The sequence below is a fragment of the Hyphobacterium sp. SN044 genome (assembly GCF_021864465.1).
Lineage (GTDB): Bacteria > Pseudomonadota > Alphaproteobacteria > Caulobacterales > Maricaulaceae > Hyphobacterium.
In genome coordinates this window covers 222,220-277,423 of sequence record NZ_JAKKUV010000003.1, presented here as the reverse complement: position 1 = coordinate 277,423, position 55,204 = coordinate 222,220, and the positions used below count along the sequence as shown (strand labels likewise).

General features: G+C 63.4%; 60 protein-coding genes and 3 tRNA genes (1 of these 63 cut by a window edge). 11 read left to right on the top strand and 52 right to left on the bottom strand.

Translation table 11 applies throughout. The annotated features are described in order from the left end of the window. Both L5876_RS06650 and L5876_RS06645 read left to right on the top strand, forming a co-directional pair. Positions 1–792: the 3' portion of an Ig-like domain-containing protein gene (locus tag L5876_RS06650; protein WP_236955353.1), read on the top strand. Its footprint begins 2,016 nt before the window's first position; only the last 792 of its 2,808 coding nucleotides appear in the window; its start codon lies beyond the left edge, outside the window; the stop codon is at positions 790–792. 11 nt (positions 793–803) lie between these two features. Then, positions 804–1,211: a VOC family protein gene (locus L5876_RS06645; RefSeq protein WP_236955352.1), complete on the top strand. Its 408-nt coding sequence runs from the start codon at positions 804–806 to the stop codon at positions 1,209–1,211. Here the strand turns inward: L5876_RS06645 and L5876_RS06640 are convergent. Then, entirely contained in the window at positions 1,208–2,647 is a 1,440-nt protein-coding gene (locus tag L5876_RS06640) for a Do family serine endopeptidase (protein WP_236955351.1), read from the bottom strand. The two genes, L5876_RS06645 and L5876_RS06640, sit on opposite strands and share 4 nt — an antisense overlap. Positions 2,648–2,868: 221 nt before the next feature. Here L5876_RS06640 and L5876_RS06635 point away from each other — a divergent pair, with 221 nt between their 5' ends. The 4 genes from L5876_RS06635 (at position 2,869) to L5876_RS06620 (ending at position 6,148) form a co-directional block, all read left to right on the top strand. After that, positions 2,869–3,909, top strand: a complete 1,041-nt coding sequence (locus L5876_RS06635) for a GlxA family transcriptional regulator (RefSeq protein WP_236955350.1) — start codon at positions 2,869–2,871, stop codon at positions 3,907–3,909. A 93-nt stretch (positions 3,910–4,002) separates the two neighbouring features. Continuing rightward, entirely contained in the window at positions 4,003–4,443 is a 441-nt protein-coding gene (locus L5876_RS06630; protein WP_236955349.1) for a hypothetical protein, read from the top strand. Beyond that, entirely contained in the window at positions 4,440–5,606 is a 1,167-nt protein-coding gene (locus L5876_RS06625) for a nitronate monooxygenase (RefSeq protein WP_336886688.1), read from the top strand. The genes L5876_RS06630 and L5876_RS06625 overlap by 4 nt, the downstream gene beginning before the upstream one ends. A 2-nt stretch (positions 5,607–5,608) precedes the next feature. Further along, positions 5,609–6,148, top strand: a complete 540-nt coding sequence (locus tag L5876_RS06620) for a DUF6653 family protein (protein WP_236955346.1) — start codon at positions 5,609–5,611, stop codon at positions 6,146–6,148. 9 nt (positions 6,149–6,157) lie between these two features. Here L5876_RS06620 and arsB read toward each other — a convergent pair whose 3' ends face one another. The 46 genes from arsB to tuf (L5876_RS06390) all read right to left on the bottom strand — a co-directional run bounded on the left by arsB (position 6,158) and on the right by tuf (L5876_RS06390) (position 43,987). Next, positions 6,158–7,219, bottom strand: a complete 1,062-nt coding sequence (gene arsB, locus L5876_RS06615; RefSeq protein ID WP_236955344.1) for an ACR3 family arsenite efflux transporter — start codon at positions 7,217–7,219, stop codon at positions 6,158–6,160. Further along, complete coding sequence (locus L5876_RS06610) at positions 7,216–7,725, bottom strand: arsenate reductase ArsC (RefSeq protein ID WP_236955342.1); 510 nt, start codon at positions 7,723–7,725, stop codon at positions 7,216–7,218. The genes arsB and L5876_RS06610 overlap by 4 nt, the downstream gene beginning before the upstream one ends. Before the next feature lie 4 nt (positions 7,726–7,729). Further along, positions 7,730–8,218: an ArsI/CadI family heavy metal resistance metalloenzyme gene (locus tag L5876_RS06605; RefSeq protein ID WP_236955341.1), complete on the bottom strand. Its 489-nt coding sequence runs from the start codon at positions 8,216–8,218 to the stop codon at positions 7,730–7,732. Continuing rightward, complete coding sequence (locus L5876_RS06600; RefSeq protein ID WP_236955340.1) at positions 8,215–8,544, bottom strand: helix-turn-helix transcriptional regulator; 330 nt, start codon at positions 8,542–8,544, stop codon at positions 8,215–8,217. The genes L5876_RS06605 and L5876_RS06600 overlap by 4 nt, the downstream gene beginning before the upstream one ends. A gap of 152 nt (positions 8,545–8,696) precedes the next feature. Then, a complete protein-coding gene (gene rplQ, locus L5876_RS06595) occupies positions 8,697–9,119 on the bottom strand; it encodes a 50S ribosomal protein L17 (RefSeq protein ID WP_236955339.1) in 423 nt (140 codons plus the stop codon). Positions 9,120–9,168: 49 nt separating this feature from the next. Next, complete coding sequence (locus tag L5876_RS06590) at positions 9,169–10,188, bottom strand: DNA-directed RNA polymerase subunit alpha (protein ID WP_236955338.1); 1,020 nt, start codon at positions 10,186–10,188, stop codon at positions 9,169–9,171. A 100-nt stretch (positions 10,189–10,288) separates the two neighbouring features. Next, entirely contained in the window at positions 10,289–10,678 is a 390-nt protein-coding gene (gene rpsK / locus L5876_RS06585; RefSeq protein ID WP_039717949.1) for a 30S ribosomal protein S11, read from the bottom strand. 14 nt (positions 10,679–10,692) lie between these two features. Beyond that, positions 10,693–11,061 carry a 30S ribosomal protein S13 gene (rpsM, locus tag L5876_RS06580; protein ID WP_039717948.1) on the bottom strand — a complete coding sequence of 123 codons (369 nt, stop codon included), beginning with the start codon at positions 11,059–11,061 and terminating at the stop codon, positions 10,693–10,695. A gap of 149 nt (positions 11,062–11,210) precedes the next feature. Then, the gene (locus L5876_RS06575) at positions 11,211–11,777 is read right to left on the bottom strand and encodes an adenylate kinase (RefSeq protein ID WP_236955337.1); all 567 of its coding nucleotides are present in this window, start codon (positions 11,775–11,777) and stop codon (positions 11,211–11,213) included. After that, positions 11,774–13,135, bottom strand: a complete 1,362-nt coding sequence (gene secY, locus L5876_RS06570; RefSeq protein WP_039717946.1) for a preprotein translocase subunit SecY — start codon at positions 13,133–13,135, stop codon at positions 11,774–11,776. Before secY ends, L5876_RS06575 begins: the two co-directional genes overlap by 4 nt. A gap of 46 nt (positions 13,136–13,181) precedes the next feature. After that, entirely contained in the window at positions 13,182–13,664 is a 483-nt protein-coding gene (gene rplO / locus L5876_RS06565; protein WP_039717945.1) for a 50S ribosomal protein L15, read from the bottom strand. A gap of 40 nt (positions 13,665–13,704) precedes the next feature. Next, the gene (rpmD, locus tag L5876_RS06560) at positions 13,705–13,896 is read right to left on the bottom strand and encodes a 50S ribosomal protein L30 (protein WP_039717944.1); all 192 of its coding nucleotides are present in this window, start codon (positions 13,894–13,896) and stop codon (positions 13,705–13,707) included. Positions 13,897–13,900: 4 nt separating this feature from the next. Continuing rightward, complete coding sequence (gene rpsE, locus L5876_RS06555; RefSeq protein WP_236955336.1) at positions 13,901–14,494, bottom strand: 30S ribosomal protein S5; 594 nt, start codon at positions 14,492–14,494, stop codon at positions 13,901–13,903. Positions 14,495–14,504: 10 nt separating this feature from the next. Beyond that, positions 14,505–14,858, bottom strand: coding sequence for a 50S ribosomal protein L18 (gene rplR, locus L5876_RS06550; RefSeq protein ID WP_039717942.1), 354 nt, complete (start codon positions 14,856–14,858; stop codon positions 14,505–14,507). Between the two features lie 8 nt (positions 14,859–14,866). Next, a complete protein-coding gene (gene rplF, locus L5876_RS06545; protein WP_236955334.1) occupies positions 14,867–15,400 on the bottom strand; it encodes a 50S ribosomal protein L6 in 534 nt (177 codons plus the stop codon). 12 nt (positions 15,401–15,412) lie between these two features. Further along, positions 15,413–15,811 carry a 30S ribosomal protein S8 gene (rpsH, locus tag L5876_RS06540; protein ID WP_039717940.1) on the bottom strand — a complete coding sequence of 133 codons (399 nt, stop codon included), beginning with the start codon at positions 15,809–15,811 and terminating at the stop codon, positions 15,413–15,415. A gap of 17 nt (positions 15,812–15,828) precedes the next feature. Continuing rightward, the gene (rpsN, locus tag L5876_RS06535) at positions 15,829–16,134 is read right to left on the bottom strand and encodes a 30S ribosomal protein S14 (RefSeq protein WP_236955332.1); all 306 of its coding nucleotides are present in this window, start codon (positions 16,132–16,134) and stop codon (positions 15,829–15,831) included. A 49-nt stretch (positions 16,135–16,183) separates the two neighbouring features. Next, complete coding sequence (gene rplE / locus L5876_RS06530; protein WP_236955331.1) at positions 16,184–16,744, bottom strand: 50S ribosomal protein L5; 561 nt, start codon at positions 16,742–16,744, stop codon at positions 16,184–16,186. Beyond that, positions 16,737–17,054 (bottom strand): 50S ribosomal protein L24, encoded by a 318-nt coding sequence (rplX, locus tag L5876_RS06525; protein ID WP_039717937.1) that lies wholly within the window; start codon positions 17,052–17,054, stop codon positions 16,737–16,739. Before rplX ends, rplE begins: the two co-directional genes overlap by 8 nt. Before the next feature lie 2 nt (positions 17,055–17,056). Beyond that, positions 17,057–17,425 (bottom strand): 50S ribosomal protein L14, encoded by a 369-nt coding sequence (gene rplN, locus L5876_RS06520; protein WP_039717936.1) that lies wholly within the window; start codon positions 17,423–17,425, stop codon positions 17,057–17,059. Between the two features lie 37 nt (positions 17,426–17,462). Next, a complete protein-coding gene (gene rpsQ / locus L5876_RS06515) occupies positions 17,463–17,699 on the bottom strand; it encodes a 30S ribosomal protein S17 (RefSeq protein WP_236955330.1) in 237 nt (78 codons plus the stop codon). Positions 17,700–17,702: 3 nt separating this feature from the next. Beyond that, entirely contained in the window at positions 17,703–17,909 is a 207-nt protein-coding gene (rpmC, locus tag L5876_RS06510) for a 50S ribosomal protein L29 (protein WP_039717934.1), read from the bottom strand. 12 nt (positions 17,910–17,921) lie between these two features. Continuing rightward, positions 17,922–18,335: a 50S ribosomal protein L16 gene (rplP, locus tag L5876_RS06505; RefSeq protein WP_236955329.1), complete on the bottom strand. Its 414-nt coding sequence runs from the start codon at positions 18,333–18,335 to the stop codon at positions 17,922–17,924. 15 nt (positions 18,336–18,350) lie between these two features. Beyond that, a complete protein-coding gene (rpsC, locus tag L5876_RS06500) occupies positions 18,351–19,055 on the bottom strand; it encodes a 30S ribosomal protein S3 (RefSeq protein ID WP_236955328.1) in 705 nt (234 codons plus the stop codon). Then, positions 19,055–19,435 (bottom strand): 50S ribosomal protein L22, encoded by a 381-nt coding sequence (gene rplV / locus L5876_RS06495; protein WP_236955327.1) that lies wholly within the window; start codon positions 19,433–19,435, stop codon positions 19,055–19,057. Before rplV ends, rpsC begins: the two co-directional genes overlap by 1 nt. A 4-nt stretch (positions 19,436–19,439) precedes the next feature. Further along, positions 19,440–19,715 carry a 30S ribosomal protein S19 gene (rpsS, locus tag L5876_RS06490; protein ID WP_039717930.1) on the bottom strand — a complete coding sequence of 92 codons (276 nt, stop codon included), beginning with the start codon at positions 19,713–19,715 and terminating at the stop codon, positions 19,440–19,442. Between the two features lie 11 nt (positions 19,716–19,726). Next, the gene (rplB, locus tag L5876_RS06485; protein ID WP_236955326.1) at positions 19,727–20,563 is read right to left on the bottom strand and encodes a 50S ribosomal protein L2; all 837 of its coding nucleotides are present in this window, start codon (positions 20,561–20,563) and stop codon (positions 19,727–19,729) included. 4 nt (positions 20,564–20,567) lie between these two features. After that, the gene (locus L5876_RS06480) at positions 20,568–20,876 is read right to left on the bottom strand and encodes a 50S ribosomal protein L23 (RefSeq protein WP_236955324.1); all 309 of its coding nucleotides are present in this window, start codon (positions 20,874–20,876) and stop codon (positions 20,568–20,570) included. After that, positions 20,876–21,514: a 50S ribosomal protein L4 gene (gene rplD / locus L5876_RS06475; RefSeq protein WP_039717927.1), complete on the bottom strand. Its 639-nt coding sequence runs from the start codon at positions 21,512–21,514 to the stop codon at positions 20,876–20,878. Before rplD ends, L5876_RS06480 begins: the two co-directional genes overlap by 1 nt. After that, complete coding sequence (gene rplC / locus L5876_RS06470; protein ID WP_369281013.1) at positions 21,511–22,314, bottom strand: 50S ribosomal protein L3; 804 nt, start codon at positions 22,312–22,314, stop codon at positions 21,511–21,513. The genes rplD and rplC overlap by 4 nt, the downstream gene beginning before the upstream one ends. 4 nt (positions 22,315–22,318) lie before the next feature. Beyond that, positions 22,319–22,630, bottom strand: coding sequence for a 30S ribosomal protein S10 (gene rpsJ / locus L5876_RS06465; RefSeq protein WP_039717925.1), 312 nt, complete (start codon positions 22,628–22,630; stop codon positions 22,319–22,321). Positions 22,631–22,713: 83 nt separating this feature from the next. Next, entirely contained in the window at positions 22,714–23,889 is a 1,176-nt protein-coding gene (gene tuf, locus L5876_RS06460; protein ID WP_236955315.1) for an elongation factor Tu, read from the bottom strand. 43 nt (positions 23,890–23,932) lie between these two features. Beyond that, positions 23,933–26,008 (bottom strand): elongation factor G, encoded by a 2,076-nt coding sequence (gene fusA, locus L5876_RS06455; protein WP_236955322.1) that lies wholly within the window; start codon positions 26,006–26,008, stop codon positions 23,933–23,935. A gap of 31 nt (positions 26,009–26,039) precedes the next feature. Next, complete coding sequence (rpsG, locus tag L5876_RS06450; RefSeq protein WP_039717922.1) at positions 26,040–26,510, bottom strand: 30S ribosomal protein S7; 471 nt, start codon at positions 26,508–26,510, stop codon at positions 26,040–26,042. A 12-nt stretch (positions 26,511–26,522) separates the two neighbouring features. Continuing rightward, entirely contained in the window at positions 26,523–26,894 is a 372-nt protein-coding gene (gene rpsL / locus L5876_RS06445; protein ID WP_039717921.1) for a 30S ribosomal protein S12, read from the bottom strand. 374 nt (positions 26,895–27,268) lie between these two features. Next, positions 27,269–31,498 (bottom strand): DNA-directed RNA polymerase subunit beta', encoded by a 4,230-nt coding sequence (rpoC, locus tag L5876_RS06440; RefSeq protein WP_236955321.1) that lies wholly within the window; start codon positions 31,496–31,498, stop codon positions 27,269–27,271. 64 nt (positions 31,499–31,562) lie between these two features. Then, positions 31,563–35,636 carry a DNA-directed RNA polymerase subunit beta gene (rpoB, locus tag L5876_RS06435; protein WP_236955320.1) on the bottom strand — a complete coding sequence of 1,358 codons (4,074 nt, stop codon included), beginning with the start codon at positions 35,634–35,636 and terminating at the stop codon, positions 31,563–31,565. Positions 35,637–35,857: 221 nt separating this feature from the next. Next, a complete protein-coding gene (rplL, locus tag L5876_RS06430; RefSeq protein WP_236955319.1) occupies positions 35,858–36,238 on the bottom strand; it encodes a 50S ribosomal protein L7/L12 in 381 nt (126 codons plus the stop codon). A gap of 51 nt (positions 36,239–36,289) precedes the next feature. Next, positions 36,290–36,802, bottom strand: coding sequence for a 50S ribosomal protein L10 (gene rplJ, locus L5876_RS06425; protein ID WP_039718965.1), 513 nt, complete (start codon positions 36,800–36,802; stop codon positions 36,290–36,292). A gap of 304 nt (positions 36,803–37,106) precedes the next feature. Then, on the bottom strand, positions 37,107–37,817 hold the full coding sequence (gene rplA / locus L5876_RS06420; RefSeq protein WP_236955318.1) for a 50S ribosomal protein L1: 711 nt from the start codon (positions 37,815–37,817) through the stop codon (positions 37,107–37,109). A gap of 5 nt (positions 37,818–37,822) precedes the next feature. Next, positions 37,823–38,254, bottom strand: a complete 432-nt coding sequence (gene rplK / locus L5876_RS06415) for a 50S ribosomal protein L11 (protein ID WP_039718967.1) — start codon at positions 38,252–38,254, stop codon at positions 37,823–37,825. An 80-nt stretch (positions 38,255–38,334) separates the two neighbouring features. Then, on the bottom strand, positions 38,335–38,868 hold the full coding sequence (gene nusG / locus L5876_RS06410) for a transcription termination/antitermination protein NusG (protein ID WP_039719016.1): 534 nt from the start codon (positions 38,866–38,868) through the stop codon (positions 38,335–38,337). A gap of 11 nt (positions 38,869–38,879) precedes the next feature. After that, positions 38,880–39,137 (bottom strand): preprotein translocase subunit SecE, encoded by a 258-nt coding sequence (gene secE / locus L5876_RS06405; RefSeq protein WP_236955317.1) that lies wholly within the window; start codon positions 39,135–39,137, stop codon positions 38,880–38,882. Positions 39,138–39,189: 52 nt separating this feature from the next. Then, positions 39,190–39,265 (bottom strand) — tRNA-Trp (locus L5876_RS06400). Positions 39,266–39,426: 161 nt separating this feature from the next. Then, positions 39,427–42,399 (bottom strand): TonB-dependent receptor domain-containing protein, encoded by a 2,973-nt coding sequence (locus L5876_RS06395; RefSeq protein ID WP_236955316.1) that lies wholly within the window; start codon positions 42,397–42,399, stop codon positions 39,427–39,429. 412 nt (positions 42,400–42,811) lie between these two features. Next, positions 42,812–43,987, bottom strand: coding sequence for an elongation factor Tu (gene tuf / locus L5876_RS06390; protein WP_236955315.1), 1,176 nt, complete (start codon positions 43,985–43,987; stop codon positions 42,812–42,814). A 396-nt stretch (positions 43,988–44,383) separates the two neighbouring features. Here tuf (L5876_RS06390) and L5876_RS06385 point away from each other — a divergent pair, with 396 nt between their 5' ends. From L5876_RS06385 to L5876_RS06375, 3 genes are all read left to right on the top strand, one after another. Next, positions 44,384–46,270 (top strand): RyR domain-containing protein, encoded by a 1,887-nt coding sequence (locus L5876_RS06385; RefSeq protein ID WP_236955313.1) that lies wholly within the window; start codon positions 44,384–44,386, stop codon positions 46,268–46,270. A gap of 74 nt (positions 46,271–46,344) precedes the next feature. Next, a complete protein-coding gene (locus L5876_RS06380) occupies positions 46,345–48,519 on the top strand; it encodes a tetratricopeptide repeat protein (RefSeq protein ID WP_236955312.1) in 2,175 nt (724 codons plus the stop codon). Next, positions 48,516–49,553, top strand: coding sequence for a toll/interleukin-1 receptor domain-containing protein (locus L5876_RS06375; protein WP_236955311.1), 1,038 nt, complete (start codon positions 48,516–48,518; stop codon positions 49,551–49,553). The genes L5876_RS06380 and L5876_RS06375 overlap by 4 nt, the downstream gene beginning before the upstream one ends. 66 nt (positions 49,554–49,619) lie before the next feature. On the opposite strand, the gene L5876_RS06370 is transcribed toward L5876_RS06375, so the two are convergent. Next, a tRNA-Gly gene (locus tag L5876_RS06370) sits at positions 49,620–49,693 on the bottom strand. Between the two features lie 89 nt (positions 49,694–49,782). Further along, positions 49,783–49,867, bottom strand: a tRNA-Tyr gene (locus L5876_RS06365). Positions 49,868–50,011: 144 nt separating this feature from the next. Between L5876_RS06365 and L5876_RS06360 the strand changes: the two genes are divergently transcribed. Continuing rightward, the gene (locus L5876_RS06360; protein WP_236955310.1) at positions 50,012–50,797 is read left to right on the top strand and encodes an RNA methyltransferase; all 786 of its coding nucleotides are present in this window, start codon (positions 50,012–50,014) and stop codon (positions 50,795–50,797) included. Between the two features lie 6 nt (positions 50,798–50,803). Here the strand turns inward: L5876_RS06360 and L5876_RS06355 are convergent, their stop codons facing one another. Then, a complete protein-coding gene (locus L5876_RS06355) occupies positions 50,804–51,772 on the bottom strand; it encodes a GIN domain-containing protein (RefSeq protein ID WP_236955309.1) in 969 nt (322 codons plus the stop codon). A gap of 142 nt (positions 51,773–51,914) precedes the next feature. Here L5876_RS06355 and L5876_RS06350 point away from each other — a divergent pair, with 142 nt between their 5' ends. Further along, a complete protein-coding gene (locus L5876_RS06350) occupies positions 51,915–53,285 on the top strand; it encodes a sodium:solute symporter family protein (protein ID WP_236955308.1) in 1,371 nt (456 codons plus the stop codon). Here L5876_RS06350 and L5876_RS06345 read toward each other — a convergent pair. Both L5876_RS06345 and L5876_RS06340 read right to left on the bottom strand, forming a co-directional pair. Then, positions 53,264–54,445: a DUF819 family protein gene (locus L5876_RS06345; protein ID WP_236955307.1), complete on the bottom strand. Its 1,182-nt coding sequence runs from the start codon at positions 54,443–54,445 to the stop codon at positions 53,264–53,266. The two genes, L5876_RS06350 and L5876_RS06345, sit on opposite strands and share 22 nt — an antisense overlap. 58 nt (positions 54,446–54,503) lie before the next feature. Beyond that, positions 54,504–54,893, bottom strand: coding sequence for an avidin/streptavidin family protein (locus tag L5876_RS06340; RefSeq protein ID WP_236955306.1), 390 nt, complete (start codon positions 54,891–54,893; stop codon positions 54,504–54,506). Positions 54,894–55,204 lie beyond the last annotated feature (311 nt).

Below are 55,204 nucleotides of genomic sequence, written 5' to 3'. Positions count from 1 at the left end.
ACCGGCTATGCTTCATCCTTTGAAATCGTCAGCCAGCCGACGCTCGGTTCGGTCACGCTCAATGCCGCGACGGGGGAATACACCTACACCGCGCCGTCCATCGGCGGATCGGACAGCTTCACCTTCCGGGCGGTCAACAGTGCGGGCGCTTCCGCATCCGCAACGGCAGATATCACCGTAACGGCCTTGCCCGTGCCCACCGTGTCGAACTTCACCGAGGCCGACGATGTCGACGGGACTTACCGGGTCGATCTTGACGACTTTGCGTCGGGCGACATCGAACGCTTCGTGCTTTCCACTCCGCCGACCGCGCCCTACACGTTCGACGATGTCCGCGGCATTCTCGAGATCGACCTTCCCGACAGCGGCTCGTCGGTGAGCTTCCAGTTCCAGGCCGTCAACGCCTCGGGCACCTCGGCTGCAGCGACAGGGACGGTCGAGTTGGAAGCCTTCACCAACTGCATGCCGAACCGCCCGACCAACAGCCGCATTCTGCGTCGCCTCGCCACCTTCAACGGCGACGCAACCGGAACGGTCTCGTTGACCGAGGCCGAGGCGATCATCACGCACCTCTGCCTGACCGTGACAGACCGTCTCGACTTCCTGATTGCCGGCGAATCAGCCGACGGCGTGGTCGGCGGCAATGTTTTCCCCGAACAGAACCGCGGCACACTCCCCTACTATGCGGTGAACTTTCGCGGTCCCAATACGGGGATCAATTTCGGCCAGGTTCAGATCTGCAAGGTCGAGGGCCAGGCCGTGATGAACGAATGCGAGACCTATACGCGCTGACCGGAGGCAACATGACCGAGCCAAAACGCGCCACCGCCCCCTACCTCTCGGTACGGGGCGGCAGCGAGGCGATCAAATTCTACAAGGCAGCCTTTGCTGCCGAGGAACTCGAACGCTTCGATCATGAAGGCAAGCTCGGTCACGCCACCCTGCGGATCAATGGCGGTATTCTCATGCTGGCTGACGAGTTTCCCGAGATCGAACATCTGACGGGGAATGTCGCCCCACCGACGCTCGGCAACCGGACCACAGTTACCATCAATCTGACTGTCGACGACGCCGACGCCTGGTTTGATCGGGCAGTAATGGCGGGTGCGGAAATACTCCGCCCCGTCACCGGCGAATTCTTCGGCCGCCACGGCAAGCTGCGCGACCCGTTCGGCCATGTCTGGAGCGTGGTGACTCTAAAGGACGGCTAGAGCCGCAGCGTGCGCTCCACGCGCTGACCGCGGCGCTCGATCGCGATCGGCCAGGATGACTTGCTGTCATTTTCGCCCGAGACGACGTCGGTGACATCCTCGACGCGGTCGATCCGGCGGTCCTGCAGCATCAGGACCCGATCGCCGGGCCTGAGGCCGAAATAGTCCGCCGCGCTGCCCCGCTGAACTGCCAGAACGATCACGCCGCGCGCGAACGGATCGATGCCCAGCTCGTCATTGAAGGCCGGCGACAAATTGGCCAACTCGGCCCCGGCGAGCGGGTTGCGTCCGCCAATCACCTGCCGGTCCGGATCGGGATCGGCCGGCGCGACGCGCACAGGAATGGTGACATCGATCCGGCGGCCATCGCGCATCACGCTGAAGGCGGCCTCCTCGCCGATTGCGCGGGTCGCGTAGCGGAAATTGGCCCCGGCCTCGTCATTCACATCGACCCCGTCGATGGCGAGGACGATATCGCCCTGCTCCAGCCCGGCGGTCGCCGCAGCGGAGCCCGGATAGAGGTCGGCCACGAGCGCGCCCTGCGGCCGGTCAAGACCGAGGCTGTCGGCGATCGTGCCCGTCACCGTCTGCAGGCGCGCACCCAGCCAGGGCTGGATCAGCTCGCCATCGGTCATCGCGGCATCGACCACCCGGCGGACCATTTCGATCGGAATGGCGAATCCGATCCCGTTCGATCCGCCCGAGCGGGAATAGATCGCCGAGTTCACGCCGATCAGCTGACCGTCCATGTTCACAAGTGCGCCGCCAGAATTGCCCGGATTGATCGCCGCATCGGTCTGGATGAAGAAGGCAAAATCCGTCACCCCGACCTCGGTGCGCGCCAGCGCGGACACGATGCCGGACGTCACGGTCTGACCCACGCCGAACGGGTTGCCGATCGCCAGCACGATATCGCCGATCTGCGCCGCGCCGGGCTGGGCATAGGGCAAGGTCGGCAGCGGCTCGTCGGTGATGACGCGCAGCACGGCAAGGTCCGTGCGGTCGTCAGCCAGCAGGATTTCGGCCTCGAACTCGCGGCGGTCGTTGAGCACGACGCGCAATTCGGTCGCCTGTTCGACGACGTGGTTGTTGGTGACAATGATGCCGGAGGGATCGACGATCACGCCCGAACCGAGCGATTGCTGGACATCGCTTTGCGGTCCCTGCGGCCCGAAGAAGCGTTCGAAGAAGGGATCCATGCGCCGCTGCGTGACGCGCGTGGAATAGACATTCACCACGGCCGGGGCCGCTTCGCGCACGATCGGCGCGAAGGACAGCATCATCTGCCCCTGGCTCGCCGGGACTTCGCGGAAATCGGCATCGGCCAGGGTTTCGCTCTGCGGTGCGCCGGTCAGCGCCTCGTCGACCGGTTCCTGCGCACCGCAGGCGGCGGTGGTCAGAACGGCGGCAATGGCAAGAATGGCGATGCGGTTCATCACGTCAGCTCCCCTTCGGACGGATACCGGTTTCAAATAGGAAAAAGGCGGCTTCCTGTCCAAGAAAGCCGCCTCTCCCATGAATTCAATATGACGCGCCCGTTACGGCTGCGAAAGGGGGGACATGGTTCGACGTATCGTATGAATTGCGTCATTCTTTCGAAACGAGAGGTGCGGATGGGCGATCATCAAATCCGGGTAATTGATCCGGGACGGGAAACATGACGGTCGTCGGCGGGCGGCCGGTAGTCCGGCGGATCGGCTTTTTCCTGTATGAGGGTATGGCGGCAAGCGACATCCTCTGGGAGGTCGACATGTTCCGTCTTGCTCCCGTCATCGCCCAAGCTGAAGGCCTGGCATGTCCGGAATTCGAGACGGTGATGATCGGGCTGAAGAGAGGGCCGGTCGCTACCTGGTCGGGTTATTCGATTTTTGCCGAACGCAGCTTGTCCGAAATCAGGACCAGTCTCGACCTGATATATGTCGGCAGTGCGATGCCGGAACTGCAAAAACGTCTCCTCGCTGATACGGAGTTTCGCAGCGCGATGTGCGCCATCGCCGCGTCCGGCTGCCGGCTCGTCGCGGTCGGTTCGGCCGCAATGATCTTCGCAGATCTGGGTCTTCTCGATGGACGTCGCGCCACCGTCCACTCAGTAGCCGCAGACGCCTTCCGGGATGCCTACCCGGAGATCGAGTTCGAGGCTGATCCGCTTTGGGTCGAGGACGGTCCTATCGTGACCACGGCGGGTTCGATGCCCGCCGTAGAATTTACGCTCGAAGTGATCGAGCGCGAATGCGGTCGCGCCATGTCGTTCGCCATCGCCAAGGCCGGGCTGCTCCCCATGCGCCGCGGCGCGAGCCAGAGCCGGCTTTCGGCGGCGCTCGTCATGCAAATGGAGGCGAGCGACCGTTTCGACGGCATGCTTCAATGGCTCTCGGAGAATTTGCATGTCCAGATTTCGGTTACCGAGCTATCGGACCTCGCGGGAATGAGTCCGCGAAATTTCGCCCGCCGGTTTGTCGAACGTACAGGAAGCACTCCGGCAAGATTCGTCGAGACACTCAGGGCGGAGCGCGCCCGGCAGTTGATGGAAACAACTCAGTTGCCGCTGGTCCGGATCGCCGAACGATCCGGACTGCGCAACGAACAAGGCCTGCGTCGCGCGCTCCGCCGGGTCTTTGGTAAGTCGCCCGTCGAACTGAGGGCAATGGTGAGGCGCCCCGGCAGCACTTTGGCAGAATCTGAAGGGTCGTTGTCATAGTCCCCGTAGCGTCCGGGGAGTACGTCAGAGGCATCAGGCATTCGCGGCGATCCGGAACAGACGCTGTATCCGCCGCAGACACGAGGTGATGCCATGCCGGGCAAACAGATTTCGGAATTCACGGATTTTCGCGCCGATCGACGACGCACCGCTCGCCTGTTGAAGCACCTTCAGGCAGCGGTGTTCATTGGATTGGGCGGCTGGTGCCTTATGACACCCCACATGGTGGAGACGCTCTCGCTCCGTCCCGAGTATCAGCATCTGAGCGCGACGACTGCCCTCCTCCTGGGTTGCTTCGGCGCGCAGGCGATCCTCTGTGGCGCACTGATGCTGCTGTCCCGCTTCACCGCTGCAACCTTCCTCGGCTTCGGACTTCTCGCATCGATCCCGTTCTTCGTCTTCAACGCCTGGTTCGTATGGGTCTCGGAAATGTTCACGTCCTGGATGCTGCTCGATTTCGCAGGAAATGTGAGCTTCCTCCTGATCGGCATCGCGGGCTGGAAGCTGATGCGCGGTGAAGCCGAACCCGTGTGAAATCCCTGGCCAGGCCTGACTCGGCAGCACTCAACCAACTTTCAAACAAGGAAATTCCCCGGCCCGGCAAATGTGCCGGCGGGCGCCCTTGTTCGCGCCCTCTCACAGGAAAAGACACCATGATCGAAACCGAAATCACGCGCCGCTTTGGCCTTTCAACACCAATTCTGAATGCGGGGATGGCCATGGTCGCCCGCCCCGATCTCGCCGCAGCCGTGTCGAATGCGGGAGGCCTCGGCATGCTGGGAGCCGACATCGCACCGGCCGACGCGCTCCGGGCCATGGTACGCGCCGTCAAGGCACGCACATCGCGGCCTTTCGGTGTCGACCTTCTGGCACCAATGATCACGGACGCTCACCTTGATGTTCTCGCGGAGGAATCGGTCGCCCTTTGCGTCGTCTTCTGGGGCAATCCAACTTCAGAACAGGTGGCGCGCATAAAGGATGGCGGCACGGCCTTCTGGATGCAGGTTGGTTCCGTCGACGAGGCGCGCGACGCTCAGGCGCTCGGCGCTGAGGCGATCATCGTCCAGGGCCTTGAAGCCGGCGGTCACAACCGCTCGGTCGCAACAACATTCAACCTGCTTCCGGTAATCCGGGATGCGGTTGCGCCGATACCGGTGATCGCCGCAGGCGGCATCTGCGATGGCCGCAGCATGGCTGCCGCGCTCGCGCTCGGAGCGGAAGCGGTGTGGTGCGGGACGCGGTTCCTCGCAAGCCATGAGGCCGACGCGCACGACGGCTACAAGGCGCGCGTGCTTGAGGCTGGCGTCGAAGACACGATTTCGACCACCCTGTTTGGTCCGGAAATGCCGCACCAGCCGATGCGCGTCATCCGGAATGCCGCGACCGACGAATGGGCGGACCGGGTGGATGAAGCCCTCGCCGTCACAGCGGGGCAGACGGCCGGCATCCTGCGAACGCCCGGCGGAGACATGCCTCTGCCGCGCTTCTCGGCCTACCTCCCGACGCGCGATGTAGCGGGTGATCTCGACCAGCTCTGCCTGACCGCAGGGCAAAGCGCCGGAAAGATCCGGACGCTGCAGACTGCGGGCGACATTGTCCGGCAGATGAGCCGCGACGCGCTGCAGACCATAACCGAACTGGCGATCCGCTCGCGTCATCCCGGCTGCTCGGACGGCAATGAAATCGAAGGTCAATAGACATGCCGTCCCGCAATGAAAATACAACCCATCGGCGCCCGAGCGGAGCGTCGTCGTTGCTCGACAGGCCGCGCTCACGACCGATGATCGCAGGCGGAAATGAAGCGGTATGGGCGCGGCACGCCCACCCCCTGAGTGTCTGGTCGCGCATCCTTTTGGGGCTGCCTCTGCTGATCATGGCCGGATGGTCGCGCATCTGGATCGGACACTGGTGGCTGCTCGCGCTGGCAGCGGCTATCGCCTTCCTCTGGATCAATCCGCGCCTGACGCCCCGGCCGCGATCATTGGACAATTGGGGAGCGAGGGCCACGCTCGGCGAGCGTATCTGGTTGCAGACCCGCAGGCGCGACCTCCCTCGTCAGCACCGCATCGTGCCACGACTGCTGGCCATAACATCGGCACTCGGTCATCTGGTCCTGCTGTGCGGAGTGCTTGCGCTCGACCCGTGGCTGACCTTGCTGGGTTACCTTTCGGGGATGGTCTTCAAGCTCTGGTTTCTCGACCGGATGGTCTGGCTCGAATGGGAAACAGGTTGCGTATGACCGATTTGACTATCCCGCGAACCGTCCGCGCGTCCGGTTTGCGATGGCGACGAGCGACAGCATGACCGGCACCTCGACCAGCACGCCGACGACGGTCGCCAATGCCGCCCCGCTGCCCAGTCCGAACAGGCTGATCGCCACCGCCACGGCCAGTTCGAAGAAGTTCGACGTGCCGATCAGCGCGCACGGCGCGGCAACCTTGTGCGGCACCCGCCAGAGCCAGGCCGCGCCGTATGCGACGGCGAAGATGCCATAGCTCTGGACGATGATCGGCACCGCGATGAGGGCGATCAGGACCGGACGCGATACGATGGTTTCGGCCTGGAAGCCGAACAGCAGAACGACGGTCAGCAACAGACCGAGTACCGACGCCGGCTTAAGCCGCGCCGTGAAGCGGTCCACCGCCAACGTCCCGGCCGAACCGCGCAGAAGCATTGCCCGCGTGATCCCTCCGGCCACGAGCGGAACGACGACATAGAGCCCGACCGACAGGAGCAGCGTTTCCCATGGCACCGCGATCTCGGTCACGCCCAGCAGCAAGGCCACGATCGGCGCAAAGGCGAACACCATGATGACGTCGTTCACCGACACCTGGACGAGCGTGTAGGCCGGATCGCCCTTGGTCATCTGCGACCAGACGAACACCATTGCGGTGCATGGCGCGGCACCGAGCAGGATCAGGCCCGCAATATATTGCTGGGCGTCGGCAGGGGCGATGAAGGGCGCGAACACATATTCGAAGAACAGCACGCCGAGCGCGGCCATAGTGAAGGGCTTGACCAGCCAGTTCACGGCGATGGTGAGGATGAGACCCTTGGGTTTCGCGCCGACCTGGCGAAGGCTGCCGAAATCGACGGCGACCATCATCGGATAGATCATCGCCCAGATCAGGACCGCGACGACGAGGTTCACCGAGGCGTATTCGACGCCCGCGATGGATCGGAACAAGCCGGGAAAGACATTGCCGAGAACCACGCCGGACAGGATCGACAGGCCGACCCAGACCGACAGCCATTTCTCGAACGGACCAAGCGGCGACGCCGCCGCAGACTGAGCGGGGCCGGCCGTCATGATGCCGCTCCGGTCCGGCCGATTTCATCGAGACGGTGCTGCAGGCTCATCCGGTCGATGCTTTCCATCGGCAGCGACAGGAAGATCGAGATCCGGTTGTTCAATTGACGGAAGGCTTCAAGGAAGGCCGCGCGGCGTTCCGCTTCGCTGCCCGTCGCGGCGGCCGGATCGGGCACACCCCAATGCGCGGTCATGGGCTGGCCCGGCCAGACGGGACAGGATTCCGCGGCCGCGCTGTCACAGACCGTAAAGACGAAATCGAATTCGGGGCCATCCAGGCCGGCGAACTCGTCCCAGCTCTTCGAACGGTATTCCGCGGCCGGGAATTTCAGCGCGCGAAGCGTATCAAGCGTGAGGGGATGAACCTCACCCTTCGGCTGGCTGCCGGCGCTATACGCCTTGAACCGGCCCGCCCCCTGCTTGTTGAGGATCGCCTCGGCCAGAACCGACCGCGCCGAATTTCCGGTACACAGGAACAGGACGTTCCGTACCTTCGCCTCGGTCATGGGACTATCCGCAACACGGCGCATCGGCAGCGCGTTCGGTTTTGGGCGGACAGCACACGCCCTGAGGCGTCTGGTCGTCAAGGATCGCCGCGGCCGCGTTGGCCACCTGGACGCGGTCGCCATAAACGGTCGACTCGCCCGTGGTCAGAAACGCTTCCCACAGCACACCGTCGGGATCGGCCACCCAGCCTTTCTCCGACTTCGCATAGCAACAGGTCGTCTTTCCCTCTTCGAGGAAGGGCTGACCCGCTTCGTGGATCCGGCCATAGACTTCGGACAGCTCGGCTTCGGTCTCGACCTGAAGCCCGACATGCTCAATGCCCGTCTTCGCACCCTCGTGAACGGAGATTGCGAAATTCACCCGCGGGTCGTCGAGCATCCATTTCGCATAATCGCCCTTCCGGACGGTGGGTTCTGAACCGAACAGGTGTGAGTAGAACGCAATGCTGCGTTCCAGATCCTGAACCGACAGATGCATGTGCATGCGTTTCATCGGCATTGTCCTTTTGTGGTTTCGATAGTGGGGAGACAGGCCTGTCCCTGGCAGCAATCCTTCAACAGGTAGCTGACAAGCCCTTCCATTGTGGCGAGACGCGCCCGGTAGACGACCGACCGCCCTTCGCGGCGCGATACCGCCAGCCCCGCATTCACCAGAATGGCGAGGTGGGTGGACATCGTGTTCTGCGGCACGGACAGATGGCGGGCGATCTCGCCAGCCGGCAATCCCTCCGGCTCGTGCCGGACAAGCGTCCGGAAAGCCTCAAGCCGGGTTTCCTGTGAGAGAGCGCCAAGCGCCTCGATCGCATTTAATGTTTCCATAATTCTCGATATATCGAAATTTATGGAGATGACAAGAGGCTGGCTGCTGGTGCCGCTGCGTCTTGCCGCCGGAATCGAAAACGCCCTCCCCGGTTTCGGGAAGGGCGTTCTGCGGCCGCCGATGGGCGGCGATCGGTGTCCGTCGCGCCGGACTATTCGTCCGCGGACGCATCCATTTCGGCCATGCGGGCGCGATCGGCGGCGCCACGGGCTTCCGGATCGCGGTCAACGAGCTCGATCACGGCCAGGGCGGCATTGTCGCCATGGCGGAAACCGGCCTTCAGCACGCGCGTATAGCCGCCATTGCGCTCGGCGTAGCGCGGGCCAAGCGTTTCGAACAGCTTGGCGACCTGCGCCGTGTCGCGAACCTTGGAAATGGCCTGACGGCGGGCATGGAGGTCACCGCGCTTCGCGAGCGTGATGAGCTTGTCCATGATCGGCTTCAGTTCCTTGGCCTTCGGCAAGGTGGTGACGATCTGCTCGTGCTCGATCAGCGACGCGGCCATGTTGGCGAACATGGCGTGACGGTGAGACGTGGTGCGGCCGAGCTTGCGATGGGCGACGCCGTGACGCATGGCGAATACTCCTGATGGTCCGAACTACCGGGTCCTCGCGGACGCGGGATCAGACGTGTTCCTCAAAACGTTTGGCGAGCTCTTCGATGTTCTCCGGCGGCCAGTTCGGCGCTTCCATACCCAGGTGGAGACCCATCTGGGCGAGAACTTCCTTGATCTCGTTGAGCGACTTGCGGCCGAAGTTCGGGGTGCGGAGCATTTCCGCCTCGGACTTCTGGATCAGGTCGCCGATATAGACGATGTTGTCGTTCTTCAGGCAGTTGGCCGAACGGACCGACAGTTCGAGCTCGTCCACCTTCTTCAGCAGCGCCGGATTGAAGTCCAGCTCCGGACGGTCGTCCTCGGCGGTCCGCTTCTCGACGGCTTCCTCGAAGTTGATGAAGATCTGGAACTGGTCCTGCAGGATGCGCGCGGCATAGGCCACGGCATCTTCCGGCTTGATCGTGCCGTTGGTTTCGACGTCCAGGATCAGCTTGTCATAGTCCAGCACCTGGCCTTCGCGGGTGTTTTCCACGCGGTAGGCGACGCGCTTGACCGGGCTGTAGAGCGAGTCGACGGCAATGAGGCCGATCGGCGCGTCTTCCGGACGGTTGCGCTCGGCCGGGACATAGCCCTTGCCGGTGTTGACGGTCAGCACGAAGCGGACTTCGGCACCCTCGTCGAGCGTGCAGATCACGTGGTCCTTGTTGACCACTTCGATGTCCGCCGTCTCTTCGATGTCGCCGGCGGTCACTTCGCCCGGACCCGACTTGCGCAGAACGACGCGCTTCGGGCCTTCGCCATGCATGCGCAGGGCGACCTGCTTGATATTCAGGACGATGTCCGTGACGTCTTCGCGGACGCCCGGAATCGACGAGAATTCGTGCACGACACCATCGATCTGCAGCGCGGTGACGGCCGCGCCCTGCAGCGACGACAGCAGCACGCGGCGCAGCGCGTTACCGAGCGTCATGCCGAAACCGCGCTCCAGCGGTTCCGCGACGATCGTCGCGTTCCGTTCCGGGTTGTGGCCCGACTTCACTTCGGGCTTCATCGGACGGATCAGCTCTTGCCAATTCTTCTCGATCACGGGTCTTGCCTCTCTCTCGCGCGCGGTGACGGGCCCTGCCCGCTCGCGCGATGTAATCCGGTCGCCAACGGACCGCGCGTGGCGCGGTCCCCTGGAGATACTAGACGCGGCGGCGCTTCGGCGGACGGCAGCCATTGTGCGGGATCGGCGTGACGTCGCGAATCGTCGTCAGCGTGAACCCGATGGACTGCAGCGCACGCAGCGCGGACTCGCGGCCCGAACCCGGACCGGACACGTTCACTTCCAGCGTCTTCATGCCGTGGTCCATCGCCTTGCGGCCGGCCTGCTCGGCGGCGATCTGCGCGGCGTACGGGGTCGACTTGCGCGAACCCTTGAACCCGTTGGCACCCGCGGACGACCAGGAAATCGTATTCCCCTGGGCATCCGAAATGGTGATCATCGTGTTGTTGAAGCTGGCGTTCACATGCGCGACGCCGGAAATGATATTCTTCCGTTCGCGCTTGCGGACTTTTTGCGGTTCTTTAGCCATCTCAGCCCTCAGCCTTACTTCTTCTTGCCGGCGATCGGTTTCGCCGGGCCCTTGCGGGTGCGCGCATTGGTGTGCGTGCGCTGACCGCGGACCGGCAGACCCCGGCGATGACGCAGACCACGGTAGTTACCGAGGTCCATAAGCCGCTTGATGTTGACCGCGACTTCACGGCGCAGATCGCCCTCGACCATGTAGTCACGGTCGATGGTTTCGCGGATCTGCAGAACTTCCGCATCCGTCAGGTCGTTGACACGGCGGTCCGAAGCGATGCCGACCTTTTCACAGATCTCTTTCGCTTTGGCGGGACCAATGCCGTGGATATAGCGCAGTGCGATTTCCACGCGCTTGTTCGTCGGAATATTGACGCCGGCGATGCGGGCCACGATGCTCTCCTTACCTTGGTCGCGCCAATCACGGGTCAGGCCCTTGCCCGGTTCCCACTGGTGGGAGCCGGCCGCGTGCCGCCCGTTTCGCGAAGGGCGCTATCTATAGTCTCGACCCTCGTCCCGTCAACCGGGACGACAGCCAGTTTTCAACCTTTATCCAGCACGCGGGAAATGGCGCCTGCCACTTCGTCCATCGTGCCCATTCCATTGACCTCGCGCACAATCCCCTTTTCTTCGTAGTAGGGGATGAGCGGCGCGGTCTGTGCGTTGTAGACGGCGAGCCGCGTACGGATCACCTCGGGCGTATCGTCCGGGCGATTCTCCTGCTCGGCCCGGCGCACCACGCGCTGGACCAGCTCGTCCTCATCGACGGTCAGGCGGATGACCACATCCACCTTCGCGCCCCGGCTTTGCAGAAGCCGGTCGAGCGCTTCGGCCTGGGCGACCGTGCGCGGGAAGCCGTCGAAGATCGCACCGCCCGCGGCCTCGGCCTCGGGAAGGCGCTCTTCGATCAGCGCGATGACGATCTCGTCGGAAACAAGTTCGCCGCGATCCATGATGCCCGCGACCCGCTGGCCGAGTTCCGATCCGGACGACTTGGCCGCGCGCAGCATGTCACCGGTCGAGAGCTGGACCCAGCCCCGTTCCGCCACGATACGCTTGGCTTGCGTGCCCTTGCCGCAGCCCGGAGGTCCGAACAGGACGAGGTTCATCGACGCCGTCCCCGCAGCTTGGTCTTCTTGATCAGGCCCTCATACTGGTGTGCCAGCAGGTGGGACTGGATCTGGCCGACCGTGTCGAGCGTCACCGACACCACGATCAGGATCGACGTGCCGCCGAGTGCGAACGTCACCGCCGACGCCGGGCCGCGAATGAATTCCGGCACCAGGCAGACGATGGTCAGGTAGATCGCACCGATCACGGTCAGACGCGACAGGACGTAGTCGAGATATTCCGCGGTCCGCTTGCCCGGACGGATGCCCGGCAGGAAGCCGCCATACTTGCGCAGATTGTCGGCCGTATCTTCCGGATTGAAGACGATCGACGTGTAAAAGAAGGTGAAGAAGATGATCAGCGCGGCATAGAGAATGAGGAAGGCCGGCTGACCACGGCCGAGCACCGCCGCCATCGTCTGCAGCCATTCGATATTCGTCTGCGAGGCAAAGCTCGCAATCGTCGCCGGCAGAAGCAGCAGCGAGGTCGCGAAGATCGCCGGGATCACGCCCGCCGTGTTCAGCTTCAGCGGCAGGAAGGAGGTTTCGCCCCCGACCATGCGCGAGCCCATCTGGCGCTTGGGATACTGCACGAGGATCCGGCGCTGCGAACGCTCGATGAAGACGACGAAGATGACGGTGGCGATCATCAGCGCGAGGATCAGGAAGGCCGTGCCGGCCCCGATCGCGCCCTGCTCCGCCTGCTGCAGGAGACCGAACAGCGTGCCCGGCAGCACGGTGATGATGCCGGTGAAGATGATCAGCGACACGCCATTGCCGACGCCGCGCGCAGTGATCTGCTCGCCCATCCACAGGAGGAGCATGGTGCCGCCGACGAAGGTTGTGACCGTCGTGACGACAAAGAACATTCCAGGCTCAAGCGCGATCGTCGCACCGGTCGACGGATCCGGACGGATCATCGAAAGCGCGATCGCCAGCCCCTGCGCCGCTGCCAGGAAGACCGTCAGATAGCGCGAATACTGGTTGATCTGCTTGCGGCCGGCCTCGCCGCCTTCCTTCTTCAGCTTCTCCAGCGACGGGATCGTCGCGGCCATCAGCTGCATGATGATGGACGCGGAGATGTAGGGCATCACGTTGAGCGCGAAGATCGCCATGCGCTCCACGGCACCGCCCGCGAAGATGTTCACCATCCCGAGGATGCCGTTATTGCCCCCGAGCTGGTTCTGGAAGACGGACGCGTACTGGACCGGGTCGATGCCCGGCACCGGGATGTAGGTGCCGATGCGATAGGCCACCAGGATACCCAGGGTGAACAGGATACGCTTCTGCAGCTCCTTCGCCTTGGCGAAGGATCCGAGATTGATGTTCTGCGCAAGCTGTTCAGCAGCGGATGCCATGATGTCCCCTCAGGAAGCGGCTTCGACCCAGTAACCCGGCCTTGGCCTACTCCGCGGCCTCGGTCCGCGCCGGCGCGTTGATCGTCACCGATCCGCCAGCCTTCTCGACCGCTTCGACCGCCGCCTTGGAGGCGCCCGCCACGGTGATCTGGACTTTGGTCTTCAGCTCGCCTTTCGCAAGGAGGCGCAGACCGTCATGTGCACGACGGAGAACACCGGCCTCGACCAGGGACGCCGCGTCGATCGCCTTCTTGGCGTCGATCGTCTTGGCGTCGATCGCCTTCTGGAGACGGCCGAGATTGATCTCGGCGAACTTCAGACGGTTCGGCTTGTTGAAGCCGCGCTTCGGCAGGCGCATGTGGAGCGGCATCTGACCGCCCTCGAAGCCCTTGATCGCGACGCCGGAACGGGCCTTCTGACCCTTCACGCCGCGGCCGCCAGTCTTGCCCTTGCCCGAACCGATGCCGCGTCCAACGCGCATCCGGTTCTTCGTGGCGCCCTCGTTATCGCGCAAATCATTGAGACGCATATCGTTTTCCTCCAAAGGAAGCGGACCCGGAAACCGGGTCCTATCCTTCGATCACTGTCACCATGTGGGCCACTTTGGCGATCATGCCGCGGATGGCCGGGGTGTCTTCGAGTTCTTTTTCCTTGCCGATGCGGCCGAGGCCGAGACCGGTGAGGATTTTCCGCTGGACGTCCGGGCGGCGGATGGCGCTTCCCGTCTGACGAACGCGGATCGTGGTTTTCTTCGCGGCCATGGTCCTACTGAGCCTCGATCGCTTCCGGAGCCGAAGCACCGTCATTGCGGCGGGCGACGATGTCGCCAACCTTCAGACCGCGCTTGGCGGCAACCGAACGCGGGCTGCGCTGACGCTTCAGGGCGTCAAACGTGGCCCGGATCATGTTGTACGGGTTCGACGTGCCGGTCGACTTCGCTACGACGTCCTGGACGCCGAGCGTTTCGAGAACGGCGCGCATCGGACCGCCGGCGATCACGCCCGTGCCCGGAGGGGCAGCGCGCAGGATCACCTTGCCGGCGCCGTGACGGCCCGGGGTGTCGAGGTGCAGCGTACGGCCTTCGCGCAGCGGAACGCGGATCATCGACTTCTTGGCTTCGTCGGTCGCCTTGCGGATCGCTTCCGGCACTTCGCGGGCCTTGCCCTGACCGAAGCCGACGCGGCCCTTCTGGTCACCGACGATGACGAGCGCGGCGAACTGGAAGTTCCGGCCGCCCTTCACCGTCTTCGCGACGCGGTTGATGTGGACTAGCTTGTCGACGAGTTCGTCGGCCTGCTCCTCGCGATCCCGGCCGCGATTGCGGCCGCCACGGCCGCGGTTTTCTTCATTGCGTGCCATTGGTCGCTCCCTAGAAATTCAGACCGCCCTCGCGAGCGGCATCGGCGAGCGCCTTGACGCGCCCGTGAAAGATGTAGCCGCCGCGATCGAAGACGACGTCCTTGACGCCCGCCTTCACCGCACGCTCGGCCAGACGCTTGCCGACTTCCGACGCGCCATCGATCGTCGCGCCCTTGGCGGAATTGTCCTTCTCCACGGTGGAGGCGGACGCCAGCGTCTTGCCGTCCAGATCGTCGATGATCTGGGCGTAGATGTGCTTCGAGGAACGGAAGACCGACAGACGCGGGCGACCGTTCGCGACCTTGCGGAGGCGCGAGCGGTTGCGTTGCTCGCGGCGCAGGTGCTGGTGGTGAGTGCTCTTCATGGCCCGGCCTACTTCTTCTTGCCTTCCTTGCGGCGGATGTATTCGCCCTGGTAGCGCACGCCCTTGCCCTTGTAGGGCTCCGGCGAACGGAACCGGCGGATTTCCGCGGCAACCTGACCGACTTGCTGCTTGTCGGCCCCGGTAATGATGATTTCCGTCGGTTTCGGCGTGGCGATCTGGATGCCTTGCGGCGCCTTGTAGATCACGTCGTGGCTGAAACCGAGTGCCAGCTTCAGGTCGTTGCCCTGCATGGCGGCGCGGTAACCGACGCCTTCCAGTTCGAGCGTCCGGGTAAAGCCTTCCGTCACACCGTGAACGAGGTTGGCAACGAGCGCGCGGCTCATGCCCCACATCGCACGGGAGCGCTTGGACTCGTCCTTCGGCGTGATCTGGATGCCTTCATCGCCCTTGGAGGCGCTGACATCGTCAACCAGGGTCAGACCGAGCGTGCCCTTCGGCCCCTTCACGGACAGGTCCTGTCCGTTCAGGTTGACCTCGACGCCCGACGGGATGGCAACCGGCAGTTTTCCGATACGCGACATATCCGGCTCCCGTTAGCTGATGTGGCAGAGGATCTCGCCACCGACGTTGTTCTCGCGCGCGGTCGCATCGCTCATCACACCCTTCGGCGTGGAGACGATGGCGATGCCGAGCCCGTTCGCAACAAGCGGCAGGTCCTTCACCTTGGAATACACACGGCGGCCCGGCTTGGAGACACGGCGGATTTCGCCGATCACGGACTCACCTTCGAAATACTTCAGCTCGATCTCGAACTCGCGCTTGCCGTCGGCATGCTCCACGGCGGCGTAGCCGCGGATGTAGCCTTCCGACTGAAGCACGTCGAGCACGCGGCGGCGGAGTTCCGACGCCGGCGTGGTGACCGTCCGCTTGTTGCGCATCAGCGCATTGCGGATACGGGTCAGCATATCGCCGAGAGGATCGTTCATCGACATGGCTCAATCTCTCCCGGTTACCAGCTCGACTTGACCATGCCGGGAACCATCCCGTTATTGGCCAGTTCGCGCAGCGCGATACGCGACATCTTCAGCTTGCGATAGAACGCACGCGGACGACCCGTCACCTCGCAACGGTTCCGCACCCGGTTCGGGGCGGAGTTGCGGGGCAGATCGGCCAGCTTCAGCTGGGCCGCAAAGCGTTCCTCGACCGGCCGGTCGGTATCACGCGCAATCGCCTTCAGTTCGGCACGCTTCGCCGCGTAGCGCTTGGCGAGAGCCTGGCGCTTGCGGTTACGTTCGATGGCACTTGTCTTCGCCATTTAATTCCTCCTGCGCGCGGGCCCACCACGGACCCGCCCACCTGTTGCGTTAGCTCGAAAACGGGAAATCGAGCTCGGCCAACAGGGCCTTCGCTTCTTCGTCCGTCTTCGCGGTCGTACAGACCACGATGTCCATCCCGCGAACCTTCTCGACCTTGTCGTAGTCGATCTCCGGGAAAACGATGTGCTCCTTCAGGCCCATGGCAAAGTTGCCACGGCCGTCGAAGCTCTTTGCATTCAGGCCGCGGAAGTCGCGAACGCGCGGCAGCGCGATCGTGACCAGGCGGTCCATGAATTCCCACATGCGGTCTTGCCGCAGCGTGACCTTGACGCCGATCGCCATGTCTTCGCGCAGCTTGAAGCCGGCGATGGACGTGCGGGCGATCGTCTTGATCGGCTTCTGACCCGCGATGCGCTGAAGGTCTTCGAACGCACCCTGGATCTTCTTGGAGTCCTGCGTGGCCTCACCGACACCCATATTGATGACGATCTTGGTCACCCGCGGGACTTCCATCGGGTTCTTGTAGCCGAACTTTTCCTTCATCTGGGCGACGATTTGCGCGTTGTAGCGCTCGCGCAGACGCGGCGTGTATTCCTTGACGTCAGCCATCGATGACCTCACCGGACTTCCGGGCCACCCGCACCTTCTTGCCGTCCTTCAGCGTCGTGAAACCGACGCGCGTGGGCTCACCCGACTTGGGGTCGGTCAGCGCCACGTTGGAGACGTGGATGGGGGCTTCCTTCGTTTCAATGCCGCCGGCCGACTGCTGGGTCGGACGATTGTGGCGCTTCACCATGTTCACCCCGGAGACGAGGACGCGGTTTTCCGCCGTCATCACCTTCAGGACTTCACCGGACTTGCCCTTGTCGCGGCCGGTGAGAACGACGACCTTGTCGCCCTTCTTGATCTTCGCAGCCATGACTACAGAACCTCCGGAGCCAGCGAGACGATCTTCATGTGCTTCTTGGCGCGCAGTTCACGGGGAACCGGGCCGAAGATGCGCGTGCCGACCGGCTCGCCATTGTTGTTGATCAGGACCGCCGCATTCGAATCGAAGCGGATGACCGAACCGTCCTTGCGCTTGATGTCCTTGCGGACGCGCACGACGATGGCCTTGCGGACCTCGCCCTTTTTCACGCGACCCCGGGGGATCGCTTCCTTGACGGACACGACAATCGTGTCGCCGACGTGGGCATAACGGCGCTTGGCACCGCCAAGCACTTTGATGCATTGCACGCGGCGGGCGCCGGAATTGTCGGCCACGTCCAGATTGGATTGCATCTGGATCATTGCGTTTCTCCCTTACGGAGCGTCGTCACGAAGGCCCTCAGGCTTCCGTGGCGACGACCTCCCACCGCTTGAGCTTCGACTTCGGGGGGCATTCCTGGATCTGGACCCGGTCGCCCACCTTGAAATTGTTCTTCTCGTCGTGCGCGTGATAGCGCTTGGACCGGCGCACCGTCTTGCGAAGCAGCGGGTGCAGGTAGGTCCGCTCGATGCGGACCACCACGGTCTTGTCGCCCTTGTCGCTGACCACGACGCCTTGCAGAATTCGCTTCGGCATCGCCTAGCTCCCTTTCTTCGCTTGCGCGGCGCGCTCGGTCTGGGCCGTCTTGACGCGCGCAATCGTGCGGCGCACCTGACGGATCCGCGCCGTGTTTTCCAGCTGGCCCGAGGCCCCCTGGAAGCGCAGGTTGAACTGTTCCTTCTTCAGCTTCAGGAGTTCGTCCTTCAGCTGATCGTCCGTCATTCCGCGGATATCGGCGGTATTCATCGAACTCACTCCTTACTCGCCGATCCGGGAGACGATCTTGGTCTTGACCGGCAGTTTGGCGGCGCCGAGCGAAAGCGCTTCACGCGCCACCGCATCCGGCACACCGTCGATCTCGAACATGATCCGGCCCGGCTTGACCCTGGCCACCCAGAACTCGGGCGAACCCTTGCCCTTACCCATCCGGACTTCGGTCGGCTTCTTCGAAACCGGCACATCCGGGAAGATACGGATCCACACCCGGCCAGCCCGCTTCATGTGGCGGGTGACGGCGCGGCGGGCCGCTTCGATCTGGCGGGCGGTGACGCGTTCCGGTTCCATGGCCTTGAGGCCATAGGAGCCGAAGTTCAGCGAAAAGCCACCCTTGGCCAGTCCGTGGATCCGGCCCTTGTGCTGTTTGCGGAACTTTGTGCGCTTCGGCTGCAACATAACGTGTCTCGTCCCTTACGCGGCGCGGCTGCCCGAACGGGCACGCTGCTCGCCGGATTCCTGCAGGCGGCGTTCCTGGGCCAGCGGATCGTGCTCCAGGATCTCACCCTTGTAGATCCAGACCTTGATACCGATGATGCCCATCGCCGTTTCGGCTTCGGCCGTGCCGTAGTCGATGTCGGCGCGCAGCGTGTGCAGCGGCACCGAACCTTCGCTGTACTGCTCGGTCCGCGCGATTTCCGCGCCGCCCAGACGGCCGGCACAGATGATCTTGCAGCCCTTGGCACCCATGCGCATCGCGGTCTGCATCGAACGCTTCATCGCACGGCGGAAAGCCACGCGGCGCTCGAGCTGTTGCGCGATCGACTCGGCGACCAGATTGGCGTCGATTTCCGGCTTCCGCACCTCGACGAGGTTGAGGAAGACCTCTCCGCCAACGATCTTCGAGAGCTCCTTGCGGAGCACTTCAATATCGGCGCCCTTCTTGCCGATCACCACGCCCGGACGGGCGGTGTGAACGGTCACCGTGCACTTCTTGTGCGGGCGCTCGATGATGATCTTCGAGACCGAGGCGTTCTTCAGGCGCTTCTTCAGGTGCTTGCGGATCTTCAGATCCTCATGCAGCAGGTCGGCGTATTCGCCCGTGTTCGCGTACCAGCGCGAATCCCAGGTGCGGTTGATGCCGAGCCGAAGCCCGATCGGATTAACCTTCTGACCCATCAGGCGGCCTCCTCGACTTCGCGAACCACGATGGTGAGTTCGGAGAACGGCTTCATGATCTTGGCGGCGCGGCCACGGGCGCGGGCGCGCCAGCGCTTCATCACCAGATTCTTGCCGACATAGGCCTCGGCAACGACCAGCGAGTCGATGTCGAGGTTGTGGTTGTTCTCCGCATTCGCGATCGCGGACTGCAGCACCTTGCGGACATCGCCGGCGATACGCTTGCGTGAGAATTCGAGCTCGGCCAGAGCCTTCTCGACCTTCTTGCCGCGGATCATGGCGGCGACCAGGTTCAGCTTTTGCGGGCTGATCCGGATCATCGTCAGCTTGGCACGCGCCTCGTTGTCGGCGACGCGGCGGGAATTGGCGGTCTTGCCCATCTCGCTACCTCTTCGACTTCTTGTCGGCCGCGTGACCGTAATAGGTCCGCGTCGGCGCGAATTCGCCGAGCTTGTGACCGACCATTTCTTCGGACACGAGCACGGGAATGAACTTGTTGCCGTTGTGGACCTGGAAGGTCAGACCCACGAATTGCGGCATGATCGTCGAGCGGCGCGACCAGGTCTTGATCGGCTTCTTGCGGCCTTCGGCGTGCGACGCCTCGGCCTTCTTCAGGAGGTATCCGTCTACGAACGGACCTTTCCAGACTGAACGCGGCATGTTCGCGCTCCCTACCGTTTCTTCCGCTCGTGACGCGAGCGGATGATGAATTTATCGGTCGCCTTGTTGCGGCGGGTCTTGCGGCCCTTGGTGGGCTTGCCCCACGGCGTGACCGGGTGGCGGCCACCCGAGGTACGGCCTTCGCCGCCACCGTGCGGGTGGTCGATCGGGTTCATCACCACGCCGCGAACCGAAGGACGGCGGCCAAGGTGACGATTACGACCGGCCTTGCCGAGATTCTGGTTCATGTGGTCCGGGTTGGACACCGCACCGACCGTGGCAAAGCAGTTTTCCGGGATCGCACGAAGCTCACCCGACATGAGGCGGACCTGGGCGATACCGGCGTCGCGGCCGACCAGCTGGGCATAAGAGCCCGCCGAACGCGCAATCTGGCCACCCTTTTCCGGCTTCATCTCCAGGTTATGGATGATGGTGCCGATCGGCATCGACTTCAGCATCATGGCATTGCCCGGCTTCACGTCGACGCGGTCGCCCGCAATGACTTCGTCGCCGACGGCCAGACGCTGCGGAGCCAGGATGTAGCTCTTCTCGCCATCCGCATACTCGATGAGCGCGATGAAGGCGGTGCGGTTCGGGTCGTATTCCAGGCGCAGCACCGTCGCCGCGACGTCGAGCTTGCGGCGCTTGAAGTCGATCTTGCGGTACGACTTCTTGGCACCGCCGCCCATACGGCGGGAGGTGATACGGCCCTTGTTGTTCCGGCCGCCGGTCTTGTTCAGACCTTCGGTCAGGCTCTTCTCCGGCGCGCCCTTGTGAAGGCCCGTCCTGTCGACCAGCACCAGGGCGCGGCGGCCCGGCGAGGTCGGTTTGAATGTCTTGAGCGCCATGGTCTTACAGCCCCGTGGTCACGTCGATGGAGTCGCCCTCGGCGAGGGTGATCACCGCTTTCTTCTCGTCGCTCCGGCGGCCCTTGATGCCGCGGAAGCGCTTCGTCTTGCCCTTGGTCACGAGCGTGTTGACCGCCGTCACCTTGACATTGAACAGCGCCTCGATCGCGTCCTTGATCTCGGTCTTGGTGGCCGAGAGCGGAACGTGGAAGACCACCTTCCCGTCTTCGGACAGGAGGGTCGACTTCTCGGTGATCACCGGCGCCAGGATGGCGTCGTAGTGCTTCGCCGACGCTTTCGTCTTCGTCGCCATTACGCGGCCTCCCCTGCGCCGAGACGCGCATGGATCTTCTCGACCGCGGCCTTTGTCAGAACCAGCTGGTCGTGCTTCAGGACGTCGTAGACGTTCAGGCCCTGCGCGGGCAGCACGTCGACGTGCGGAACGTTGCGGGTCGCCAGCGAGAAGTTCGCGTCGACCGCGTCACCGTCGATGATCAGCGCGTTGGTCAGGCCAAGCTTGGCGAGCGCGTCACGCGCGGCCTTGGTCTTGGCGTCCTTCATCGCCGCGTCTTCGATCACGAAGAGCGACTTCGAACCGGCCTTCGACGACAGGGCGTGCTTCAGGGCCAGCGCACGAACCTTCTTGGGAAGCTCGTGAGCGTGGCTGCGCACGCGCGGTCCGTGGGCCTTGCCGCCGCCGACGAAGATCGGGGCCGAGCGCGCACCGTGACGCGCACCGCCGCCGCCCTTCTGACGGCCGTACTTCTTCTTGGTGATGTTGATCTCACCGCGCTCCTTGGCCTTGTGCGTGCCCTGCTGGCGGCGCGCAAGCTGCCAGCGGACGGCGCGCTGGAGGAGGTCGGCCCGGATGTCGGCGATCCCGAAGATCGCGTCGTCCAGCTCGACATCACCAGCAGCCTTGGCCGCGAGCGTCTTCACTTCGACCTTCATGACTTCGATTCCTCTTCACCGGCCTCGGCCTGGACCTCGGCAGCGGCCACTTCAGCCGGAGCTTCGGCGTCCGCCGGGGCTTCGGTTTCCGGGGCGGCTTCCTTCGCCGGCGCATTCTTCTCGTCGAGCGTGCGGAACTTGCCCGGCAGCGGCAGATCATCCGCCTTCACACCCTTGACCGCGTCGCGCACTTCAACCCAGCCGCCGTTCGGGCCCGGGACCGCTCCGCGAACCAGGATCACGCCGCGCTCGACATCAACGCGCACGATTTCGAGGTTCTGCGTGGTCACGCGCTCGACACCGTAGTGACCGGCCATCTTCTTGCCCTTGAACACCTTGCCGGGGTCCTGGCACTGACCGATGGAGCCGTGCGAGCGGTGCGAGACCGACACGCCGTGCGAGGCCCGCAGACCGCCGAAATTCCAGCGCTTCATGGCGCCGGTGAAACCGCGTCCGATCGACTTCGCGGCGACGTCCACCTTCTGGCCCGGAACAAAGTGGTCCGCGGTCAGCTCGGCGCCGGCCGGGATCAGATTGTCTTCCGAGACGCGGAACTCGACCAGCTTCTTGCGCGGGGCGACCTGCGCCTTCGCGAAGTGGCCGCGCATCGCCTTGGAGGTGCGCTTCGCCTTGGCCGCGCCGGCGCCCAGTTGCAGCGCGACATAACCGTCGACGTCCTGCGTACGCTGAGCGACGACCTGACAGCCGTCCATGTGGAGCACGGTCACCGGAACGTGGGCGCCGTCTTCGGCGAACACGCGGGTCATGCCCATCTTCTTTGCAATAATGCCAGTGCGCATGGCTCTACGCTCCCAGCTTGATCTCGACGTCCACACCAGCGGACAGGTCGAGCTTCATCAGCGCGTCAACCGTCTGCGGGGTGGGGTCCACGATATCCAGCATCCGCTTGTGAGTGCGGATTTCGAATTGCTCACGCGACTTCTTGTCGACGTGCGGCGACCGGTTCACCGTGAAGCGCTCGATGCGCGTCGGCAGCGGAATCGGGCCGCGCACGGTCGCACCGGTACGCTTCGCCGTTGAAACGATCTCGCGCGTCGAATTATCGAGGACGCGATGATCAAATGCCTTCAGGCGGATGCGAATGCTCTGTTCCATAGTCCGATCCCGGTCTTTCCTCAGATGCGAAAGGGCGGCGCCAATTTTAAGGCCGGCGCCGCCCCTCGCCTGATCTTGTCCGCCTAGTCGATGATTTTCGCGACGACGCCGGCGCCGACGGTGCGGCCGCCTTCACGGATGGCGAAGCGCAGGCCCTGGTCCATGGCGATCGGGGTGATCAGCTCGACATGGATTTCCACATTGTCGCCCGGCATCACCATCTCGGTGCCCTCTTTCAGGGACACCACACCCGTCACGTCCGTCGTGCGGAAGTAGAACTGCGGGCGGTAGTTGGTGAAGAACGGCGTGTGACGGCCACCCTCTTCCTTCGTCAGGATGTAGGCTTCCGCCTCGAACTTCGCGTGCGGCTTGATCGAGCCCGGCTTGGCCAGAACCTGGCCGCGCTCGACGCCCGTACGGTCGATGCCGCGCAGGAGAACGCCGACATTGTCGCCCGCCTGGCCCTGGTCGAGCAGCTTGCGGAACATCTCAACGCCCGTGCAGGTCGTCTTCACGGTGTCGCGGATGCCGACGATCTCGATTTCCTCGCCGACCTTCACGATGCCGCGTTCCACACGGCCCGTCACAACGGTGCCGCGGCCCGAGATCGAGAACACATCCTCGATCGGCATCAGGAAGGGCTGGTCGATCGGACGTTCCGGCGTCGGGATGTACTCGTCCACCGCCGCCATCAGTTCCTTGATCTTCTCTTCGCCGATCTCCGGGTTGTTGCCCTCGAGCGCGGCCAGAGCCGAACCCGCGATGATCGGAATGTCGTCGCCCGGGAAGTCGTAGGACGACAGAAGTTCGCGGACTTCCATCTCCACCAGCTCGAGAAGCTCGGGATCGTCCACCTGGTCGACCTTGTTCAGGAACACAACCAGCGCCGGAACGCCGACCTGGCGCGCCAGAAGGATGTGCTCGCGCGTCTGCGGCATCGGGCCGTCAGCCGCCGACACAACCAGGATCGCGCCGTCCATCTGCGCCGCACCCGTGATCATGTTCTTCACATAGTCGGCGTGACCGGGGCAGTCGACGTGCGCATAGTGACGGTTCTCCGTCTCGTATTCGACGTGCGCCGTCGAGATCGTGATGCCGCGCGCCTTCTCTTCCGGCGCCGCGTCAATCTGGTCGTAAGCCCGGAACTCGCCGAACTGCTTCGTGATCGCAGCCGTCAGCGTCGTCTTGCCGTGGTCAACGTGACCAATCGTACCGACGTTCGCGTGCGGCTTAGTGCGCTCAAACTTCTCCTTGCCCATCTCTCGATCTCCAGGCTGGTGTTTGTCCTAGGGCGATGATCGCTTACGCGATCTTCGCGATAACTTCCTGAGCCACGGCGCTCGGCACCGGCTCGTAGTGGTCGAACTGCATCGTGAACTGGGCGCGGCCCTGCGTAGAGGAGCGCAGCGCGTTCACGTAACCGAACATGTTGGCCAGCGGCACCATCGCATTCACGACGGTGGCAACGCCCCGCATCTCCTGGCCCTGGATCTGGCCACGGCGGGAGTTCAGGTCGCCGATGACCGAACCGGTGTACTCGTCCGGGGTCACAACCTCGACCTTCATGATCGGCTCGAGCAGCTTCACGTCGGCCTTGCCCTTCACTTCACGGAAGGCCGCGCGGGCAGCGATTTCGAACGCCAGCACGCTGGAGTCGACGTCGTGGTACTTGCCGTCGATCAGCGTCGCCTTGAAGTCGATCACCGGGAAGCCGGCAATGAGGCCGGAGTCCATGACCGACCGGATGCCCTTTTCGACGCCCGGAATGTATTCCTTCGGCACGTTGCCGCCGACGATCTTGGATTCGAACACGAAGCCCGAACCCGGCTCCAGCGGTTCGAAGATCATCTTCACTTCGGCGAACTGGCCCGAACCACCCGACTGCTTCTTGTGGGTGTAGGTGAGTTCCGCCGTGCGGCCGAGCGTCTCGCGGTAAGCCACCTGCGGCTGACCGATATTCGCCTCGACCTTGAATTCTCGCTTCAGGCGGTCGACGAGGATGTCGAGGTGAAGCTCGCCCATGCCCGCCATGATCGTCTGACCGGATTCTTCGTCGGTCTTCACGCGGAACGACGGGTCTTCGGCCGCCAGCTTGTTGAGGCCGATGCCGAGCTTTTCCTGGTCGGCCTTCGACTTCGGCTCGACGGCGATCTCGATCACCGGATCCGGGAATTCCATACGCTCCAGGATGACCGGCTTCATCGGGTCGCAAAGCGTGTCGCCCGTCGTGGTATCCTTCAGGCCCGCGATCGCGACAATGTCGCCCGCATAGGCTTCCTTGATGTCTTCACGCGAGTTGGCGTGCATCTGCAGCATGCGGCCGATGCGCTCCTTCTTCTCCTTCACGGTGTTCAGGAGGGAGATGCCGGTCTCGAGCTTGCCCGAATAGATGCGGCAGAAGGTCAGCGTGCCGACGAACGGGTCGTTCATGATCTTGAACGCCAGCATCGACAGCGGCTCGTCATCGCTCGACTTGCGGGTCGTGGCTTCTTCCGTCTTCGGATCGATGCCCTTGATCGGCGGGACTTCGACCGGGCTCGGCAGATAGTCGACAACGGCGTCGAGCAGCGGCTGAACACCCTTGTTCTTGAACGCCGAACCACACAGCACCGGGTGGAAGTCCAGATTGATCGTGCCCTTGCGGATCAGACGGATCATCGTCGCCTCGTCCGGCTCGTTGCCTTCGAGGAACTGCTCCATCACGTCATCGTCCTGCTCGACGATGATCTCGATCATTTCTTCGCGCGCGACCTGCGCAGCGTCCAGCAGGTCTGCCGGGATATCCTCGACCGTGTACTTCGCGCCGAGGGATTCGTCGTCCCACACAATGGCGCGCATGCGCAGCAGGTCGATCACGCCGCGCAGTTCGTTTTCCGAACCGATCGGCAGCTGAACGACGAGCGGCACGCAGCCCAGACGGTCCTTCATCATCTGGACGCAGCGGTCGAAATCGGCGCCGATCTTGTCCATCTTGTTGACGAAGAACATCCGCGGGACTTTGTACTTCTCGGCCTGGCGCCACACGGTTTCGGTCTGCGGCTCGACGCCGGCATTGGCGTCCAGCAGCGCAACCGCGCCGTCGAGCACGCGCAGCGAACGCTCGACTTCGATCGTGAAGTCGACGTGTCCGGGCGTGTCGATGATGTTCAGGCGCTTTTCTTTCCAGAAAGCGGTCGTCGCGGCAGACGTGATCGTGATGCCGCGCTCCTGCTCCTGCTCCATCCAGTCCATGGTGGCTGCGCCGTCATGGACTTCGCCGATCTTGTGGCTCTTACCGGTGTAGAACAGGACGCGCTCGGTCGTCGTCGTCTTGCCGGCATCGATGTGGGCCATGATGCCGAAGTTCCGGTAGTCCTCGATTTTGTGCGTGCGGGCCATGACGGTCAGTCCTTGGGGAGGATTTCTTGGGTTACCAGCGGTAGTGCGAGAAGGCGCGGTTGGCTTCGGCCATGCGGTGCGTGTCTTCACGCTTCTTCACAGCCGTGCCGCGGTTGGACGAAGCGTCCAGCAGTTCCGCGGCGAGACGCTCGCGCATCGTGTTTTCGTTGCGGGCGCGCGCAGCGGCGACCAGCCAGCGGATGGCCAGGGCCTTCTTGCGCTCGGCACGCACTTCGACGGGGACCTGATAGGTCGCACCGCCGACGCGGCGGGAACGAACCTCGACTTCCGGCGCGACATTGTCGAGCGCGTCGTGGAAGATGCGGACCGGCTCGCGCTTGGCCTTCTCCTCGACGAGGTCGAGCGCCCCGTAGACGATGGATTCGGCGGCGGATTTCTTGCCGTCATACATCAGGTAATTCATGAACTTCGTGAGATCGAGATCGCCATACTTGGCGTCCGGCAGGATCTCGCGTTTTTCGGCGCGGTGGCGACGGGACATAAGAGCCTCTCCTTACTTCGGACGCTTCGCGCCGTACTTCGAACGGCGCTGACGGCGATCCTTGACGCCCTGGGTATCCAGGACACCGCGCAGGATGTGATAACGAACGCCCGGAAGGTCCTTCACACGGCCGCCGCGGATAAGCACGACAGAGTGTTCCTGAAGGTTGTGGCCTTCACCGGGGATGTAGCTCACCACTTCGTACTGGTTCGTCAGGCGAACCTTCGCGACTTTACGAAGCGCCGAGTTCGGCTTCTTCGGCGTGGTGGTATAAACGCGCGTGCACACACCGCGGCGCTGCGGACAGGCCTGCAGGGCCGGCACCTTGTTGCGCTTCGGCTTGTCTTTCCGCGGCTTGCGGATGAGCTGGTTGATTGTCGGCATTACCGCCCTAACCCGTTCGTTGTTTGTGACGCCCCACGCACCATTACGGTCGCGAGACGCGAAATGACCGGCGCGCGAGAAGATCGCTTCCCCGCCCGCCGAGACACCATCGATGTTCAGTGTTTCCGGACGACGTATAACCACGTGTGGTTACGGCTCATCCCCGAAAAACAGGCGCGGAACCTAGTCTCGGACCCTGAACCAGTCAAGCGCCCGTAATAGTTTTTTCATGCGCCTTCTGCGGTCGGGCCCGGACCCCTGCCCGCACCTCGTGGAAGCGCATTGCACAAGGCAATCCACCTCCGGCCAGGACAGGAAAAAGGCCGCCGGCGAACCGGCGGCCCTGTCCTTCACTCAGACCCGGTATGCAGGGATCAGCTCTCGCTGCTCCCCGAATCCGATTCCGCGGCTTCCGCTTCGGCGGCTTCGGCGATCTCGGCGGGAAGTGCTTCCTCGCCGGTTTCGACCTCGGCCTGCCGTTCGGCCAGCATGACATTGTCGCGCTCGGTCGCGACCGACTGGTAGGAGCGCATCTGACCGCCCGTACCCGCCGGGATGAGACGACCGACGATGACGTTCTCCTTCAGGCCTTCGAGCATATCCACCTTGCCCTGGACAGCGGCCTCGGTGAGGACGCGGGTCGTCTCCTGGAAGGAGGCTGCCGAGATGAAGGAACGCGTCTGCAGCGATGCCTTCGTGATGCCGAGCAGCACAGGCTTGCCGGTCGCGGGCTTCTTGCCCTTCTCGGCTTCCAGCTTCTCGTTCATTTCGAGGAAGTCGAGCTTCTCGACCTGCTCGCCGGCCAGCCAGCCGGAGTCGCCCGGATCGGTGATCTCCATCTTCTGCAGCATCTGGCGCACGATCACTTCGATATGCTTGTCGTTGATCGGCACGCCCTGCAGCCGGTAGACCTCCTGGATCTCGGCCACGAGATAGTCGGCCAGCGCCTCGACACCCAGGATGGACAGGATGTCGTGCGGCGCGGGGTGACCGTCCAGAAGGTACTCGCCCTTCTGGATGATGTCGCCCTCCTGGACCGTCAGGTGCTTGCCCTTGGGCACCAGGTAATCGGCGCGAACTTCCGCATCCTCTTCCGACACGATGGCGATACGGCGCTTGTTCTTGTAGTCGCGGCCGAACTCGACCCGGCCGGTGATCTCCGCGATCACCGCGTGGTCCTTCGGACGGCGCGCTTCGAACAATTCCGCCACCCGCGGCAGGCCGCCGGTGATGTCGCGCGTCTTCGCGCCTTCGGTCGGGATACGGGAGATGATGTCGCCGGGGCGGACTTCATCGCCATCCTGAACCGAGAGAATGGCGCCCACCGCCAGCATGTAGCTGGCCGTCGACCCGTTCTGGAACTTGACCGGTTCGCCCTTCTCGTCCTCGACGACGACCATCGGCTGCAGGCTGGCGCCCTTCGGCGCGCTGCGCCAGTCGATGATCACCTTTGAGGCGATACCCGTGGCTTCGTCGGTCTCCTCCTTCACGGACACGCCGTCGATCACGTCGACAAAGCGGACCTTGCCGCCGGCCTCGGTGACGATCGGGGTCGTGTACGGGTCCCATTCCGCGAGACGCGTACCGCGCTTCGTGGTCTTGCCCTCATCGAGGAGCAGGCGGGCACCGTAAGGCAGCTTGTAGGATTCGAGCGAACGCCCGTCCTTGTCGACCACCTGAACCTGCATGTTGCGCGCCATGACGATGAAGACGCCGTCGGCATTCTTCACGGTCGAGCGGTTCACCAGGGCAATCTTGCCCTCGTGCGTGGCTTCCACGAAGGACTGTTCGGACACCTGCGCGGTACCGCCGATGTGGAAGGTCCGCATCGTCAGCTGCGTGCCCGGCTCACCGATCGATTGCGCCGCGATGACGCCGACCGCTTCGCCGTTGTTCACCTTCGTGCCACGGGCCAGGTCGCGGCCGTAACACGTGGCGCACACGCCGACGCGGGTTTCGCAGGTCAGCGGCGAACGCACCTTCACCGCGCGCACGCCGGCCGCTTCGATGGCGGCGATCATGTCCTCGTCGAGATAGGTGCCGGCTTCACAGACCACCTCGCCTTCCGGCGACTTGACCTGTTCCGCCGCGGAACGGCCGAGAATGCGCTGGCCGAGTGACACCACGACCTCACCACCGTCCACGACGGCCGTCAGGTTGATGCCGTCCGACGTGCCGCAATCGGGCTCGGAAACGATGCAGTCCTGCGCCACGTCCACGAGACGGCGGGTCAGGTAACCCGAGTTCGCGGTCTTCAGTGCGGTGTCGGCCAGGCCCTTACGGGCACCGTGGGTCGAGTTGAAGTACTCGAGAACGGTCAGGCCTTCCTTGAAGTTCGAGATGATCGGCGTCTCGATGATCTCGCCCGACGGCTTGGCCATGAGACCGCGCATGCCGGCGAGCTGCTTCATCTGGTTCTTCGAACCCCGTGCGCCGGAGTGAGCCATCATGTAGATGGAGTTCACCTCCGTGCGGCCTTCGCCGAGGGCATAAGGCTTGGAGACCTCTTCCATCATGGCGTCGGCGACGCGGTCGGTGCACTTCGCCCAGGCGTCGACCACCTTGTTGTACTTCTCGCCCTTCGTGATCAGGCCGTCGACATACTGCTGCTCGTATTCGGCGACGAGCTTGCGGGTGTCGTTGACCAGATCCGCCTTGGCTTCCGGGATGACCATGTCGTCCTTGCCGAAGGAGATGCCGGCCTTCGCGGCTTCCTTGAAGCCGAGCGCCATCATCCGGTCGGCGAAGATGACCGTCGCCTTCTGGCCGCAGTGCCGGTAGACCTCGTCGATCAGGAAGCCGATCTGCTTCTTGGTCATCAGCTCGTTGGCGATCTGCCACGGAAGCTTCGGGTGCTTCGGCAAGAGACTGATGATTTTCGCACGGCCAGGCGTGGTCTCGATCCGCGTGCGCAGCGGCTCACCGTCTTCGTCGACGGTCTCGTAGCGCATGTGGATTTTCGAATGCAGCGAGATGGCCCCAGAGTCGAGGGCGGCTTCCAGCTCGCCCATCGTCGCAACCGACGTGCCCTCACCGGGCTCGTTTTCCTTGTCGACCGACAGGTAGTAGAGGCCGAGCACGATATCCTGCGACGGCACGATGATCGGCTTGCCGTTGGCCGGCGACAGGATGTTGTTGGTCGACATCATCAGGACGCGCGCTTCCAGCTGCGCTTCCAGCGACAGCGGGACGTGCACGGCCATCTGGTCGCCGTCGAAGTCGGCGTTGAACGCGGCGCAGACCAGCGGGTGCAGCTGGATGGCCTTGCCCTCGATCAGCTTCGGTTCGAAGGCCTGGATGCCGAGACGGTGCAGCGTCGGCGCACGGTTCAGGAGAACCGGGTGCTCGCGGATCACCTCGTCGAGAATGTCCCAGACTTCCGGGCGCTCTTTCTCGACCATCTTCTTGGACTGCTTGACCGTACCGGACAGGCCCTTGGCGTCGAGACGTGCGTAGATGAAGGGCTTGAACAGTTCGAGCGCCATCTTCTTCGGCAGGCCGCACTCGTGCAGCTTCAGTTCCGGGCCGACGACGATCACGGAACGGCCGGAATAGTCGACGCGCTTGCCGAGCAGGTTCTGACGGAAGCGGCCCTGCTTGCCTTTCAGCATGTCGGCGAGCGACTTCAGTGGACGCTTGTTGGCACCCGTGATGACGCGGCCGCGGCGGCCGTTGTCGAACAGGGCGTCGACGGCCTCCTGCAGCATCCGCTTTTCGTTGCGGATGATGATGTCCGGCGCGCGAAGCTCGATCAGGCGCTTCAGGCGGTTGTTCCGGTTGATCACACGGCGGTACAGGTCGTTGAGGTCCGACGTCGCGAAGCGGCCGCCATCGAGCGGCACCAGCGGACGCAGTTCCGGCGGAATGACCGGCACGACGGTCAGGATCATCCACTCCGGGCGGTTGCCCGAGGCGAGCAGCGATTCCAGCGTCTTCAGGCGCTTGGCATACTTCTTCAGCTTCAGTTCCGAAGCGGTCTCGGTGATGTCGGTGCGGATCTGCTCGATCACCGCCTCGACGTCCATCGCCATCAGGACGTCACGGATGCATTCCGCGCCGATGCCGGCGGTAAAGGCGTCCTCGCCGTATTCGTCCTGGGCTTCGAGGTACTCTTCCTCGGTCAGCAGCTGGAAGGGCTGCAGCGGGGTCAGGCCCGGCTCGGTGACGAGATACATCTCGAAATAGAGCACGCGCTCGACGTCCTTCAGCGCCATGTCGAGCACCATCGCGATGCGGCTCGGCAGCGACTTCAGGAACCAGATGTGGGCGACCGGGGCGGCCAGTTCGATGTGGCCCATACGCTCGCGGCGGACGCGCGCGAGGGTGACTTCCACGCCGCACTTCTCGCAGACGATGCCCTTGTACTTGATGCGCTTGTACTTGCCGCACAGGCACTCATAGTCCTTCACCGGACCGAAGATCCGGGCGCAGAACAGGCCGTCACGTTCGGGCTTGAACGTGCGGTAGTTGATGGTCTCGGGCTTCTTCACTTCGCCGAACGACCAGGAGAGGATTTTCTCCGGGCTGGCCAGCGAGATCCGGATCCGGTCGAAGGTCGGGCCTTCGGCCGCCGGATTGAAGATGTTCATGACCTCTTGGTTCATTACCGTCTCCTTGAAGGAGTAGGCGGAGCGGCCTCAGGACCGCTCCGCAAAAATCCGATCGGGCTTAGCTGTTCTTCAGTTCGACGTTGAGGCCGAGCGAGCGCATTTCCTTGACGAGCACGTTGAAGCTCTCCGGAACACCCGCCTCGAACGTGTCGTCGCCCCGCACGATGGCCTCGTAGACCTTCGTACGGCCGGCCACGTCGTCCGACTTCACCGTCAGCATTTCCTGCAGCGTGTAGGCGGCGCCATAGGCTTCAAGAGCCCACACCTCCATCTCGCCGAAGCGCTGACCGCCGAACTGCGCCTTGCCGCCCAGCGGCTGCTGGGTCACGAGGCTGTACGGTCCGATCGAGCGGGCGTGAATCTTGTCGTCCACCAGGTGGTGCAGCTTCAGGATATGCATGATGCCGACCGTGACCTTGCGGCGGAATTGTTCGCCGGTCTGGCCGTCGTGCAGCGTCACCTGGCCCGAGCTTTCGAGACCCGCCGCCTGCAGATGCTCGACAATGTCCGGCTCGCGGGCACCATCGAAGACCGGCGTCGCGATCGGAACACCCGGCATCAGGTTGCGGCCGAGCTCGGCGAGTTCCTCGTCCGTCTCCGGCATTTCCTCGTCCTTGCCATAGGCATTTTCGAGGGCCGCCTTCAGCGGATCGATTTTCCCGTCTCGCAGATAGGCTTCATAGGCCTGGCCGATCTGCTTGCCGAGACCGACGCACGCCCAACCGAGGTGGGTTTCGAGGATCTGGCCGACATTCATCCGCGATGGCACGCCGAGTGGATTGAGCACCACGTCGACCGGGGTGCCGTCTTCCAGATACGGCATGTCTTCGACCGGGGCGATCTTCGAGATCACACCCTTGTTGCCGTGACGGCCGGCCATCTTGTCGCCCGGCTGAAGCTTGCGCTTCACCGCAACGAACACCTTGACCATCTTCATCACGCCCGGCGGCAGCTCGTCACCGCGCTGCAGCTTGTCGACCTTGTCTTCGAAGCGGCGGTCGAGGCGGGCCTTGGAGTCGTCGTACTGCTTCTTCAGCGCTTCGACTTCGCCCATGACCTTCTCGTCATCGAGGCTGATCTTCCACCACTGGCTGGCCGGCACGTCGGACAACGTTTCCTCGGTGACCTTGCCCTTCTTGAACCCGCGCGGGCCGGACGTGGCTTCCTTGCCAATCATCAGGTCCTTCAGGCGGCCGAAGATGTTGCGTTCGAGGATGGCGAGCTCGTCGTCGCGGTCCTTGCCGAGACGTTCGATCTCTTCACGTTCGATCGTGATCGCGCGCTCGTCCTTGTCGACGCCGTGACGGTTGAAAACGCGGACTTCCACGATCGTACCCGTCGTGCCCGGCGGCAGGCGCAGGGACGTGTCGCGCACGTCGGATGCCTTCTCGCCGAAGATGGCGCGCAGAAGCTTTTCTTCCGGCGTCATCGGGCTCTCGCCCTTCGGCGTCACCTTGCCGACCAGGATGTCACCCGCTTCGACCTCGGCACCGATCGACACGATACCGGCCTCGTCGAGATTGCGCAGGGCTTCCTCGCCGACATTCGGGATGTCGCGCGTGATTTCTTCCGGACCCAGCTTGGTGTCGCGGGCCATGACCTCGAATTCCTCGATGTGGATCGAAGTGAACACGTCGTCACGGACGATGCGTTCGGAGATCAGGATCGAGTCCTCGAAGTTGTAGCCGTTCCACGGCATGAACGCGACGAGCGGGTTCCGGCCGAGCGCCAGTTCGCCGAGATCGGTCGAGGGACCGTCGGCGATGATGTCACCGGCAACCACTTCGTCGCCGACCTTCACGATCGGACGCTGGTTGATGCAGGTCGACTGGTTGGAACGCTGGAACTTCGCCAGGCGGTAGATGTCGACGCCCGACTTGGTCGGATCGAGATCCTTGGTGGCGCGGATAACGATACGCGTCGCATCCACCTGCTCCACCACGCCGTCGCGGCGCGCCACGATCGTCGCACCGGAATCCCGGGCCACGACCGATTCCATGCCGGTGCCGACAAGCGGGGCTTCCGCCTGCAGAAGCGGCACGGCCTGACGCTGCATGTTCGAACCCATCAGGGCGCGGTTGGCGTCGTCGTTTTCCAGGAAGGGGATCAGCGCCGCGGCGACCGAAACAACCTGCTTCGGCGACACGTCGATATAGTCCACGTCTTCCCGGGGGACGAGCGTCACATCGCCGCCGACACGGCAGTTGACGAATTCGTTCGCCAGCTCGCCCTTGTCGGAGACGGTCGCGTTCGCCTGGGCGATCGCGAACTTGGCTTCCTGCATCGCCGAGAGATACTCGACCTTGTCGGTCAACTTGCCATTCTCGACCTTGCGGTACGGGCTTTCGATGAAGCCGTACTTGTTCACGCGGGCATAGGTCGACAGCGAGTTGATCAGGCCGATATTCGGGCCTTCCGGCGTTTCGATCGGGCAGATCCGGCCATAGTGGGTCGGGTGCACGTCGCGGACTTCGAAGCCGGCGCGTTCACGCGTCAGACCACCCGGTCCGAGTGCCGACAGGCGGCGCTTGTGGGTGACTTCCGACAGCGGGTTCGTCTGGTCCATGAACTGCGACAGCTGCGAGGAGCCGAAGAATTCGCGCACCGCGGCGGCCGCCGGCTTCGCATTGACCAGGTCGTGCGGCATCACGGTCTCGATATCGACCGAGCTCATCCGCTCCTTGATCGCGCGTTCCATGCGCAGAAGACCGATGCGGTACTGGTTTTCCATCAGCTCGCCGACCGAACGCAGGCGGCGGTTGCCGAGATTGTCGATGTCGTCGATCTCGCCCTTGCCGTCGCGCAGATCCACCAGCGTCCGCAGAACGGCGATGATGTCTTCCTTGCGCAGCACGCGGACATCGTCCGGGCAGTCGAGGTCGAGGCGCATGTTCATCTTCACGCGGCCGACCGCGGACAGATCGTAGCGCTCGGAATCGAAGAACAGGCCGTTGAACAGCGCTTCGGCGGTTTCCGCGGTCGGCGGCTCGCCCGGACGCATGACGCGGTAGATGTCGACCAGCGCCTGCTCGCGGTTCTCGTTCTTGTCGGCCGCCAGCGTGGTCCGCATGTACGGGCCCTTGCCGTAGGTATCGATGTCGAGCACGTCAATGTCGCCGATGCCGGCCTCGGTCATTTCGGCGAGGTTTTCCTCGGTGATCTCGTCACCGGCCTCGGCGAAGATTTCACCGGTCTTCACATTGACGATGTCTTCCGCGACGAAACGGCCATAGAGCGCCTCGTCACCGACGAGCAGCTCCTTCACGCCGTCTTCGGCCAGCTTGTTGGCCGTACGGGCGGCGATCTTCTTGCCGGCCGGGGCAATCACTTCGCCCGACTTCGCGTCGATCAGGTCCGTCGACGGCTTCACGCCGCGCCAGCGTTCCTTCACGTAGGGGATCGTCCAGCCCTTCTTGCCGCGCGAGTAGGACACGCGGTCATAGAAGGTCGCCAGGATCTCTTCCTTGTCCATGCCGAGGGCATAGAGCAGCGTCGTCGCCGGCAGCTTCCGGCGGCGGTCTAGACGCATGTGGAGCACGTCCTTGGCATCGAACTCGAAGTCCAGCCAGGAGCCGCGATAGGGAATGATGCGGGCCGCGAACAGGTATTTGCCCGACGCGTGGGTCTTGCCCTTGTCATGGTCGAAGAACACGCCCGGCGAACGGTGCATCTGGGAAACGATGACGCGCTCGGTGCCGTTGACGATGAACGTGCCCTTGTCCGTCATGAGCGGGATGTCGCCCATGTAGACGTCCTGCTCCTTGATGTCCTTCACGGAGCGGGCGCCGGTTTCCTCGTCCACGTCGAACACGACGAGACGCATCTTCACCTTCAGCGGCGCGGCATAGGTCATGTCGCGCTGCTGGCACTCTTCCGTGTCATACTTCGGCGCTTCGAATTCGTAGGACACGAAGTCCAGAACCGCGCGCTCGGAGAAATCCTTGATCGGGAAGACCGACTTGAAAACAGCCTGAAGACCGTCGTCGGGCCGCTCGCCCGCCGTCATGTCCTTCAGGAGAAACTGGTCATAGGAGCTCTTTTGAACCTCGATCAGGTTCGGCATCGCGACCGTTTCAGGAATACGGCCGAAAGACTTGCGAATGCGCTTCTTACCGGTGAACGACAGACCCATGTCCGCTCCCTTCACAGCGCCGGAACGGCGCCGGTTTCATTCCGTGGGGGGCCGCATACTTGGCCCCTTTCCTGCAACTGGCCGGACAGGTCCGGCCGCGATGTCCGGATTTGCCACGGCAGGACGCGGGCAGGATCCGGCTGGTTTCAGGGACGGCTCGACGGGCGCGCGGAATCGCTCCGCACGCCCGTCGAAATCCCTGGACGTCCCGAAAGGGACGCTTACTTCAGCTCGACAGAGGCGCCAGCCTCTTCCAGCTGCTTCTTCATCGCCTCGGCATCGGCCTTGGAAGCGCCTTCCTTGACGGTCTTCGGCGCGCCCTCGACGAGGTCCTTGGCTTCCTTCAGTCCGAGGCCGGTGATGGCGCGGACTTCCTTGATGACGTTGATCTTCTTGTCGCCAGCGGCGGTCAGAACGACGTCAAACTCGGTCTTCTCTTCGGCCGCAGCAGCTTCGCCGCCGCCACCGCCCGGCATCGCCGCCATCGCGACCGGAGCCGCAGCGGAAACGCCCCACTTTTCTTCCAGAAGCTTGGCCAGTTCGGCGGCTTCCATGACGGTCAGACCGGAGAGGTCTTCGGCCAGTTGTTCGATCTTCGACATGTGTTTCAGTCCTTGAACAGATTTGATGCGTTGGTCGTTGCAGAGACGACGTCAGGCGGCTTTCTGGGCGTAGGCGTTGATCACACGCGCCAGCTGGGCAGCCGGAGCCTGGACCACACCGGCAACCTTGGTCGCCGGAGCCTGGATGAGACCCACCAGCTTGCCGCGCAGTTCGTCGAGCGACGGCAGGCTCGCGAGGGACTTCACCCCGCCTTCGTTGAGAACCGTTTCTCCCATCATGCCGCCGAGGACGACGAACTTGTCGTTGTCCTTGGCGAACGCGACGGCTGCCTTCGGCGCCGCGACGGGGTCGACGGAGTAAGCGATCGCAACCGGACCCGTGAACAGGTCCCCGACGCTTTCAGCCGCATTCCCCTTCAGGGCGATCTTGGCGAGACGGTTCTTCACCACTTTCAACTGCCCGCCAGCTTCACGAAGCTTGACACGCAGCGACGTCATTTCCGCAACGGTGAGGCCGGTATAGTGGCTGACAACCACCGCACCGGATTCGGCGAAGATGCCCTTCAGGGCTTCCACCGCCTCAGCTTTTTGAGCTCGCTCCATTGCGGTCTCCCGTTTTAAGCGGCCGGCCCATCCGGCCGCTCTGAAAAAGCCCCCTCACCGGCAAGCCGGATCGGGGACTTTCCTGTCCCGGGGTTTGAACCGTCGCCGCGCCGCACAGGAAGCCTGCACAAGGACACGCCTTCGAATTCTCACTCCCGTCTGCGCAGGGCCTCAGATGATTAAGCGGTCCGGGTCTCCCCTTCCCGCCCCTGCGGTCTCGGACAGGCTGGCCGGCTCGTCTGGCAGATGCCTCGTTGCCGGCCTGATCCGGGGCCCGAAAGCCCCGGAAACTCATGGTCTGGCCTTATGCGGCCGCGCTGGAGGGCGCGCTCGCTTCGGCCGTGTCGATCTTCACGCCCGGACCCATGGTCGAGCTGAGAGCGATCTTCTTCAGATAGGTGCCTTTGGCACCCGACGGCTTCGCCTTGACGATCGCATCAAGGAAGGCCCGCAGGTTTTCCTCGAGCGCCTTCTCGGTGAAGCTCGCCTTGCCGACGCCGGCGTGGATGATGCCCGCCTTCTCGACGCGGAACTCCACGGCACCGCCCTTGGAATCGGCCACGGCCTTCGTGACGTCCATCGTCACCGTGCCGACCTTCGGGTTCGGCATCAGGCCGCGCGGACCCAGCACCTTACCGAGACGGCCGACCACCGGCATCATGTCCGGCGTCGCGATGACCTTGTCGAAATCCATGCGGCCGTTCTGGACCTCTTCGGCCAGATCGTCGGCACCGACCACGTCGGCACCCGCCTTCTTGGCTTCCTCAGCCTTCGCGCCCTTGGCAAACACCGCCACGCGCACGGAACGGCCGGTGCCGTTCGGCAGGTTGCACACACCGCGAACCATCTGGTCGGCGTGACGCGGGTCGACATTGAGGTTGATCGCCACTTCGATCGTCTCGTCGAACTTCGCCTTCGCGTTCGACTTCACGAGGGAAACGGCTTCAGTCAGGCCGTAAGCCTTGTCGCGGTCGATCCCGGAATAGGCGGTCGCCAGTCGCTTGTTCTTCGCCATCGGACCTACTCCACCACTTCCAGGCCCATCGAGCGGGCCGAACCGGCGATGATCTTCGTCGCCTGATCAAGATCGTTCGCGTTGAGATCGGCCATCTTGGCTTCGGCGATCTCGCGGCACTGCTTCATGGTCACCTTGCCGACCGGACCGGACTGGCCCGTCGTGCCGGAGCCCTTCTGGATCTTCGCGGCCTTCTTCAGGAAGAAGCTCGCCGGCGGCGTCTTCGTCTGGAAGGTGAAGGATTTGTCCTGGTAGACGGTGATGATGGTGGGAATCGGCATTCCCTTTTCCATCTCTTGCGTCTTGGCGTTGAACGCCTTGCAGAACTCCATGATGTTGACGCCGCGCTGACCCAGCGCCGGGCCGATCGGCGGGGACGGATTGGCCGCCCCGGCCGGAACTTGCAGCTTGATATAGCCGCTGATCTTCTTCGCCATTTCCCTTACTCCATTTCAAAGGGTGGCGCGGTGCGAAGCCGGAATGGACTTTCCCGGCCTCTCCCGCGCCCGTTTCACGCTCAGGCCGTTTTTTCGACCTGCGCGTATTCCAGCTCGACCGGGGTCGCCCGGCCGAAAATGTTGATCGCCACCTTCAGGCGGCCCTTCTCGTCGTCCACTTCCTCGACAACGCCGTTGAAGCTCTGGAAGTGGCCGTCGATCACGCGCACCGTCTCGCCGATATCGTAGGACACGGTCGGACGCGGACGTTCCGCATCCTCTTCCATCTGGCCGAGGATCCGCTTCACTTCGATTTCCGACACCGGGATCGGCTTGCTCGCCGAACCGAGGAAGCCGGTGACCTTCGGCGTGTTCTTCACGAGGTGATAGGCCGCGTCGGTCATGTCCATCTTCACCAGGACATAGCCCGGGAAATACTTGCGTTCCGCATTGACCTTGCGGCCTTTGCGGACTTCGACCACGTCCTCGGTCGGCACGAGGATTTCCTCGAACCGCTCTTCTAGGCCCTGCGCGCGCGCTTCCGCGCGAATCGCTTCAGCGACCTTCTTTTCGAAATTCGAATAGGCGTGGACGATGTACCACTTTGCCGACATCAGAGTCTCCGTCACGCGCCGAGGCTGAAGATGCCCTCGATCCCGAACGAGATCGCGAGATCGACAAGGAAGAAGAAGAGAGTCGCAAAAGCGACCATGATCAGAACCATGATGGTCGACACCCACGTCTCTTTCCACGTGGTCCAGGTAACCTTCCGCGCTTCCTGGCGGACTTGCGCCAGGAACTGGAACGGGTTCGCCCGTTTCTTTTTCGGCGCCGGGGCAGACACACCCTTCGCAGCCGGTTTTGTCTTGTCGTTACGCGTCATCGTTCAAATCACTTTGGGCCGTGCAAATAGGCAGCCTTTACCAAAAACGCAATGGCAGGGGCGGAGGGACTCGAACCCACGACCTGCGGTTTTGGAGACCGCTGCTCTACCAGCTGAGCTACACCCCTAGAAGGACGCGCCTCCTAGCACGCCGATCCCGCATCCGCCACATCGGAGCGCAGGCTTCTACACGGGTCTTTCCCGCTTGAAAACCGTCCAGTTGAAAAAAGTAGCGGCGGGCCCCGGAGGGCCCGCCGCCTTTGGCTTTTATCTTCCTGGGAAGATCGACTTAGAAGTCGACCGTGATACCCGCGAAGATGTAACGGCCAACCGCGTCATAGACCTGCGGGAACGTGTTACCGTTACCGAAGCCCGCACCGACCGCCGACGAGAGCGGCGGCTCGGAGTCGAGGACGTTGTTGACGCCGAAGCGCAGACGCATGTCGTCGCTCATGTACCAGTTGCCCGAAACGTCGAAGTAGTTCTGGGCATCCAGGGTCCGGTTGATCGCCGCACCACCGCCAAACTGGTTGACGGAGGCGAAGTGACGCCAGGTCAGAGCCGCGTCGAAGTTGTACGCGGACGTCCAGGTGGCACGCAGCTTGTGGCGCCAATCCGGATTCGGCGTTCCGCACTGACCGCCGTAGAAGCCGACGCAGTCGAACGGAGCCGCGCCCGGGAAGGACACCGTCTCAAGCGAGTTGAGGTAGGTGCCGACCAGGTCGAACGCCAGCGAGCCGGCGTTCGGGCCGATGAAGTCGAGATCCATGCTGTACATCGCATTGATGTCGAAACCGTCGGTCGAGAGCGAACCGGTGTTGATGTTCGTGGCGATGATGTAGCCCGTCTGGTTGGCCCAGAGCGTACCACCGTTACCGCGGTTGATCAGCGAGCAGAACGCCGCATCGCCCGTGGCCAGACACTCGGCGAGCGCCTGCGACGGCGGGATCGTGCCGACGAGGTCGTCCACCTGGATGTCGAAGTAGTCGACCGACACCGTCAGGCCCGGGATGAATTCCGGCGAGAAGATCACACCGAGCGTGATCGTATCGGCGGTTTCCGGGGCCAGGTTCGGGTTACCACCCGTCAGCTGGTTGAACTGACCGGCCGGGTTGTCGGCGATGTTGCCGTACTGGGCAGCCGTCACGCCGGTGTTCGCACACTGGGCGAGGGTCGCCGTCGGGACAGGACCCGAGCACGGATCGTAGTTGCCGTTCGGACCGGACGACAGGTCAAACAGACCAATCGACTGGGTCGAGAACAGCTCGATCACGTTCGCGGCACGAACGGCACGCTGCAGGCTGGCCCGGGCACGCAGGTCCGGAACCGGGCTCCACTCGAGAGCCGCCTTGTAGGTGTCGGTTTCCACGCCCGAGGAATAGCTCGAGAAGCGGTAAGCGAATTCCGCATTCAGGAACTCGAAGCCCGGACGGCCTTCCACGATCGGCACACGAAGCTCGGTGAAGAGTTCGTACACGTCCTGCGAACCGGAGACCGGCGTCGTCGGACCACCCTGACCAAAGCCGTCACCGGCCTGGTAGTTGGCATCCGGCAGCAGCTCCAGGGAGTCACGGCGGTATTCAGCACCCACCGCGAACGCCAGCGGCGTGTCGGCGGCCGGCGACTGAATGCCGAAGAAGTCACCGAAGACCGAACCCGACAGGATCTGCTGGGTGGTCTGACCATCCTGCAGAAGCGGGTTGGTGATGTAGTTGATCGAGGCCTGAGACGGCGTGCCCGAGAAGATGTTGTAGGGCACGCAAGCCGGATCGTCATTCGACGGATCGGCGTCGGCATTCACGGCGCAGACGATGTTGCCACCGCCGTCGGTCACCGCATTGAGAGCCAGCGACGACTTCCGGACCGAGATTTCGTTCCGGTAGTTTTCCGCCATGTGCACGTTCGCGAACGAACCGTACATGTCGTAGGACAGGCCGGTGTTGAAGAAGTCACCGCGCGTACCGAACACGCCGCGATACATGGTGTGACGGACGTCGGACTGACGCGGGCCGCCTTCCACGTTACGGCGCAGGATGAGCACGCCTTCCGCGATGTCGTTCGGGCCCAGACCCTGGCTGGTGCAGAGGAAGTTGACCTGCTGCGCCGTCAGGAACGGGTTGTTACAGTTGATGCCACCCGAAGAACCGGCGACGCCGCCACCGAACACGCCCGACGGAGCGATCTGCGCCAGCGAGCGCGTATCCATCGCCGTCAGTTCGGAATAGACGTCAAAGTGACGGTTCACTTCATAATGCGCATTGGCACCCAGCACGTAGCGGGTGTCCGGACGCTGATAGAAGTTGTACGGGTTGAAGTTGAACGTATCCGACGTGAAGTCACGGGCGATGAACTGGGAACCGTTGGTACGGAACCAGGCACCGTGCGGATAGTTGTTCGGACCGACGTTCAGGAAGTTGGCAACCGCATTGGTCGACGAACCCGAGCACGAAAACTCGGTACCGCCATTGGTCGTGCCGAAGGCGCACGCGGAGTAATCGCGGTTGGCCTGGTAGACCGGAGCCACGTTGCGATAGGTCACGTAGAGGGTCGCGTTACCGCGGCCGTCCGGCGTGTTCACACCCATGATGCCCGACAATTCGGTCGCCGCACCGTCGATCACCCGGTCGTCGGGCTGACGGAACTGCGACGGGTTGTTCGCCGCATTGTTGGCGATGAGCGTTGCCATCGTCGAGTTGTCGTTGGTGTGCTGGTAGAAGCTGTATTGAGCGTCGAACCGCACGCCTTCGAAATTGTCGTCGAGGTAGAAGTTCACGACGCCGGCGACCGCATCCGAACCGTAAACGGCCGAAGCACCACCGGTCAGGACTTCCACGCGCTCGATCAGGGCGCCCGGGATCTGGTTGAGGTCGGCGGCAACAGAGCGCGGCGAGCCGTACGGCAGGCGGCGACCATTGACGAGGACCAGCGTACGGGCCGCACCGATACCACGAAGGTTGACGGTGGCGGTACCGGTCGCGCCGTTGGAGATGTTCGAGCCCTGACCCGCGAACGCTTGCGGCAGGGTGTTGACCATGTCCTCAACGCGGATGACACCGCGATCCTGGAACTCTTCGGCGTCGATCTGCGTCACCGGGCTGGTCGAAACGAGGTTGGCCGACGGAATCCGGGTGCCGGTAACGACAACGCGATCTTCCGGCTGGGCGGCTTCCTCTTCCTGTGCCATCGCGGACGCGGTCGAAAGACCGATACCGCCGATGAGCGTGCTTGCCATCAGGCAAGCCTTGAAGGTGTTGCGTCTCACTCTGTATTCCCTCCGAGTAGGTCGGTGATAAGGCGAACCTCACCACACTGTGATTGGCTTTGTGACGGCCGCTTTCAGACAATAGGGTTCCACGGGCATCACACCATGCGCGCCGAAGGCTAGTGACTCGGCCTGTCCCGGGTCAATGCGACAGTCCTGTAACAGCACCCGATCCCGGACATTTGGCATCGCGGTGTTGCGCGAATGACGCACCATTCGCTCTGACCGCAAGATTACCCGGCCTGGATACCCCTGAAACGCGAATGAAGTGCCCCGGCACCAACCCGAATCCGGGAGTACGGATCGCATGCGCGGCCCCGTCCCCGCTCTGGAATGCTCGTCTGGACGCCGGCCACGAAAAAGGCCGCTGGCAAGCGCCAGCGGCCTTTCGAATACCGTCAGAAAAATCAGATCAGTCGATGATTTTCGCGACGACGCCGGCGCCGACGGTGCGGCCGCCTTCACGGATGGCGAAGCGCAGGCCCTGGTCCATGGCGATCGGGGTGATCAGCTCGACATGGATTTCCACATTGTCGCCCGGCATCACCATCTCGGTGCCCTCTTTCAGGGACACCACACCCGTCACGTCCGTCGTGCGGAAGTAGAACTGCGGGCGGTAGTTGGTGAAGAACGGCGTGTGACGGCCACCCTCTTCCTTCGTCAGGATGTAGGCTTCCGCCTCGAACTTCGCGTGCGGCTTGATCGAGCCCGGCTTGGCCAGAACCTGGCCGCGCTCGACGCCCGTACGGTCGATGCCGCGCAGGAGAACGCCGACATTGTCGCCCGCCTGGCCCTGGTCGAGCAGCTTGCGGAACATCTCAACGCCCGTGCAGGTCGTCTTCACGGTGTCGCGGATGCCGACGATCTCGATTTCCTCGCCGACCTTCACGATGCCGCGTTCCACACGGCCCGTCACAACGGTGCCGCGGCCCGAGATCGAGAACACATCCTCGATCGGCATCAGGAAGGGCTGGTCGATCGGACGTTCCGGCGTCGGGATGTACTCGTCCACCGCCGCCATCAGTTCCTTGATCTTCTCTTCGCCGATCTCCGGGTTGTTGCCCTCGAGCGCGGCCAGAGCCGAACCCGCGATGATCGGAATGTCGTCGCCCGGGAAGTCGTAGGACGACAGAAGTTCGCGGACTTCCATCTCCACCAGCTCGAGAAGCTCGGGATCGTCCACCTGGTCGACCTTGTTCAGGAACACAACCAGCGCCGGAACGCCGACCTGGCGCGCCAGAAGGATGTGCTCGCGCGTCTGCGGCATCGGGCCGTCAGCCGCCGACACAACCAGGATCGCGCCGTCCATCTGCGCCGCACCCGTGATCATGTTCTTCACATAGTCGGCGTGACCGGGGCAGTCGACGTGCGCATAGTGACGGTTCTCCGTCTCGTATTCGACGTGCGCCGTCGAGATCGTGATGCCGCGCGCCTTCTCTTCCGGCGCCGCGTCAATCTGGTCGTAAGCCCGGAACTCGCCGAACTGCTTCGTGATCGCAGCCGTCAGCGTCGTCTTGCCGTGGTCAACGTGACCAATCGTACCGACGTTCGCGTGCGGCTTAGTGCGCTCAAACTTCTCCTTGCCCATCGTGCAATGTCCTCATCGTAAGGCAATAACGGGAGGACGCGGGAAAGCGTCCGGATTTTGATGGCGCGGGATAGCGTCCGCTTGCGCGTATGGCAAGCCCTGCGGCGCGCTCGATCAGGTTACGAATGCAGGGAGTGTCGAACGACTGATGCGAGGAATGCGCCTCAATGCGATTCCCGAAGTGCCTCGGGCCGAACTGGACGGCAGGCCACGCAATCACCGGAGTGTGTCAGCTGGCCGCAAGCAGCACACCCTTGCCAATGAATGGATGTCGGAGCGCATAGCCTCGAAACGCCCCCCAAAATGCAAAACGCTAGTGATGGCTGAAGTCGGCGTTATGGTTTCGCGCACGGGCTGCGCCACGCAGTCCGACAAGTTTTGTCCCCATGAGGCAGGATGATGGCTCTACGCCGGTTCATAATTACCATCCGTAATCACTCGATCGGCATCGCGCTTCTCATAGGGACGATCGTTACGTTCGCGCTGGCCTTTTCGGCTTGGAATGCCCTTTTGCCGGATTCGATGACGGGCTGGGAACGCTTGTCGCAAGCAGCCTACCTTTCGCTCAGAGCCTTCGTGTTTGGAGATGAGTACGCAGGAATAGGACTGCAGGCCCTTGGCATTGCGGAAGCAGACGGCACGTCGACAGCCCTTCAGTCTCAACTTCATATCGCCCGCTGGACCGGGGCGTTTGTGGCGCTCGGTGCAATACTGAAAGCCGCACTGACGGTATTCAGGGAGCCCCTGATCCGGGTTCAGGCGATCATGCGAGCCGGTCATGCCGTGGTTTTCGGTGACAGCCTGATTGCCCGGAAGTTTGCCGAAGACTGGGCGACAATTCGCAAGCGCGCCGTCACCCATCACGCCCACGAGGCCGAGCATAAGTGGGACGGCGTGCTCACACTTCCGCGAAACGCCCGGTTGAACGCGAGATTGACCCTCAACAGCCTGCGCTGGGCAGACAGGATCGTGATATCCGAATCCAGCGAGGCCGCCACCATCGAGACAGCCTTGGAGGCCGCCCGCCAACGCCCGGGGACCCCCACTTTTGCGATCGTTCGTGATCCGTGGCTCGCCGAACATGTGCATCATGCCATCGAGCATAAGGGCGAGGCTGGCGAGCAAGGCGACCTGCTCATCACGGTATCCGAGCACTCCGCCTCGGCACGGGCGGTATTGCACCGCCATCCCGCCTACCTCCTCGCGGAACGTGCCGGCCATGGCCGGGTACACATTCTGATTGCCGGCTTTGGAGGGCTGGGCGAGGCGCTCGTGCGTGACTTGCTGCACACGAACCTGGTCTCGTTTCTCGATCGACCGATGATCACGGTGCTCGACCTGCAAGCCCCGAAAAAGAGCAAGACATTTGCCCTGCGCTATCCCGGTCTCGCGGATCACTATGATATTTCTTTCATCGAATGCGACGCTGCAGCGGTCGATGAAGCGGCATGCACCCGTCTTGTGGAGCGGCTTGAACGGGCTCCGTTGACTGCAGCCTATGTAACCACGGGCGAACAAGCGCCCCCTCTGGCGGTCGCGCTGGCCCTGCAGGAGCAAGCCCGGCGTCAGGGATTGTTTGAGGCACCGATATTCATCGCGGCTCGCGATGGCGCGGGCCTGCCCGTACGTCCCGGGGGGGCAGACTTTCAGCCGTGCGAGCTTGCCGCGTTCGGATCGTGGTCAGAAATAAATTCTGCGGGCGGTCTTCTGGACCGGGAACCGGACCAGCTTGCTCGGGAGGTGCACGAGACTTACCTCAAATTCGAAGCCGCCGGAGAGGCCTCGGTGCCATGGCCCCGGCTCAAGGAGCGCTTCCGAAACTCCAATCGGCGAGCCGTCGCTCACACTCACGCGAAACTTGCCAGCCTCGGCTTCGACATCAGCCCGCTCATACGCAATCGGCCGATCGCAACCACTCGTCCTGTTGTAGCCACGGGAGAGACGCTGTTCCGCAACGCAACCGAATTCATGAACATTGCCCGCCTTGAGCATGAACGCTGGAATGCTGATCGCCTCGTTGACGGATGGCGCTACGGCCCAACCCGCGACGATCTCAAACGGACCCACCCCAACCTCGTCTCCTTCGACGAGCTTCCGCCCGACATTGCCGCTTACGATATCCGGCTCGTTGCCCGACTGGCCGATTGGGTGAGGACAGGCAAGGACGGCATCATGCGCAGCGCGCGATTTTCCACTCCCCCTCCCGAACGGGGCGAAGATCGCGAAGCCCTGAAAGCAGCAGGCATAGATATGGATGAGATCGGGAATTGTAGCGTTGTTTAGCTTTCAATCTTTACCCGCCGAATGATAGCTTAGACCTCGGCGCGCCCAGTTCGGCTTTCGTTGGAGGTAAAGAATTGCGGATCTTGCTCTCGGCTTTCTTCGTATTCTTGTCCATTACTCGCGCATTCGCACAATCTCCCGGTGTAGATCTTGATACGCAAGCTCGCGCAGAGGTAAGCGCCGCGATGTACTACGCGGCAGCGACCCAGGCAGCCGCGCAGCGCGAAGCGGATCAGCGGATCCGCGCGCTGCAGGAGCATGTTGAAGCGCTCGAGGCGGAGGTGGCCGCGGCCGATGGCATCGAGGCACGTCTGGAAGCGTTGACAAGAGCCCGCGATGAGGTCGTCGCCGAGCTCGCTCTCCGGGACCGGCAATACGCCCGCGAGATTGCCGTGTTCCGCGAAGCCGTCGAAGACATTGCCTCCACACCCGAAGGCGCCACGGCGCTTGCACGCTATAACGCTGGCGACCGCTTGGGCGCCCTATCGATCCTTGACGACCTCGCTGAGGCGCGCGCGAGGGCACGCGAGACTGCCGCCGCGATCGCTGAGGCAACCGATCGCCGCGGCATTGCCAACCTCGCCCTGGACGCTCGTGATCAGGGTGATGTGACGACAGGGGATGTGATCGCGAGGTTCGAGGCGGTTGTCGCCCTCGACCCGACTCAACATTCGGACTGGATCGACCTCTCGCGCCTTTACGATGAAGCTGGTCGGCTTGAGGACGCAGCCAGCGCCGCGGCGCAATCGCTGGAGGTGGCTTCTGACGACCGGGCGCGGTCTATCAGCATGAGCCACCTCGGTGAACTCACCCTCCTCCAGGGCGATACAACGGGTGCGCTCGACATTTTGATGCAGAGTCTAGCGATCAGCCGCCGTCTGGCAGAAGACGATCCCGGCTCAGTCGAGGCACAGGCCGATCTGGCCTTCATCCTGGGCGAAGTGGGCAGAGCGCGGCGCGAACAGGGGGATCTGGCCGGCGCCCTCGAGGCTTTTGAAGAAAGTCTGGAGACGTCACGAAGGCTCGCCGGCGGCAATCCGAACTCGGCCGACTTCCAGCGTGATGTGTATCTTGCTCTCTACAATGCGGGCAACATTCTGCTTGATCAGGGCGATGTCGGAGGCGCGCTTGGCCATTATCAGGAAAGCTTCGAAATCGCGCAGCATCTGGCGGAGACCAATCATAATTCCACCAGCGCTCAGCGCGATATCACGGTCATCGTTAACAGGATCGGCAATGTACGCCTGGAGCAGGGTAATCTGTCTGAGGCCCTTAGCGCCTATGAACAGGGGCTAGCCATCCGCCGCCGCCTCGCCGAGGCCGATCCGGGTTCGGCTTGGGCGCAGCGCGACATTTACGTCAGTCTCAGCAAGATTGGTGACGTTCTCTACCGGCAAGGCAATCCCACGGATGCCTTGGCGGCCTATGAGGAAATGATGGCCATCAGCGAAGGTCTGGCGCTTGCCGATGAGAGCTCGGCATTGGCCCAGCGCGACCATGCCTACAGCCTGGATAGGGTGGGTGATGTCCGACGGGATCAAGGCGATCTTGCGGGCGCCCTCTTAGTCTATGAGGAGGGCTTGGCAATCCGTCGGCGGCTTGCCGAAGACGATGAAGGCTCGGTCGAAGTTCAGCGCGACATAAACGCCAACCTGATCAGGATCGGCGATGTTCGCTTCGAACAGGGCGACTTCGCAGGAGCGCTTGTCGCCTATGAACAAAGTCTGGCCATTAGCCGCCAACTCGTGGAAGCTGATGGAAGCTTTGCCCGGACCCAGCGCGATCTCGCAGATAGCCTGGCCAGCATTGGTGCGGTTAAGCTGGAACTGGGAGATCTCTCCGCTGCGGCCAACGCCTATGAGCAAAGCCTGACCATCCGCCGCCGGCTCGTCGAGGCCGATGGAAGCTCGGCACTCGACCGGCACGGTCTCGCCGCTGTGTTAGCCGGCATCGGCGATGTTCGCCTGGCGGAGGAAAACCTCACTGATGCGGTTACCGCATACGAAGAGAGCCTGGCCCTCTACCGAGGCATTGCCGAAGCGGATGAAGCGTCGGCCGAAAGCCTTCGCGCGCTCGCGCGCAGCCTGGCGAGGCTGGCCCCCCTTCCGGATCATCCGGTGGGCTGGTCCGACGTTGTGGAAGTTTACCAACAGATGGATAATCGTGGCCTGATGAGCGCGCGCGATCAGGATTTGCTTGACCACGCAAGAGATCTCGCTCGAGCCGGGGAAGCGGAGAGCGCGCCATGACACACGCAGATGTCTTCATAAGCTACAAGCGCGAGGACGAGGCGATCGTCGCCAAGATGGTGTCTGGCCTCGAGGCGGAAGGCCTCGTGGTGTGGTGGGATCGGGATATCGAAGGTGCCAGCGGCTGGCGCGACACGATCCATCAGCGCCTGACCTCAGCAGCCTGCGTGATTGTGGTGTGGTCCAGCGCCTCGATTTCCGGCGCCGGCGAATTCGTCCAGGATGAAGCGGCAGTCGCGAAGTCCCGTGGAACGCTCCTGCCTGTGCGCGTCGACAAGGTCGATCCGCCTTTGGGCTTCGGCCAGCGTCAGGCGCTTGATCTTGTGGGCTGGCGCGGCAATCGACAGGATCCGCGCTTCCGTGACGTCGTCCTTGCAGTCAGGGCGCTGGTAGACGGCGACCCAATCCCGCAGCCTCAGGCGCCCCGCGTGCGTGCGCGTCGACGCATTCTGGGCGGCGGGGCGGTGGTTATCGCCGCGGCGCTGCTCGGTTTTGTCTTTAACCTGTTCGGTGCCCAGAACGCGATCTGCCATGGGCCGGTACGGGATTTTTGCGCCATCGTCTCGATCGGAGGCGTGCCCAGCGCGGAAGACGAACTGGCCTTTGAACAGGCGAGAGCGGAAGGTTGCGACGGATTGCGCGCCTTTATCGAATCCGGCCGCGGCGGCGTATTGCAGTTCGAGGCCGACCGCCTCCTTTCGGCCCGGCGGACCGAGACGGTCACTCATTGGACAGAGGTGGAACGCCGGCTGCCTCTGTATGAGCCCACCCTGCAGACGGGACGGCCAACTGAAGACGCCGCGCGCGAAGAGGTCGCGGCACAGGCCCTGCGGCAGGCGCGTCAACTTTGCTCGGGTTTGGCCCAGTCGGACCTGTTTCGCGAAGTCGGCACGTCTCTCGAGACGGAAGTGGCGGATTGCCGTGACAACGCGAGCGGTTGGAGCTGCTCGCTGGAAGGCGCCGCCGTATGCAGCTTGGAAAGCCGTGAAACGCGTGAAGTGGAGGTCTGTGACGGGGTAGGTCCCGCCCGATAGGGCGCCGCCAGCCGCGTTGCCAAACCGACGCCGTCAAGCGGAAGTCCATCACTTGAGAATTGGGAATGGAGCGGGTAGCGGGAATCGAACCCGCATATTCAGCTTGGAAGGCTGCTGCTCTACCATTGAGCTATACCCGCCCTTGCAAGGGGCTGACCCGTAAAGGCCATCCTGCTGCAGGATCGGTTGGCTTGCCAAGCCGTAGCCCGGATCAGGTCCGGGGGAAGGCTGGTGGAGGGGGCTGGATTCGAACCAGCGTAGCCTGAGGCGCCAGATTTACAGTCTGGTGGATTTAACCACTCTCCCACCCCTCCAGGGGCCACACGATGTGCGAAACGCGTCTTATCCCCGGATAAAACCCGATTGCAACAAAAGCTCTCCGTCACGCCGCATTGCGTTGCAGTTCGCAACCCGTCATATCCGGAAGACCGTCCTGAAACGGAGCGCGGACTATAGTGATGAAGAATGAGCGGCGCAACCGCCCCAAATCGCCTTATGCCAAAGGCAAGTCGGACAAATCCGGGGCCGGCGGGCCGGGCTGGCTGTGGGGGCGTCACGCGGTCCTCGCGGCGATCGCGAATCCGCGCCGGAAGGTCGAGCGCCTCGTGGTCACGCGCAATGCAGCCCGCGACCTGCCCGAAGGCACGAAACACGACATGGAGGAACCGGCGGTCATCGACCGGCTCCTGCCCGCCGGGGCCGTGCACCAGGGATTCGCGCTTCAGAGCGCCGAGCCCGGCAGCGAACCGCTGCGCGCCGTCGCCGACCCGACGCATGGCCTCCTCCTCGTCCTCGACCAGGTGACCGACCCGCACAATGCCGGTGCCATATTGCGTTCGGCCGCCGCTTTCGGCGTCCGTGCCGTGATCATGCAGGACCGCAAGTCCCCGCCGCTGTCGGGCGCCCTTGCGAAAGCCGCGGTCGGCGCCGCCGAGACCGTCTCGGTCATCCGCGTCACCAACATCGCCGACACGATCCTGGAATTGCGTGAGGCGGGCCGCTTCGCGATCGGTCTGGCGGGCGAAGCCGATGGCGATCTGCACGACCTCGTCGCGCAGCATGGCGGGCCGGGCCTCGTCATCGTCATGGGGTCGGAAGACAAGGGACTGCGTCCGCGCGTGGCGGACAGCTGCGACGCCCTCGCCCGGATTCCGATGACGGACCGGGTCGAGAGCCTCAACGTCTCCGTGGCCGCGGCGGTGGCCCTTTACGAAGCGCACCGCGCGCGGATCACGAAGAGTTAGTCTGGCCTAGTTGTTGTGCTGGCGCACGCGGCCATGCTCGCGCCAGTAATAGCTGCCGCTCGACTGCTGGACGCGGACATCGCCCGAGCCGTCGATTTCGACATGCAAATCGACCGCCTCGCCATTGAAGCGGACATCACCCGAACCATTGATCTCGACATGGAAGGGCTGCGCGCGGCCGGCGCCGATCACGACATCGCCCGAACCGTCGATGCCGATACGAACGCTTCCGTCGACCGCGGCGAGCACGGTATTGCCCGAGCCATCGATATTGATCTCCGCCCCGTTCACGCGGCCGGTTTCGATATCGCCCGAGCCGTCAATCCCGATCTCGACCGAACCGCCGATGTCGCCGGTGGTGATATCGCCCGACCCGTCGATGCCAAGCTCGGCCGAACCGCTGATGCCCTGACTGTACAGATCACCCGACCCGTCGATCCCGAAATCCGCCATGCCGCCGACCATGCCGATGCGGACATCGCCCGACCCGTCGATATTGACGCTGGCATCCCCCGCGACATCTCCGGCGGTGAAGGAGCCGCAATGGTCGAAGTGGAGGTCGAGCGAGCCGAGATCGCCCGCCTCACCCACGAACAGCGTGCGTTCGATGTGCAGCGCGAGCGACGACGGTGCGCTGATCACCAGCGTCGGGTAGTCATCCAGCGGACGGCGCTCGCCGCGCCAGCCCTGGCGCACGGTGATATTCCCGTTGCGCGTATTGCAATTCATGTTGCGCATGGTGTGACCGCCATCGACGCGGACCACGCCGCCGGATTCGCTGATCGAGGGTGCGTCGATATCGGAGGCTCCACCCTCGACATTGACGAGAACCGGGCCGTTGGCCTCGCGGATCTCGATCCGGCCGATGAAGTTGCGGATATCCAGCGATGACGCATCGAAGGATTGGGCCGAACCGGCCGGGGCGAGCGCCGCCGCGACAATGAGTGCGGAGGCGGCAATCTTGAAACGCTGCATGAGTGGGTCCCTTTCGTGACAGAATTGGCTACCCCTTCCGATGCGTAGTCTAACTCGACTGGATGCATCACCGCGGATTAAATCTGGGTCATTCTTCAAATTCGGGGGCATTGGGGATGAAGTCTGATCGCGGCAGGATGCCATGCTGATCGCCGCGCTCGCGGCTTATGTCGCGCTCCAGATCGGCATTTCCTGGTGGGCCGCGCGGCGCACCGCCAGCGACACCGACTACCTGATTGCTGGCCGCCGGCTGGGCGTGTTCGCGGTCGGCCTGTCCGTCTTCGCGACCTGGTTCGGCGGCGAGACCGTCCTCGGCTCGACCGCCACGATCGCCGAGGAAGGCCTGGCCGGCGCGCGGGCCGAGCCCTTCGGCTACGCCCTCACCCTGCTCTTCATGGCGCTCCTGATCGCCGGGCAGTTTCGCAAACGCGGCTACATTACGCTCGCGGACTTCTTCCGCGACCGCTTCGGCAAACGCGCTGAGTTTCTCGCCGCGCTCGTAGCGATCCCCACCTCCCTGCTCTGGGCCGCAGCGCAATTGCTGGCCATGGCCAGCCTGCTGGCGGTCGTGACCGGACTGCCGGTCGCGTGCATGCTCGTCGCCGCGACGGCGCTGGTCATTGTCTACACGCTTCTGGGCGGCCTCCTGGGCGACGTGATCACGGACATGCTCCAGGGCAGCATCCTGCTGATCGGCCTCGTCGTCCTCCTTGTCGTGATGGTCGCCACGCTCGGCGGCCCGTCGGCTGCGCTGGCGAGCATCGACCCTGAACGCCTGCGCCTTGTCGGTCCGGGCGAAAGCTGGATCGAGCGGATCGATGTCTGGATGATTCCGGTACTCGGCAGCCTTGTCGCGCAGGAACCGATCGCCCGCTTCCTCGGCGCGAAATCCGCAAAGACCGCACGCAATGGCGGGCTGCTCGCCGCTGGCATCTATCTCGGCGTGGGTTTGATCCCGCTCGCGTTCGGACTGATCGCTCCGGCCCTGCCCATTCCGCATGGCGACGGCGATCTCTTCCTGCCGACGCTGGCGCGGGAGCTATTGCCCTCGGCCCTCTTCGTGATCTTCGCCGGTGCGCTCTTCTCCGCCGTCCTGTCGACGGTGGATTCCGCCCTGCTCGCCGTTTCGGCGCTGGCCACCGAGAACCTCTACCGCCGCGCGAGGCCGCAGTCGGGCGAACGTGAACGCCTGATCGCCGCCCGGACGATCACCGCCATCGCCGGTCTGACCGCACTGACCATCGCCCTCTCAGGGGAGAGTATTTACGGCCTCGTCGAGATCGCCTCATCCTTCGGCAGTGCGGGTATTCTGGTCTGCGTGCTGGCCGGGCTCTACCTGCGGCTCGGCGGTGAGTATGCCGCGCTCGCGGCGCTCGTGACCGGTCTGGTCACGGTCCTCCTCGCCGACTGGGTCTTCGTGATCCCCGGCGGCTTCATGCTGTCGATCGCGATGGCGGCGGTCGCCTATCTCGCCACCGCCTTCATCGTCCGTCAGAGCAGAGACCAGACCTGATAGACGCCGGTCGCGACGATCGTTCCCAGCGCATAACCGAACACGCCAACGATCACGCCCGGCGTGACGAGATCCTTCCAGCCCTTCGCCGCTGCGAGGGCCGGGGCCGTGGTCGCCCCGAGCACGGCCGCATTCGACGCCGTGATCAGCTCCGGCATTGAGAAGCGGAACAGGGAGCCAAGGCCGAACAGGACGATGGCGTGAACCGTGAGAAGGATGATCACGAGTGCCATCAGAATGGGGGCTTCCTGGATCAGCGTCGGGATATCCGCGCCGGCTGCGATGGCCGCGAAGAAGACAAAGGCCAGACCGAGGCCCAGCTCGTACCCGCCGTGCAGCTTCGCCATCGTCTTCGGGAAGGCCGTCGCCGGGATCACCGCAAGCACGGTGATGATGGCATACCGCCAGTTGCGCGCCTGATCGCCCGCATCCGCGACGCCCATGGCATTCAGGAGATTGCCCAGTTGCGCGGTCAGGAAGTCGCCCAGCGCGACGACGACCAGCGCGAAGGTGATCGTATAGGCGAGCGTTGCCGCGGTCGCCTTTCCGCCAGCCTCGTCCTCGATCTCGCCTTTGGAGTGATCGCGCATCGGGAAACGGTTCGCCAGCCAGCGCCAGCCCGGCACGATCGCCAGAAGCCCGAGGAAGAGCGCGCTGGCGAGATTGTCGGCGGCCACCGACGTCGAGACGAAATTCGCATCCTGGCGCAAGCCGGTGATGTCGAGCAGTGCCGCGAAATTGACCGAGCCGCCGATATAGGTCGCGGTGAACACACCCGCGACTTCCGCGTCGCGTCCGGCAAAATCAAGCACGCCCACCGCGACGATCGCGCCGACCACGGTCGCAAAGGCCGCAAGCAGGAAGGCCATCGTCAGCCGTCCGGTCTCGAAGAAGACCTTTCTCAGATCCGCCTTCATCAGGAAGAGCGGGATCAGGATCGGCACGAAATAGCTGAAGACGAAGCCGTAGGCCGGTGCGTCACCGGGAATGATGTTCAGATTGGCCGCCACAATGGCCAGCAGGATGGTGACCACAGCGCCGGTGACCAGTGCGCCGATGCGTGTCCGCTCCGCCAGAAAGCCTAATGCGGCGATGACGAACAGACCCGCCATGGCGGCGAAATGGTTCCCGGCCGGAATGAGGCTGCCGTCTCCGAACATGGTGAACTCCCTCTCGTGTCCGGACGGACACTAGACGGGATTCGCGTTCACGGCAGGTCTATTCCGCGTGATCGCCGATCCGGGTGAAGACGCTCTCGCCGGTGAATTCGGAAAACCCGTCCTCACGCCAGCGAACAAGCCGCCATTCGGTGACGAGCGCGCCATCCTCGATCCGCCCGGTCCAGCCGGTGATCGAGTGGCAGGTTTCTTCCTCCGCCCGCCAGACGACGGAGAACTGGATCAGCGGATGGTAGACATCGCCGACGACCCGGTATTCCACCCCGCTGCACGGATAGCCTTGAGCGTTGTTGACATAGCGGCCGTGGAAGTGGCCGTTCTCGCGCATCTCGTCGATATGCAGGATCGACCCGCCCTGGTTCTCCCAGACCGAGCCGGCCGGGACCGCCACGGCGATTTGCAGGGCCATCAAATGCGACGTCAACGTCATGATCCATCCTCGTCCTTCATCGGAGCTTGTCGCGACCGGGGCGGTTTCTGGTCAGCAGGAGTGTAAACGGAGCAGCGGGATAATTTCCGCTCCTTTTGAGCGATCACAAAATTTCCTCATTTTTGTACGGCAAGGAATTCATCCGGTTACAGGAAATGTTAGGCGTAGATATCATATGATACGCCAAACAATAGCGCGTCGATGTTAGTATGAGACCATCGCCGGTGAGTTCTGGAGGCAGACCGGCGACTGAGAGACAGTTCGCTTTTTCTTGAGACAAAGAGAGAGGTCCTTGCTCCCGCCTGAAATAT

What these genes read in the sequence shown, in the direction of transcription:
- nusG (WP_039719016.1), bottom strand. Translation starts at nt 38,868, where the DNA reads ATGTCGGCAAAGTGGTACATCGTCCACGCCTATTCGAATTTCGAAAAG.
- rplB (WP_236955326.1), bottom strand. Translation starts at nt 20,563, where the DNA reads ATGGCGCTCAAGACATTCAAACCGACCTCGCCGGGCCGCCGCGCCCTG.
- rpsQ (WP_236955330.1), bottom strand. Translation starts at nt 17,699, where the DNA reads ATGCCGAAGCGAATTCTGCAAGGCGTCGTGGTCAGCGACAAGGGCGAC.
- L5876_RS06350 (WP_236955308.1), top strand. Translation starts at nt 51,915, where the DNA reads ATGCTGATCGCCGCGCTCGCGGCTTATGTCGCGCTCCAGATCGGCATT.
- L5876_RS06345 (WP_236955307.1), bottom strand. Translation starts at nt 54,445, where the DNA reads ATGTTCGGAGACGGCAGCCTCATTCCGGCCGGGAACCATTTCGCCGCC.
- rplC (WP_369281013.1), bottom strand. Translation starts at nt 22,314, where the DNA reads ATGCGCACTGGCATTATTGCAAAGAAGATGGGCATGACCCGCGTGTTC.
- L5876_RS06340 (WP_236955306.1), bottom strand. Translation starts at nt 54,893, where the DNA reads ATGACGTTGACGTCGCATTTGATGGCCCTGCAAATCGCCGTGGCGGTC.
- rplX (WP_039717937.1), bottom strand. Translation starts at nt 17,054, where the DNA reads ATGGCTGCGAAGATCAAGAAGGGCGACAAGGTCGTCGTTCTCACCGGC.
- L5876_RS06385 (WP_236955313.1), top strand. Translation starts at nt 44,384, where the DNA reads ATGATGGCTCTACGCCGGTTCATAATTACCATCCGTAATCACTCGATC.
- rplA (WP_236955318.1), bottom strand. Translation starts at nt 37,817, where the DNA reads ATGGCGAAGAACAAGCGACTGGCGACCGCCTATTCCGGGATCGACCGC.
- arsB (WP_236955344.1), bottom strand. Translation starts at nt 7,219, where the DNA reads ATGACGGCCGGCCCCGCTCAGTCTGCGGCGGCGTCGCCGCTTGGTCCG.
- rpoB (WP_236955320.1), bottom strand. Translation starts at nt 35,636, where the DNA reads ATGGGTCTGTCGTTCACCGGTAAGAAGCGCATTCGCAAGTCTTTCGGC.
- L5876_RS06375 (WP_236955311.1), top strand. Translation starts at nt 48,516, where the DNA reads ATGACACACGCAGATGTCTTCATAAGCTACAAGCGCGAGGACGAGGCG.
- rplK (WP_039718967.1), bottom strand. Translation starts at nt 38,254, where the DNA reads ATGGCGAAGAAGATCAGCGGCTATATCAAGCTGCAAGTTCCGGCCGGG.
- L5876_RS06620 (WP_236955346.1), top strand. Translation starts at nt 5,609, where the DNA reads ATGCCGTCCCGCAATGAAAATACAACCCATCGGCGCCCGAGCGGAGCG.
- rplN (WP_039717936.1), bottom strand. Translation starts at nt 17,425, where the DNA reads ATGATCCAGATGCAATCCAATCTGGACGTGGCCGACAATTCCGGCGCC.
- L5876_RS06575 (WP_236955337.1), bottom strand. Translation starts at nt 11,777, where the DNA reads ATGAACCTCGTCCTGTTCGGACCTCCGGGCTGCGGCAAGGGCACGCAA.
- rplO (WP_039717945.1), bottom strand. Translation starts at nt 13,664, where the DNA reads ATGCGTCTCAATGATTTGCGCGATAACGAGGGCGCCACGAAGAACCGG.
- rplQ (WP_236955339.1), bottom strand. Translation starts at nt 9,119, where the DNA reads ATGCGTCACGGCGTCGCCCATCGCAAGCTCGGCCGCACCACGTCTCAC.
- L5876_RS06645 (WP_236955352.1), top strand. Translation starts at nt 804, where the DNA reads ATGACCGAGCCAAAACGCGCCACCGCCCCCTACCTCTCGGTACGGGGC.
- rplD (WP_039717927.1), bottom strand. Translation starts at nt 21,514, where the DNA reads ATGAAGGTCGAAGTGAAGACGCTCGCGGCCAAGGCTGCTGGTGATGTC.
- rplL (WP_236955319.1), bottom strand. Translation starts at nt 36,238, where the DNA reads ATGTCGAAGATCGAACAACTGGCCGAAGACCTCTCCGGTCTGACCGTC.
- rpoC (WP_236955321.1), bottom strand. Translation starts at nt 31,498, where the DNA reads ATGAACCAAGAGGTCATGAACATCTTCAATCCGGCGGCCGAAGGCCCG.
- L5876_RS06600 (WP_236955340.1), bottom strand. Translation starts at nt 8,544, where the DNA reads ATGGAAACATTAAATGCGATCGAGGCGCTTGGCGCTCTCTCACAGGAA.
- tuf (WP_236955315.1), bottom strand. Translation starts at nt 43,987, where the DNA reads ATGGGCAAGGAGAAGTTTGAGCGCACTAAGCCGCACGCGAACGTCGGT.
- rpsN (WP_236955332.1), bottom strand. Translation starts at nt 16,134, where the DNA reads ATGGCGAAGACAAGTGCCATCGAACGTAACCGCAAGCGCCAGGCTCTC.
- secY (WP_039717946.1), bottom strand. Translation starts at nt 13,135, where the DNA reads ATGGCATCCGCTGCTGAACAGCTTGCGCAGAACATCAATCTCGGATCC.
- L5876_RS06480 (WP_236955324.1), bottom strand. Translation starts at nt 20,876, where the DNA reads ATGGCGACGAAGACGAAAGCGTCGGCGAAGCACTACGACGCCATCCTG.
- rpsE (WP_236955336.1), bottom strand. Translation starts at nt 14,494, where the DNA reads ATGGCACGCAATGAAGAAAACCGCGGCCGTGGCGGCCGCAATCGCGGC.
- L5876_RS06605 (WP_236955341.1), bottom strand. Translation starts at nt 8,218, where the DNA reads ATGAAACGCATGCACATGCATCTGTCGGTTCAGGATCTGGAACGCAGC.
- L5876_RS06635 (WP_236955350.1), top strand. Translation starts at nt 2,869, where the DNA reads ATGACGGTCGTCGGCGGGCGGCCGGTAGTCCGGCGGATCGGCTTTTTC.
- fusA (WP_236955322.1), bottom strand. Translation starts at nt 26,008, where the DNA reads ATGGCCCGCACGCACAAAATCGAGGACTACCGGAACTTCGGCATCATG.
- rplJ (WP_039718965.1), bottom strand. Translation starts at nt 36,802, where the DNA reads ATGGAGCGAGCTCAAAAAGCTGAGGCGGTGGAAGCCCTGAAGGGCATC.
- rpmC (WP_039717934.1), bottom strand. Translation starts at nt 17,909, where the DNA reads ATGAATACCGCCGATATCCGCGGAATGACGGACGATCAGCTGAAGGAC.
- L5876_RS06355 (WP_236955309.1), bottom strand. Translation starts at nt 51,772, where the DNA reads ATGCAGCGTTTCAAGATTGCCGCCTCCGCACTCATTGTCGCGGCGGCG.
- rplP (WP_236955329.1), bottom strand. Translation starts at nt 18,335, where the DNA reads ATGTTGCAGCCGAAGCGCACAAAGTTCCGCAAACAGCACAAGGGCCGG.
- rplF (WP_236955334.1), bottom strand. Translation starts at nt 15,400, where the DNA reads ATGTCGCGTATCGGAAAACTGCCGGTTGCCATCCCGTCGGGCGTCGAG.
- rplR (WP_039717942.1), bottom strand. Translation starts at nt 14,858, where the DNA reads ATGAAGAGCACTCACCACCAGCACCTGCGCCGCGAGCAACGCAACCGC.
- rpsH (WP_039717940.1), bottom strand. Translation starts at nt 15,811, where the DNA reads ATGTCGATGAACGATCCTCTCGGCGATATGCTGACCCGTATCCGCAAT.
- L5876_RS06630 (WP_236955349.1), top strand. Translation starts at nt 4,003, where the DNA reads ATGCCGGGCAAACAGATTTCGGAATTCACGGATTTTCGCGCCGATCGA.
- L5876_RS06610 (WP_236955342.1), bottom strand. Translation starts at nt 7,725, where the DNA reads ATGACCGAGGCGAAGGTACGGAACGTCCTGTTCCTGTGTACCGGAAAT.
- rpmD (WP_039717944.1), bottom strand. Translation starts at nt 13,896, where the DNA reads ATGGCCGCGAAGAAAACCACGATCCGCGTTCGTCAGACGGGAAGCGCC.
- rpsJ (WP_039717925.1), bottom strand. Translation starts at nt 22,630, where the DNA reads ATGGAACAGAGCATTCGCATCCGCCTGAAGGCATTTGATCATCGCGTC.
- rplE (WP_236955331.1), bottom strand. Translation starts at nt 16,744, where the DNA reads ATGGCTGACGTCAAGGAATACACGCCGCGTCTGCGCGAGCGCTACAAC.
- rpsG (WP_039717922.1), bottom strand. Translation starts at nt 26,510, where the DNA reads ATGTCCCGTCGCCACCGCGCCGAAAAACGCGAGATCCTGCCGGACGCC.
- tuf (WP_236955315.1), bottom strand. Translation starts at nt 23,889, where the DNA reads ATGGGCAAGGAGAAGTTTGAGCGCACTAAGCCGCACGCGAACGTCGGT.
- rpsS (WP_039717930.1), bottom strand. Translation starts at nt 19,715, where the DNA reads ATGCCGCGTTCAGTCTGGAAAGGTCCGTTCGTAGACGGATACCTCCTG.
- rplV (WP_236955327.1), bottom strand. Translation starts at nt 19,435, where the DNA reads ATGGGCAAGACCGCCAATTCCCGCCGCGTCGCCGACAACGAGGCGCGT.
- rpsK (WP_039717949.1), bottom strand. Translation starts at nt 10,678, where the DNA reads ATGGCTAAAGAACCGCAAAAAGTCCGCAAGCGCGAACGGAAGAATATC.
- rpsL (WP_039717921.1), bottom strand. Translation starts at nt 26,894, where the DNA reads ATGCCGACAATCAACCAGCTCATCCGCAAGCCGCGGAAAGACAAGCCG.
- L5876_RS06360 (WP_236955310.1), top strand. Translation starts at nt 50,012, where the DNA reads ATGAAGAATGAGCGGCGCAACCGCCCCAAATCGCCTTATGCCAAAGGC.
- rpsC (WP_236955328.1), bottom strand. Translation starts at nt 19,055, where the DNA reads ATGGGTCAGAAGGTTAATCCGATCGGGCTTCGGCTCGGCATCAACCGC.
- secE (WP_236955317.1), bottom strand. Translation starts at nt 39,137, where the DNA reads ATGACGCGTAACGACAAGACAAAACCGGCTGCGAAGGGTGTGTCTGCC.
- L5876_RS06640 (WP_236955351.1), bottom strand. Translation starts at nt 2,647, where the DNA reads ATGAACCGCATCGCCATTCTTGCCATTGCCGCCGTTCTGACCACCGCC.